This is a genomic window from Planctomycetota bacterium, assembly GCA_035384565.1.
In the GTDB taxonomy this organism is placed as follows: Bacteria; Planctomycetota; PUPC01; order DSUN01; family DSUN01; genus DAOOIT01.
Genome location: DAOOIT010000052.1, coordinates 1 through 41882 on the forward strand (window position 1 = coordinate 1; position 41882 = coordinate 41882).

Annotated in this window: 24 protein-coding genes and 2 tRNA genes; 16 read left to right on the plus strand and 10 right to left on the minus strand. The window is 69.7% G+C overall.

Translation table 11 applies throughout. The features are described 5' to 3' along the window. The coding region (gene dgoD / locus PLE19_17505) for a galactonate dehydratase (GenBank protein ID HPD16749.1) at positions 1-1074 on the plus strand (1074 nt) is incomplete at its 5' end. 6 nt (positions 1075-1080) lie between these two features. On the opposite strand, the gene PLE19_17510 is transcribed toward dgoD, so the two are convergent. After that, complete coding sequence (locus tag PLE19_17510) at positions 1081-2466, minus strand: sodium:alanine symporter family protein (GenBank protein HPD16750.1); 1386 nt, start codon at positions 2464-2466, stop codon at positions 1081-1083. 269 nt (positions 2467-2735) lie between these two features. Between PLE19_17510 and PLE19_17515 the strand changes: the two genes are divergently transcribed. From PLE19_17515 to PLE19_17550, 8 genes are all read left to right on the plus strand, one after another. Beyond that, positions 2736-5375: a hypothetical protein gene (locus PLE19_17515; protein ID HPD16751.1), complete on the plus strand. Its 2640-nt coding sequence runs from the start codon at positions 2736-2738 to the stop codon at positions 5373-5375. 3 nt (positions 5376-5378) lie between these two features. Further along, the gene (locus PLE19_17520) at positions 5379-6428 is read left to right on the plus strand and encodes a hypothetical protein (GenBank protein ID HPD16752.1); all 1050 of its coding nucleotides are present in this window, start codon (positions 5379-5381) and stop codon (positions 6426-6428) included. After that, positions 6425-7948, plus strand: coding sequence for a radical SAM protein (locus PLE19_17525; GenBank protein HPD16753.1), 1524 nt, complete (start codon positions 6425-6427; stop codon positions 7946-7948). Before PLE19_17520 ends, PLE19_17525 begins: the two co-directional genes overlap by 4 nt. Before the next feature lie 29 nt (positions 7949-7977). Next, a complete protein-coding gene (locus tag PLE19_17530; protein HPD16754.1) occupies positions 7978-9243 on the plus strand; it encodes a hypothetical protein in 1266 nt (421 codons plus the stop codon). Positions 9244-9596: 353 nt separating this feature from the next. Further along, the gene (locus PLE19_17535) at positions 9597-11288 is read left to right on the plus strand and encodes a glycosyltransferase family 39 protein (GenBank protein ID HPD16755.1); all 1692 of its coding nucleotides are present in this window, start codon (positions 9597-9599) and stop codon (positions 11286-11288) included. A gap of 32 nt (positions 11289-11320) precedes the next feature. Continuing rightward, positions 11321-12421, plus strand: coding sequence for a Gfo/Idh/MocA family oxidoreductase (locus PLE19_17540; GenBank protein HPD16756.1), 1101 nt, complete (start codon positions 11321-11323; stop codon positions 12419-12421). A gap of 127 nt (positions 12422-12548) precedes the next feature. Further along, positions 12549-13697 carry a Gfo/Idh/MocA family oxidoreductase gene (locus tag PLE19_17545; GenBank protein ID HPD16757.1) on the plus strand — a complete coding sequence of 383 codons (1149 nt, stop codon included), beginning with the start codon at positions 12549-12551 and terminating at the stop codon, positions 13695-13697. 123 nt (positions 13698-13820) lie between these two features. Beyond that, the gene (locus PLE19_17550) at positions 13821-14297 is read left to right on the plus strand and encodes a hypothetical protein (protein ID HPD16758.1); all 477 of its coding nucleotides are present in this window, start codon (positions 13821-13823) and stop codon (positions 14295-14297) included. A 132-nt stretch (positions 14298-14429) separates the two neighbouring features. On the opposite strand, the gene PLE19_17555 is transcribed toward PLE19_17550, so the two are convergent. The 6 genes from PLE19_17555 to PLE19_17580 form a co-directional block, all read right to left on the minus strand. Then, positions 14430-15668 (minus strand): Gfo/Idh/MocA family oxidoreductase, encoded by a 1239-nt coding sequence (locus PLE19_17555; GenBank protein ID HPD16759.1) that lies wholly within the window; start codon positions 15666-15668, stop codon positions 14430-14432. A 52-nt stretch (positions 15669-15720) separates the two neighbouring features. Then, entirely contained in the window at positions 15721-16047 is a 327-nt protein-coding gene (locus PLE19_17560; protein HPD16760.1) for a type II toxin-antitoxin system RelE/ParE family toxin, read from the minus strand. Further along, positions 16017-16241, minus strand: a complete 225-nt coding sequence (locus tag PLE19_17565; GenBank protein ID HPD16761.1) for a hypothetical protein — start codon at positions 16239-16241, stop codon at positions 16017-16019. Before PLE19_17565 ends, PLE19_17560 begins: the two co-directional genes overlap by 31 nt. Before the next feature lie 97 nt (positions 16242-16338). Next, positions 16339-16653, minus strand: coding sequence for a nucleotidyltransferase domain-containing protein (locus tag PLE19_17570; protein ID HPD16762.1), 315 nt, complete (start codon positions 16651-16653; stop codon positions 16339-16341). Next, on the minus strand, positions 16632-17012 hold the full coding sequence (locus tag PLE19_17575) for a HEPN domain-containing protein (GenBank protein HPD16763.1): 381 nt from the start codon (positions 17010-17012) through the stop codon (positions 16632-16634). Before PLE19_17575 ends, PLE19_17570 begins: the two co-directional genes overlap by 22 nt. Before the next feature lie 87 nt (positions 17013-17099). Next, a complete protein-coding gene (locus PLE19_17580) occupies positions 17100-18431 on the minus strand; it encodes a hypothetical protein (protein ID HPD16764.1) in 1332 nt (443 codons plus the stop codon). A 477-nt stretch (positions 18432-18908) separates the two neighbouring features. On the opposite strand from PLE19_17580, the gene PLE19_17585 reads away from it, so the two are divergent. Then, on the plus strand, positions 18909-20339 hold the full coding sequence (locus PLE19_17585; GenBank protein ID HPD16765.1) for an SGNH/GDSL hydrolase family protein: 1431 nt from the start codon (positions 18909-18911) through the stop codon (positions 20337-20339). 951 nt (positions 20340-21290) lie between these two features. Next, positions 21291-22238 (plus strand): L,D-transpeptidase family protein, encoded by a 948-nt coding sequence (locus tag PLE19_17590; protein ID HPD16766.1) that lies wholly within the window; start codon positions 21291-21293, stop codon positions 22236-22238. A gap of 12 nt (positions 22239-22250) precedes the next feature. Here PLE19_17590 and PLE19_17595 read toward each other — a convergent pair whose 3' ends face one another. Beyond that, positions 22251-23801 (minus strand): hypothetical protein, encoded by a 1551-nt coding sequence (locus PLE19_17595; protein ID HPD16767.1) that lies wholly within the window; start codon positions 23799-23801, stop codon positions 22251-22253. A 103-nt stretch (positions 23802-23904) separates the two neighbouring features. Between PLE19_17595 and PLE19_17600 the strand changes: the two genes are divergently transcribed. From PLE19_17600 to PLE19_17610, 3 genes are all read left to right on the plus strand, one after another. After that, positions 23905-23981, plus strand: a tRNA-Val gene (locus tag PLE19_17600). A gap of 42 nt (positions 23982-24023) precedes the next feature. Next, a tRNA-Asp gene (locus PLE19_17605) sits at positions 24024-24100 on the plus strand. A gap of 355 nt (positions 24101-24455) precedes the next feature. After that, positions 24456-27119, plus strand: a complete 2664-nt coding sequence (locus PLE19_17610) for a kelch repeat-containing protein (protein ID HPD16768.1) — start codon at positions 24456-24458, stop codon at positions 27117-27119. A 21-nt stretch (positions 27120-27140) separates the two neighbouring features. Here PLE19_17610 and PLE19_17615 read toward each other — a convergent pair whose 3' ends face one another. Together PLE19_17615 and PLE19_17620 are read right to left on the minus strand one after the other, a co-directional pair. Then, on the minus strand, positions 27141-29123 hold the full coding sequence (locus PLE19_17615) for a right-handed parallel beta-helix repeat-containing protein (protein ID HPD16769.1): 1983 nt from the start codon (positions 29121-29123) through the stop codon (positions 27141-27143). A gap of 43 nt (positions 29124-29166) precedes the next feature. Beyond that, positions 29167-32343 (minus strand): LamG domain-containing protein, encoded by a 3177-nt coding sequence (locus PLE19_17620; protein HPD16770.1) that lies wholly within the window; start codon positions 32341-32343, stop codon positions 29167-29169. Positions 32344-32609: 266 nt separating this feature from the next. On the opposite strand from PLE19_17620, the gene PLE19_17625 reads away from it, so the two are divergent. Continuing rightward, a complete protein-coding gene (locus PLE19_17625) occupies positions 32610-34973 on the plus strand; it encodes a DUF5060 domain-containing protein (protein ID HPD16771.1) in 2364 nt (787 codons plus the stop codon). Between the two features lie 141 nt (positions 34974-35114). Then, a complete protein-coding gene (locus PLE19_17630; protein ID HPD16772.1) occupies positions 35115-41831 on the plus strand; it encodes a PQQ-binding-like beta-propeller repeat protein in 6717 nt (2238 codons plus the stop codon). Positions 41832-41882 lie beyond the last annotated feature (51 nt).

Here is a 41882-nt window from a genome sequence, read left to right on the forward strand (position 1 = left end):
TGGGTGTTCTTGAAGATGCACACCGACGCGGGGCTGGTGGGCTGGGGCGAGCCGATCGTCGAGGGCTGGTCGCGCACGGTGGCGGCCTGCGTGGCCGAGATGGGCCGCTACCTCATCGGCCAGGACCCGCGCCGCATCGAGCACCACTGGCAGGCGCTCTACCGCGGCGGCTTCTATCGCGGCGGCCCCGTGCTCGTGAGCGCGCTCAGCGGCATCGAGCAGGCGATGTGGGACATCACGGGAAAGTCCCTCAGCGTGCCTGTCTACCAACTCCTCGGGGGCGCCGTTCGCGACAGGATTCGCGTTTACGCCCATGTTGGCGGCGAGAGCGCCGACGCCTATGCCGCGTCGGGCAAGAAGGCCCTCGAGCGCGGGTTCACGGCGGTGAAGACCTGCCCCTTCGGCGCCGCGCGCTTCGTCGAAGGCCCCGCCTTCGTCGAGGGGGTCGTGGCCCGCGTGGCCGCACTGCGCGAGGCGGTGGGGAAGGGGGTGGACATCGGCCTCGACTTCCACGGCCGCGTCGGCCCCGCGATGGCAATCCAGCTCGCCAAGGCTCTGGAGCCGTTCTCGCCGATGTTCATCGAGGAGCCGTGCCTGCCGGAGAACGTGGACGCGATGGCGCGCGTGGCGCGGTCCACGAGCGTGCCGATCGCGACGGGCGAGCGCCTGTTCACGAAATGGGGCTTCCGCGAGGTGCTCGAGAAGCAGGCCGCGGCCATCCTCCAGCCCGACCTCTCGCACGCGGGCGGCATCCTGGAGGTGCGTAAGATCGCCGCGATGGCCGAGGCCCACTACGCCGCGATCGCTCCGCACTGCCCCCTCGGCCCCATCTCCCTTGCCGCGGGCCTCCAGGTGGACGCCTGCACGCCGAACTTCCTGTGCCAGGAGCAGGTGTGCCTGGGCGAAGGCTACCTCCAGCAGCCCTTCGTGGTGAAGGACGGCTACGTGGACGTGCCCACCGGCCCCGGCCTGGGCATCGAGGTGGACGAGGCGGCGGTAGCCGAGAAGCTCTACGACGGCTCGTGGGAGACGCCCCGCCTGTGGCACGAGGACGGCTCGGTGGCGGATTGGTAAGGGGGCTCAGCGTGCGGTGGCGTTCCTGGCCTCTTCCTCCTCGATGTGGCCGGACCAGAGGTAGCGCTCGGTCTCGGCGACGATGACCTTGTGGAGGAGCAGCAGCGCGACGAGGTTGGGGATGGCCATCAGCGCGTTCGCCACGTCGGCGAAGTTCCACACGACCGGCACGCTCACGACGGCCCCCACCAGCACGGCTACCACCCAGGCCAGGCGGTAGGGCCAGATAACGGCCCTGCCCAGCAGATACTCCGCCGCCCGCTCTCCGTAGTACTCCCAGCCGATGATGGTGGTGAACACGAAGGTCAGCAGGCCCACCGTCAGCACGACGGGGCCGATGCTGTGCACCGAGTCGAATGCCTCGCGCGTGAGCTGCACGCCGGCCTCGCCGGCCGCCGTCGGGTGGTTCCACACGCCCGTGTTCACCAGCACGAGGCCCGTGAGCGCGCACACGACCACGGTGTCCCAGAAGGTGCCCGTGGACGACACGAGGGCCTGCCGCACGGGGTTGCGGGTCTGCGCGGCGGCGGCGACGATGGGCGCCGAGCCGAGGCCCGACTCGTTCGAGAACAGCCCGCGCGCCACGCCCCAGCGGACCGCGGCGCTCACGCTCGCCCCCGCGAAGCCGCCGGCCGCGGCCTGGCCGGTGAAGGCCGAACGCACGATCAGCCACAGCGTGTCCGGCAGGGTTGAGAGGTTGGTGCACAGGATGACGAGGCAGCCGGCCACGTAGAAGACCGCCATGAACGGCACGATGCCCTCGCACACCCGCGCGATCCAGCGGATGCCGCCCAGGATCACCAGGCCCACCAGCGCCGTGAGCGCGGCGCCCGTCGCCCACGGGGAGAGGCCGAAGGTCCGGCCCGTGAGCTTGGCGATGGCGTTCGACTGCACCAGGTTGCCGATGCCGAAGGCGGCGAGGGCCGTGAAAATGGCGAAGAGCACCCCGAGCCACTTCATCCCCAGGCCGCGTTCGAGGGCGTACATCGGCCCGCCCAGCATCGTGCCGCTGGCCGTCTTCACGCGGTACTTCACGCCCAGCAGCGCCTCGGCGTACTTCGTGGCGATGCCGAACACGCCCGTGAGCCAGCACCAGAGCACGGCGCCCGGCCCGCCCAGCGACACGGCTGTGGCCACGCCCACGATGTTGCCCGTGCCGATCGTCGCCGCCAGCGCCGTCGTGAGCGCGCCGAACTGGCTCACGTCGCCCTCGCTCTGGCCGTCCCGGCGGAACGACAGCTTGATCGCGAGCCCCGTGTAGCGCTGGATGAACCTCAGCCGGATCGTGAAGAACACGTGCGTGCCCAGCAGCAGCGCCACCATGGGCCAGCCCCACAGGTAGCCGCTCACGAGCTCGAGGAAGCCGTTGACCCGTGCGACGAGTTCATCCATGCCACACATCCTGTAGCCATAGGGGTGTCCGACGGCACCAACCGCTGGTATTGTGGCATGACGCCGCCTTGACTTCAAGGCCGACTTGCGCTGCCCCGGCCCTCACACGGGCATGCACGGACATACACGGACATACACGGACATACACGGACCGTCAGAGCGCTCCTCAGCGCCCGCCGGTCCGTGTCTGTTCGTGTTGGTCCGTGTGGTCTTGCGCCAGTTGCCCCGGCGGGTCCGCTCTGATACCATAGGCCTGGAAGGAGAACCCCATGCGCACGTTCGTGCTCTTCGTCGTTGCGTCGTCTCTCCTGACCTCGGTCGCGCGAGGGCAGGCCTCGCGGGAGTTCGACTGGATTCCCAGCGGCCGCATTGCCGTGGGCGACGAGCGCTCGGAGGCCGCGGCGCGCTACTGGTCCGACGCCACCGCGGCCACGCGCATCGAGCTCCCCTACGCCAGCGGCCGAAAGGTCGCCGCCACGGCGCGCGAGGTGAAGCTCGAGCGCTTCCGCGTCCGCATCGCCACCTACCGCGGCGGGCCGGCCCCCGGCGCCCTCGTCATCCGGCGCCGATGGGACGCCCGCCAGCCGGCCGCCACGCTCTCGCTGAAGATTGACGACAAGGAGCTCGCCCCCTGGCCCATCCCCCAGTTCAAGGGCGACCGCCGATGGGTGGACGTGTGCTACGCCGTTCCAGTCAACGTCCTCAGGACGCCCGACGGCAAGGCGATGAAGCACGAGGTCGCAGTCAGCGTGTCAAGCGAAGCGCCGCTGCTCTCCTCCGAGTACACCTTCTTCATCACGCGGGACTGGGAGGTGCTCGGCGACGAGCGCCTGGGCGCCGTTGCCCGCAAGGAGGGAGCTGACTCCAAGGACGCCTATCTCACTGGCATCGCGGCGCTGGGCGAGGGCGACTACGAGGCGGCGGGGGCCGCGTTCCAGAAGGGCGCGGCCGAGCCGAAGACGGACCTCGCCCGTCTCGCTCGCCGCATGCTCCGCCTGACGGCGTTCCGCAAGGCCGCCGATGCCCTGGCTGTAGGCGGGGCGTCCCGGCCCCGCGACGAGAGCTTCAAGGCCCACTACGCGCTCGGCCTCTACGCGGGCGCCAACGGCTTCTGGGAGGAGGCGCTCGACGAGTTCCAGAAGGCCGTCGCCTGCCGCCCCGCCGACCCCGATGCCACCTATCGCCTCGCTGAGGCGATGGAGTACAACCGCCTGCCGGTGGAGACCTACGCCCCCCTCTTCGAGCGCGCGGGCGCCCTCTACAACCGCCCCGACACCCAGGTGGCCGACGTGCTGGTGGCCATCAACACGCGGGCCGTGAAGGACATCTGCGGCGAGCTCTCCCTCGGCAGCCTCGAGGCCCTCTTCCGCGACTGGCGCATCGTCGAGCAGATGACCTACGGCGCCTCCCGCGGCGCCTGGAAGATGCGCACCACCTACCGCTTCTGGGGGCCGGGCTCCGCCGACTGGGTGATGCAGTCGGGGTGGCTCTTCCTGCCGCCAGACTCCGAAATCCCTGTCCGCGGCATGTATGACTACTCCATCGGCGTCGCAGAGTACGGCAGCAGCCACGCGGGCGGAGTTGACTGCGGGGTCGCCGGCTCCGGCGGCGCGCAGATCGGCCCCACCCGCGGCTGGGAGGTCTTCCTCCACGAGTGGAACCACGAGTTCGACTGGGTGTGCATCTTCGGCGAGCAGGTGCCCGGCTTCCCCGTCACCCACGACTCCGACGGCTGCGGCAAGCAGCCGATCGTGAACATGGGCTGCGGCCACCGCTCGGCCATGCACTACTACATCAACCCCGCCGAATACCGCCGCCACGAGGCCGCCGCGCCCGAGCTCGCCGGCAACCACATCAAGACCTGGGGCCTCGCCGAACTCACCGCGCCGCCTGAGCCGCCCGCCAAGGACGCACGCCTGCTCAACAAGCTGGCCAGTTCCAAAGAGGCCGCGATGATTGCCGGGCCGGCCGGCGCCGCCTGGACGCCCCTCGAGAGCAAGGCCGACTTCGTGGACCTCCTGGCCGCCTTCCCCAAGGCGCCCGACAAGTGCATCGCCTACGCTCAGACCTTCATCTTCTCGCCGAAGAAGCAGGAAACGCGCCTCTGGCTCGGCTGCAACGACACCGCCGCCCTCTGGCTCAACGGCCGCAAGATTCACGCAGGCCGCTACTACGCCTGCGCCAAGTGGGAGGACGCCAACCGCACCGACATGGTCTGCAACACCGCCAAGCTCGAGGCCGGCTGGAACCGCCTCCTCGTCAAGAGCGAGCGCGGCGGGGGCGGCTGGGGCTTCTCCGTGGGCATCACAACCTTCGACAACCGACCCGTCGAGGGCCTGAAGTACGACAACAAGCCGCCCTCCCAACTCGTGCCCCTCTACCAGCCGCCCAAGGCCGGCCCCCACTACAAGTGGGCGGAGGTGAAGGACGACTACATCGAGCTGCTCCCCACCCTCACCGAGGCCGACCTGCGGAAGATCACCGGCCTCGCCGACCTGACCGCCAAGGGCGACCTCTTCTTCCTGGACGTCGGCGCGGCCCCCGCCGGAGCAAGGGCCATCGCCAAGCCCGACCCCGCCGACCGCGAGCTCAATAACTTCCTCAACTGGGACGCCGAGGCCGTCGCCGCCGTCCGCTTCCAGCGCGACGGCAAGCCCCGCGACCTCCTCCTCATCCGCCCCGAGTACTACGACGAGTACCTGGAACTCCTCACGGAGGCCGACGCCGGCCTGCCCGGCTCCGGCCCGAAGGACCGCATCCTCGGCACGATGGCGATCGAGAACCCCGCCTACGCCTCCACCCCCAACCGCGCGGGGCGGCGCTACGTCCTCGTCGTCGAAACCTGCCTCGGCGACTACCCCCTCGACGAACAGGGCCTGCTCGCCGTGGGCGCCCCGCCCAGGAGATGAACCGTGGCCTACCGTCTGAACGACTTCGTCGAGTGCGGCGAACTGATCAACACCCGGCGCTTCTCGACCCACGGCTGGCTGAAGCTGCGCGGGGTCGAGACGCCTCTGTCGCTCCAGCTCACGGGCAACTGCGGCCCCGACCTGGCCGGCTGGCACATCCGCTTCGAGAGCCGCGGCCCGCGCGCCGAGGCCGGCGGCGAGCCCGACCCCGATGAGCTGGCCCGCCTCCTCGCCCTCGAGCCCCCCAGGCTCGCCGCACAGCAGATCGGCCCCACGGGCGACATGACCGCCGCCCGCAAGGTCAAGATCGCCGACTGCTCGGCCCACGAACTGTGCCACCGGTGCAAGGGCGGCGAGCCGCCCCCCTTCCGTTGGGTCCGCTGCCTCTATCTGGAGTGGTACAGCCAGAACGGCCGCGTGGTCGTCGAACTGGTGGACCCGATCCTGGAGTACGTGGACTTCGCGACGATCCCCGGCGTCTCCGCCGACGACCGGCCCCCGGAGCCCCCCGCCGAGTTGCTGGGGGAGGGGAGCGCATCCCATGCCTCGCCTGAGCCAGGCCCTTACGCCCACTCCTGCGGCGAGGCATGCAGGGGCGGGGACTCCGACGCCGAGCCCGACGATCCCTATGGCCTGTTCTCCCAAGGCGACGGCCAGGCCGAGGACGAGTTCCTCCGACAGATGGAGCTGATGGACGACGCCATCGAGAACAGCCCCGGCGAGCCGGTCGGTTCCCTGCTCGACGCCCTCGGCCCGCTGCCCGAGCCGGACGAACTGAGCGAGCGGCAGGCCGAGGTCCAGCTCAAGGCCGTGCTCGGGCAACTCGCCCTCTTCGGTGTGGCGTTGGACGTCTGCGAGCACTTCACGGCGCGCGACGCCTATCGCCTGCTCAAGGAGCACATTCTCCCCGAAGGGCGCATCCTCCCCGAACTGCGCGGCTCCCACTGGGTCGAGCACTTCACGACCCACGAGCACTGCGCGGAGTGCGCGGCCCAGGCCGAGCCGCCGTCGCCCGACGAGCCGCGCAGCGGACCGGAGCAGGAGGCCCCGTGACGCCCGCCCCCGCCGGCTCCAGGCACCTGGTTCTCGCCTGCATCGAGGATGGCGTGCGGGCGCTCACCATCCGCATGCGCGGCGCCTACGCCGAGTCGCTGGGCGTGCGCACCACGCTGCTGGTGCTGGTGAAGCCGCTGGCCACCGCGGGCAGGCCGCTCATCTTCCGCCGCTCCGAGACGCGCCAGATCGCGCGCTTCCTGCGGCGCGAGGGCGTGACCCACTTCGGCATGTACCTGATGACGGCCACCCTCAAGCCCTACCGCCTGCTGGTGCAGAGCCTCCGTGAGGCGGGTTTCAAGGGCATCATCCTCGCGGGTGGCGTTCACGCTACGCTCTGCCCCGAGGAGGCGCTGGTCCAGGGCGCCGACTTCGCCGTGCAGGGGCCGGGCGAACTCCCCCTCAAGATGCTTTTCGAGGGCGCCGAGCCCGCCGCCATCCCCGGCCTCGTCTGGCGGCGCAACGGCACCGTCGTGGCCAACCCCCAGGATGCGGCGCAACGGGTGGACCTCGACTCGCTTCCCTATCCGATCTTCCGCTTCGGCCACGACAGGGTGCTGCTCAGGGGCCGCCTGCGGCCCTACACGTGGCGCGTCCACCGCCGGTTCGCCGACTGGCATGGCCAGTACTACGACCTCATCACCTCGCGCGGCTGCCCCTACAAGTGCGCCTACTGCTGCCGCGTGGACACCGGGGCGATCCGCCGCGCGAGCGTGGACCGCGTGATCGGTGAACTGAAACACCTGCGCGCCCAGCACCCCGAGATCGCCGGCATCAACGTCCAGGACGACGCCTTCTTCTACGGCCCCGAGGATTGGGTCAAGGACTTCTGCCGCCGCATGAAGGCGGAGGTCGGGCTGCCCTTCATCGTCCGCATGATCCCCAAGTTCGTCACCCCCGAGCGCCTCGAGCTGCTGAAGAGCGGCGGGCTCGAGTACGTGACCATGGGCCTCGAGGGCTCCTCCCGCATCAACCGCACGCTCTACAAGAGACCCGAGGACAAGGCGTCGTTTCTCAAGGCGGCCCGCGCCGTGCTCGACGCCGGCCTGCACCTCTCCGTGGATGTGATCATAGACAACCCGTACGAAAGGGAGGAGGACCTGCGCGAAGTGGCCCAGACCCTCAACGCGCTGCCGCGGCCCAACTGGGGCGTCGTCGCCCTTTCGCTCACGCCGTTCCCGCGCACGCCCCTCTACGAGCGGGCCGCGCACGACGGAATGCTCGGCCGCTTTGCGACCGACGCCTACGATGCCATGCTCATGCCCACGAAGGAAGGCGGCTACACCACGCCGCGCTTCTGGCGCGTGCTGATCACCGAGCTGCTGCCCGCCATCGGGCCCGACGTGGCAGCCCCGCTCATCGCCGCCGGCCCGGGCGACCCTCGGGCCGCGGCCAACGTCGAGCGCCTGGCCCGCTGGACCGCGCGCCTCCGCCGAATCAATGCCTTCATCCGCGACTACATGCCGTTCCTCTACCGCCGCCTGCTCCGCCGCCAGCAACAGCTCGGCCGGAGCCGCTGAAAGGCAGGGGAAGGTGCAGGGAGAGGCACATGCCTGAGCCAACGAAGCCCAGCAGACGCGACGTGAGCACGCTGCGCCGCCTCGCCGCGCGCAAGCTCGAAATCGCCCACGACCCCGCCAACCTCGAACGCCGCGAGGCCTGGTACAGGCACGACGCCGGCCCCGGCGGCCGCCCCATGGTCCTCGCCGAATACGGCGGCATCCGCGACCCGAACCCCCCGCTGCCCGACTCTCTGCTCGCATGCGAAGGCGATTGGGCACGCGGCCTCGAGCGCGGCCTCCGCGCCGAAATCTACCAGTTCCAAACCCTCCGCGATGACCACGTGGTCGAGCCCTACCTCACCTGCGGCTGGCACGTCAAGGCCAGCGAGTACGGCGTCCAGGCCACCCACCACCATGCGGCCTTCGACGGCGTCCTGGGCGCGCGCCGTTGGGACGCGCCGTTGAAGAACCTCGACGCCGACTTCGCCAGGCTCCGCCCCCGCACCTTCTCGGTGGACCGCCAGGCCACGTGGGCCGCCCGCGAGCGGCTCGAGGCCGTCTTCGCCGGCCTCCTGCCCGTCCACATCCGCGGGGCCTACTGGTGGACTCTCGGCATGACCTGGCCCGCCATCGAACTGATCGGCCTCGAGAACCTCATGCTCTTCATGTTCGACGACCCCCAGGGCCTCCACCGCCTCATGGCGTTCCTGCACGACGACCACCTCGCCTACGCCAAGTGGCTCGAGCGCGAGGGGCTGCTGTGCCTCAACAACCGCAATGACTACATCGGCTCCGGCTCGATGGGCTACACCCGTGACCTGCCCCAGCCCGACTGGCTGCCCGGCGACCCCGTGCGCACCCGCGACCAGTGGGTGCTCCTCGAATCGCAGGAGACCGTGGGCGTCGGCCCCGACCTTTTCGCCGAGTTCATCTTCCCCTACCAGCTCAGCCTTGCCGAGCATTTCGGCAAGTGCTACTACGGCTGCTGCGAGCCCGTCCACAGCCGCATCCACGTGCTCAAGAAGCTGCCCAACCTCGCCCGCATCTCCGTGTCGCCCTGGGCCGACGAGGAGGTGATGGCCCGCGAGTGCGGCGCCGAGATCGTCTACTCCCGCAAGCCCAACCCCTCGCTCATCAGCACCGAGCGATTCGACGAGGACGCGATTCGTGCCGACCTGCGCCGCACCCTCGACGTGGCTCGCGGCTGCCGCATCGAACTCGTGATGAAGGACGTCCACACCCTCAACAACCAGCCCGAGCGCTTGGCCCGGTGGGTTCAGCTTGCCCGCGAAGCCGTAGACGAGGCCGGATGAAACAGCCCCCTTGCCCCCATCGAGCCAGGGGCGCGCAATCCCGCCTTCAGGCGGTCTTCTGCTGCCCCGTCCTCCTCGCGCCCCACGGAGCGCAGGGTTGAGAACTGCCATCCAGAGGGGCGCTCCGCGCCGCACTCCGAGAGGCTGTCGCACGCGATGAGCGTGAGCATCGCAGCGCATGCGTGAACCTTTGGAGTGCGTGTGCGAAGCACCGGCTTGGGTTGGGCGGCATCCCTGCGCGGAGCGCGGGGCAGGGAGAGCAGAAGGGCGAAGCGCCGGAACAGGGACGAACGCCCCTCTTGCGGCGGCGGGCCAATCCCGGTATGATTCTGACGAACCGGAGGCGAGAGCGCATGCCCTGTGACGCCCAAGCCATGCCTGCCGCAGCAGTGCGGGCGCGCCGCGTTGCCCTCATCCTGGCGCTGGGCGCCGTGGTGCTCGTGCCTCAGCTCTTCCTGCGCGACGTGTGGGGGCCCGACGAGACGCGGTTCGCCGAGGTGGCCCGCGAGATGATCGTGTCGGGCGACTACATCGTTCCGCACCTCAACGGGACGCTGTACGCCGAGAAGCCGCCGGTGTTCTTCTGGCTCACGGCGGCGGTCTGGCCCCTCTTCGGGGTGAACGCGGGGCGTGTGGTGGCCGCCGCGGCCGGACTGGGGGCGCTGCTGCTCACGCATCGCCTCGGACGGCGGCTCTATGGCGCGGCCGAGGGCCTCTGGGCGGCGCTGGTGATGGCGTCGTGCCTCCTGTTCATCGGGGTGGCGCGGGCGGGGATTCTCGATTCGCTGCTGTTGCTGGCCATTCTGGCGGCGGTGAACTGCGGCTACGAGGGGCTGGAGGGCGCGGGGCGGCGGGCGGGAGCGGCGTGGCTGGGGTTCTATGCGTCGCTGGCGCTGGGCGCGCTGATCAAAGGCCCCGTGGTTCTCGTCGGCGCCGGCCTGGTGGTGCTGGCGTACGCCCTGGCGTACCGCAAGAGCGTGCGCGGGGGCGGGTGGTGGCACTTGGCCGGGGCGGGGCTGTTCGCGGCCCTCGTGGCGGCGTGGCTCGTGCCCGCGATGGTGGCGGGCGGGAAGGAGTACTTTCGCTATCTGGTGGTCGAGCAGGCGGCGCGGCGGGTGAGCGGCACGATGTCGCACGAGGAGCCGTTCTACTACTACCTGCTCCGCTGGCCGCTGTACTTCTTTCCGTGGTCGCTCGTGCTGCCGCTGGCCCTGGCGGGGGCGTGGCGGGCCGGCGGCCGGGAGGCGCGGCTGCCCGTGATGTGGTTCGTGGTGCTGTTCGTGGCCTATTCGGCGGTGGCGGGCAAGGGCGAGCGCTACGTGCTGCCGCTGGTGCCCGCGGCGGCGCTGGCGTGCGGGCGGCACATCGGGCGTGCGGCGGGGGAGGGCGTGACCTGGTCGCGGCTGAATGCGGCGGCGTGGGGGGGCTCGTTCGTCGTCATGCTGTCGCTCGCGGCGGGGCTGTGGACGGTGGCGGCCAAGCCGGCCCTGCTGGCGCAGGCGCTGACGAAGGACGCCCGCGGGCCTGCTCTGGTTACGGCGCAGACCACGCCGGCTCGGCGGGGCCTGGCCGCCGCGGCCGGAGCGGTGGTGGCCGCCTGCGCCCTGGGCGGGCTCCGCCTGCTGCGACGGGGCGACGGGGAGCGCCGACGGGCCGCCACGCTGCTGGCCGCGATGGCCACGGTGGCGCTGTCCTTCGACCTGGTGGCCCTCGGGGCGATGGACGAGTTCAAGGCAGAGCGCCGCCTTGTTGCCGAGATGGCGCCGTATCTCGGGGCGGCCGATGAGCTGTATCTGCACGCGACAGACTATGGGGGGATTGTGAACCTCTTCACCCGGCGCGAGAAGATCCCCGTGCTGGAAACGTTCGACGACGTGGCGGCGGCCGTGGCCTCGCCGCGCCGGGTGGCGGTGGTGATGTGGAAGAAGGAGGCAGGCAAGATGCTGGGCACCCCGCGCTTCCACATCATCCCCGAGCACGCCGAGTTCCGCAACCCTGTCCTCGTGGTGAACTGGGAGCCGGCGCCAACCCCCAGCCAGCCCTGAGGCGCGCATCGCAGGAACGAGAGGAGACGCCTATGGCCAGGAAGAAGCTCAAAGTGGGCGTGATCGGCACGGGGATGATCGCCGTCTCAGGCCACATCCCGGCGTGGAAGAACCTGGCGGAGGACGTGGAACTGACGGCGGTGGCCGACATCCTGCCCGACCGCGCGCAACTGGTGGCGAAGAGCTACGGGGCCAAGCACGCCTACGGCGACTGGCGCAGGATGCTCCAGGAGCAGAAGCTCGACATCGTGTCGGTGTGCACGCCCAACTGCTACCACAAGGAGCAGACCATCGCGGCGCTGAAGGCGGGCGCCCACGTGCTGTGCGAGAAGCCGGTGGCGACCTCGCACGCCGACGCCGCGGCGATGTTCGACGCCGCCGAGGCCGCGCGGCGGGTGCTCTTCGTCGGCCAGAGCGCGCGTTTCTCCGAGAAGTCGCGCGCGGCCAAGGAGATCTGCGAGTCGGGCCGCCTGGGCGAGATGTACTTCGCGGAGACCTACTTCCTGCGCCGCCGCGGCATCCCCACCTGGGGCCAGTTCCACATGAAGGAGCACTCGGCGGGCGGGCCGATCTACGACCTGGGCGTGCACGCCATTGACCTGCTCTTCTGGCTCATGGGCAGCCCCAAGGTGCTCGCCGTCAGCGGCGCGGCCTACACCAAGATCGGCAACCGCGACGAGGGCCTCGCCACGTCGCTCGCCGACAGCGGCGCGCCCATGGGCGTGCTCACGCCGCGGCCCTACAACTACCGCGACTTCGACGTCGAGGACATGGCGGCCGGCTTCATCCGCCTCGAGGGCGGCGCCGCCGTGGCCTTCAAGACGAGCTGGGCGGCCAACATCCCCCAGAACACCGGCAACACCACGATCCTCGGCACCACAGGCGGCCTCGTGCTCGAGCCGCTCACGCTCGTCACCAACCTGGGCAGCTACCAGGTCAACGTGACGCCCCAGGTGCCGGCCGGCCGCAACGTGGCCTTCAGCGGCCACTGGGAGGAGGCGGAACACTTCGTCAAGGTGATTCGCGGCGAGGCGAAGCTCCTGGTCACCCGCGAGCAGGTGCTCAGCGTCATCCGGACCCTCGATGCTCTGTACGAATCGGCCGCAACGGGCAGAGAGATTGCAGTGGCGTAGATGGAGAGGATGAATGGAGGGTTGGATGGATGGATGACTGGGCAGAACTTGCCTCCTCGGTCATTCATGCACTCATCCATTCATCCCTCTCCGGCACCCGCATGGCCCCTGGGTTAGGAGAATGACCGTGGGCAAGAAGGCCAGGACCTATCGCGTGGGCGCCATCGGCTTCGCCCACATGCACATCAACAACGTGCTGGGGCTGTTCGCCCAGCACCCGCAGGTCAAGCTCGTCGGCTGCGCCGACACGGTGCCCGACCGGCCCGAGCTGCGCGAGGGGCCGTACACGCGCGGCTGGAACCTCAAGCACGCGCTGAAGGACTTCGGCGTGCCCCGAGCCTATGACGACTACCGCGAGATGCTGGCGAAGGAGGAGTTCGACATCATCGTCTGCTGCTCCGAGAACGCCAAGCACCCCGAGGTGGTGGAGGCCTGCGCCGCGGCGGGGGTGCACGTGTGCGTCGAGAAGCCGATGGCCATGACGATGGCCGACGCCTGCCGCATGGTGCGCGCCGTGCGGGCCGCCGGCACCACGATGCTGGTGAACTGGCCGATGACCTGGAGCCCCGCCTCGCGCAAGGCGAAGGCCCTGGTGGACGACGGAGCGATCGGCCACGTGCTCGAGATCAAGTGGCGCGGCGGCCACACCGGCCCGCTCGGCTCGGGCGCCAAGCACGAGGGCGTGACCGATGAGGCCGCCCCTCTCACCCCCACCGAGCTGGGCGCCACCTGGTGGCACTACATCCACACCGGCGGCGGGGCCATGCTCGACTACTGCTGCTACGGCGCCATGTTCAGCTACTGGGTGATCGGCGAAATGGCCGTCGCCGCTGTCGGCCTGCGCGGCAACCTCAACAGCCCGTTCGGCGACGCCGATGACAACGGGGCCATGATCGTCCGCTTCCCCGGCGCGATGGGCCTCTTCGAGGGCTCGTGGACCACGTGGGACCATGGCGTGCCCTACGGGCCGATCATCTACGGCACCACGGGCGTCCTCGTCATCGAGAAGTCCAGGAAGGGCGAAGGCCAGCAGGTGCGCGAAGAGCACGGCAGCGGGGGCAAGACGCGTATCCACCACCCGTACCCCCTGCCCAAGGGCCGGCACAACATCGCCTACGAGTTCATCCATCATCTGGAGACCGGCGACCCTGTGCACGCGACGCTCGACGCGGGGTTCAACCTCAACGCGCAGGCCATCCTCGATGCGGGCCTGCGCTCGGCCGATAGCGGCAAGCTGGAGCCCGTGAACACCGCGCCCTGGTGCCTCGGCGGCTGAGCGGCCGCCGCTCGCAGCAAGGACGCAGTCTGCGGAGTCCTATTGGTCAGTTGAGCCCCTGTGCCCGCGCCCCCGGTGCAGAGGACCACGGTACTACCCCAACGGGGCAAGGAGGAGCGCTCCATGAGGGCGTATCTCGTTGTCGGTCTGGCGATCGTTCTGGCCGGCGCGGCCGTGGCCGGCGAGGGTCAGAAGCAGCGCCCGAACGCCGCGGCAGGCGCCTTTGTCTCGGCCGAAATCGCAGGCGAGGTCGTGAAGTGGCAGATTGACCTCGGCGGAGACGCCGGCAAGAAGACGTACGAGATGACCGTGGACGTGAAGGTCACGTACGCCGAGAAGGAGGGCGTGAAGCAGGCCACCAGCATCCGTCGGGCCGCCGGCCGCGACTTCCCGGCCCGTGAGGGCACCGTGGTGGTCAAGGGCAAGTTCGTGTCGGCCAAGCTCGACGGCGAGAAGGTCCTCGTCACGATCAAGCCCGACGAGGGCGACAAGGACCTCGAGGTCACGCTGCCCAAGGCCCTCTCGGTTTACTATCGCGAGGAAGACGGCAAGCTGAATGCCTACAGCGTGGGCGTGCCGCGCCCGCCGCGCAACCAGTGAGCAGGTGAGAAGTGACGGCCCGCCGGCGCCGCGGGGAGGATGCGCCGGGTCGAGGCAGTGGAAAGCGAGCAGCCTGAGTGGCGCGCTGGTCGCCCACTCAGGCTGTCTTCTTTGCCGCGGCGGCACGGCGCGCTACCCCTCGCGAATCTCGCGCTTCTCGGCGTCGTAGACCTGCCGCCGCCCTGAATCGAATGCCCGCATCGCCAGGATCGCGGCGACTGCGTGTTGGTAGCCCGCCTCCAGCGGGGCGTTGGGCGCCTTGCGGCTGCGCAGGCACTGGAGCCAGTCGAGGAAGTGATCGGGACGCTCGACGGGGGCGACGGGCGTCTCCTTGTCCAGCGCGCCCTTCTTCGCCGCGCCCTCGCCCGACACGGTGGGCTTGTTCCAGTCCACCATGTTCATCACGCCCTCGTCGCCGAAGATGCGGAAGCTGTTGCCGCCGCCGTTCCCGAAGTTCGTCGAGTAGTGGACCAGGAAGCCCTCGGGATAGGTCCACGTGGCCTCCACCTGGTCGGGGCAGGTGAAGGCGTGCTCATCCTTCCAGGTGAACGTTCCGCCGTGGCACACGGCGCTGGTGGGGAACTTCGCGCCCGTGATGTAGTGCACGAGGTCAATGAAGTGGCTCCCCAGGCCGGGCACCGGGCCGTCGGAGAACTCGCGGAACCCATACCAGCCCGTGAACTGCACGGCGCTGAACGGCCGCATCGGGCGGTCCATCAGGAACTCCCGCCAGTCCACGTCCGCCTCCTTCGCGTCCTTCAGGTAGCCGTACCAGTAGGGGCGGGCGCCGTTGCGGCACTGCTCGATCCGCGAGACTTTGCCGAGAACGCCCGTCTTGAACAGCTCGCGGCAGCCCGTGAAGCTGGGGAAGCTGCGGAGTTGCGTGCCGATCTGCACGACGATGTTCGCCGCCTTCGCCGCGTCGCAGGCGGCCTTGAGCGACTCGAGCGTCATCGCCAGCGGCTTCTCGATGTAGACGTCTTTCCCCGCCTTCGCCGCGGCCTCGAGGTGGGTCGTGTGCTGGTGGTCGCAGGAGGCGATCATCACTGCGTCAACCTCCTTGAGCGCCACCACGTCGCGGTAGGAGACGCACTGCTTCGGCTCGCGGCCGTACCATTCCTTCGCCACTGCCGCCGCCCGTTCCCGTGCCGGCCGCCAGGGATCGGCCACGGCCACGAACTCCACGTTCTGGTCTCTGTCGTGCTTGTGGACGCCGGCCATGTGGGCTCCAACGCCGCGGCTGCCGCAGCCGATGAGGCCGAGGGCGATGCGGTCATTGGCCCCGAGCACGCGGCCGTAGCTGGCGGCGGTCAGTGCCACACCTGCCGCTGTGGTCTTCAGAAACTGCCTCCGGGAACTAGGATACTTCATTGGGGGGGTCTCCCGAACTCGATGTGCTTGCTGCGCTCGGAGTCCTGCCCTGTCAAAGCCCAGACAGGAGGCGCCCCAGGTCGCCGTAGTCGTACGGCGGCCGGGTGCGAACGGCGAGCACGTCCACCGCCTTGTCGGCTTCGCTGATAGCGTAGAGGATGCGCCACTTGTCCAGTCTGAGCCGCCACACGCTCAAGTCGAGACGTGGCAGGCGGAGCCTCCTGCTACCCGACGGCCGAGGATTGGCGGCCAAGCCATCCACGGCACGCCTGGCCCTCTGTCGGACGTGGCCCGGTAGGTTCTTGAGCTCGCGCAAGGCCGGGGGTCTGATGTAGACGGCGTAGGCGCTCACTCGATCTCGCCCGCCACCTCGGCCCATTCAAGCCAGCCGGCCTTCTTGCGGTCGCCGCCGGCGGCGCGGAGTTCGGCAATGGCCTGCTGGATCACCTGGGTGTCCTCAAGGGTCTCGAGCCACTCGATGAGCGCTTCCCAATCGTCAGCGCTCACGACGGCGAATCGCTTCCCCTTGATTGTGGCGAACTGGACCGACTGGAGTGCTTCTAACCCGCTCATCTTGGTGCCTCGCTCAACTGCTATTCTAGTCTACCACGGAACGGTTGTCAACGGTCTGGCGCGGCACGTGCCATTCGGTGCCATTCGGGACAGCCGCCTATTCCTGCGCCTCGCCCGCGCGGGCGAGGTCGGCGATGAGGGAGTCGCCGCGCTCCCATTCCTCGGGGGTGAAGGCAACGGCCTCGATGGGCTCGAACAGCTCGTAGACGGCGTCGGTGAGGATGTCAATCCGCTCCCAGTAGCCCTTGCCCTGAAAGGTCTCGGAGATGACGACGAGGTCAATGTCGCTGCCTGGGTGCGCGGTGCCGTTCGCCCAGGAGCCGAATAGGACGATGCGGGGCGCCTCAACGCCCCGCTTCTCCAGGGCGCGGCGGAAGCGGCGGATGATGGCTAGAACTGACCTCTTATCCACGTCAGGGCCTCTCTGCCGTGTGCGAGGACGCTTGCTGTCCTGGTGCGGCCGTAGGCCTTCTTGAGGGAAGCAAGCTTCTCGGGATATCTTGTGACGACGCTTGCCTGGCTCAGCCGCACGATGAAATGGCCAACATCGGGCGGAGGCGACAGGCCCATATCCTTCAGCAGGCCAACGAGGCTATGTGTCTTCGGCGGGTCCTTGGCAAGCTTAGCCGCGTAGGCTCCCTTGAGCGCCTTTTCGATGGCCAGATGGCACATGAACACGGCATAGAAGTACCGTCCGGCGCTGAACATGTCCTCCGCCGTGCCCATGTCATAGTCAGCCTGTTCGAGCCATTCCTTCGGTGGCCGGGCCATGCTCGGCCTCTCTCGCGTGCTATCGAGTGCTCACCTCACGCGCCCCGCCTCGACCGAATGGCATTCTAGGCCGTCACGGGGCCGTTGTCAACGACCGGTCACGGGCTGGGCCAGCTTGTGCAGCATCACGAGCGCGGCGTCGGCCATGCGGCGGCCGGCGTCGGCGCACAGCCAGCGCGAAAGAATCGGCTTGGCGCCGTAGGCGCCCCGCTCGGCCTGGTCGGTGGTGGGCACGTAGGTGGAGGCGCGGGCGTTGGCGAGCTCGACGACGAACGTCTGGCGGAAGGGGGACCAGTGCTTGATGTCGAGCCCGATGCGCACGAAGATTTCGGCGGGCAAGGCCACGAGCCCTATGTCGCCGATCCGCATGACCTGCACCGGCACGTCGGCGGTCTTCCCGTCGTGGGGCCAGCTCTCGCAGCGCTCGATCAGGTACTTGTCGAACGGGGAGGGGTTGGCCTTTCTCTTGAGTTCGGCCACCTCGGCGAGGAGCTTGGCGTCGCGGGTGTAGTAGGGGATGGCGAGGGTCTCGATGGTCGAGGCGAGGGGGATGGCCGTCATCGGCTCGGCGCGCTCCATGGCGAGCATGGCGGCGCCGGCGAGGGCGCGGCCGAGTTGCACGGCCTTGGCCGGTCCGCCGCGCGGCAGGTTCGTGGGGTCGTGGGGCGCGTGGTTGATGTCGCCGCAGGTGCCTTGGAGGTGCAGCGCCACCACGTCCTTGCCGTAGACGGCCGCGATGTTGCGGCCGATCTCGCCGGGCCAGTCGGCCGACACGAAATTGGCCGTCCCGCCGCCGATCACGTCGGGGTGGAGCGCGAAGTTCACGGCGAGGGCGAGGAGATTGCCCTTCTCGTCCACGGCGCTCAGGGTCTGGAGCTGCGGGTCAATCGGCCCGGCGGGGCCGATGGCCTGGGCGCTGCGGCCGAAGACCTCGCTGCCGTCCTTGAGCCGGAACAGGCGGTTGAACGAACAGCCCTCGACGCTGGCCGCCCCGGCCCGCAGCGTGGCGGGCACGAGCGAGTCGGCCGCGCGCTTCACCGCATCGGCGATGCGGCGGGGCAGGAGGCCGACGAATTGCGGGCAGGTGCGCACGACGGCGTTCTCGCGCAGCTCGGGCCCCGTGTGGGTGTGGGTGGCGCAGATGAGCACGTGGTCGGGCGGGAGGCCGCTCTCGCGGCGGATGATGTCCTTCGCTGAATCCGCTACGTCGCCCGACACGCTGATGAGGTCGAGCGACACGAGGGCGAGGCGGGTGCCGCCCGACTCGATCACCATCGCCTTGGCGAACAGGTCGTCGCGGATGAACTCGGCCCGACGGTCGTGGAAGTAGCCGGCGAGCGACACGCCGATCTGGGGCGTGATGGCCTCCTGGGCGCGGCCCACCTTGCACAGAGCGGGCTTGGGCAGGGGATCGGGCATGGCGGCACTCCTTCCATCAACAACCTCCTCCCGCGCCGGCGGATTCTACTGCGCCCGGCCCGCGCGATCAACCGGGCGCCTCTCGCGCGGGTGCGGGCCGGAATCGTAGTTGGTTTCTGATGCGAGAATCCTCGGAACAGGGGAAGGCTCGCGGCAGAGGTAGCCGCGAGCGTCCCGCTTGCGGCTCTCTTCAGCCGTTCGACAAGCGGGACGCTTGTCGCTACGAGAATCCGCAGCAGAAGCGACCTACAGAAATGGCCCACACCCCCTCTCGCACCCTCTCTTCTCGTCCCCACGCAGAGCGCAGGGGCGAGGAATAGGCACGGGCCGCGGAGCGGCCAAGAGGACGTCCCCACGCAGAACGTAGGGACGAGAGGAAGGGCGGGCAACCAGGCCGTCTTGCGTCGCGGCCACACGAAGAGTATCCTACCGCGAGTGGCCCTTCCGCCCGAGAAGCACCATGAGGAGCCCGTCCCGATGAACTCCAGCTTCGCCCTGACTGTCGCCCTCGCCGTTGTCGTTCTCGCCGCCGACGCTTCGGCCGGCGCGCGCCCCACACCGCCCCAGGGCGCGCCCGAGTACCAGGCCCCGCCACGGCCCACCGATGGGGCAAACATGGCGCTGACCATCGAGAAACTCGAAAAGGGCTTCGACCCCGAGCGCCCACTCCTCATCTGGGCCATCGGGTCGAGCTTCACGAACGGCCTCGGCGATGGTTCGACGCTCATCGAGCTGCTCAAGCCGCGCTTCCCGAACATGCCGAAAGTGGTCTACAAACGCTTCGCCGGCAACTCGACGCCTTACCACCTCACGCGCGGCTGGGCGCGCCACCTGGTCATCCCCGAGCAGCCCGACGTGGTGATCCTCTACAACTTCGGGAAGGTGGACGACCTCGAACAGCTCATCGTGGACCTGCGGCAGGGCACGACCGCCGACATCCTCGTCGGCACCATCCACTGGTGTCTTCCCCACGAGAAGCAGTGGCCCGACCCCGACCTGCCATGCAGCCATCAGGACATTCCGAAGCTCCGCGCCGTGTGCGAGAAGCACGGCGTCGAACTCGTCGAGAGCCGCCGCGAAATGACCGAATACATGCTCGCCCACAAGCTCGGCATCAAGGACCTCCTCGCCGACGCCGTGCACGAGAACGCCTATGCCTCGCTGATGACGAACATGAACATCGCCCGGCACTTCAACCGCCCCGCCAAGTTTGCTTACGACCCGCGCACGCGCGAGCGGCGCCTCGATGCCGCGGCCTCGCCCGACGTGAAGCTCGCGGGCGCCTGGGAGAAGGGGGACGGCTCGGTCACCGCGAAGGAGAAGGGCGCGGCCATCGAGGTCAGCTTCACGGGCAGCCGCATTGACCTCATCGGCTGGCGGAGTCCCGACGGCGGCCGCGCCGAGGTGTGGCTCGACGGCAAGCCTGCGGCCGAGGTTCCCGTGTTCCAGGCCAGCTACATCCAGCCCGACGCGAAGAACGCCCCCTTGCCGCCCAACCCGCCGCGCGACCGCTCGCCCCACCGCCTCACGCTGGGCAGCAACGTCGTGCCCCAGAGCTGGACCCTCACGATGACCAACGACGCGGGCGACTACGAACTGGTCGGCAGCCTCACAGGGTCCGATGGCACGGGGAATAACAGAAAGCCCTTCACCAGCAAGAGCGGCCAGATCATCCTCGAGCCCGAGTTCTGGCGGCAGCCCGAGAGCAACAAGGCCGGCGACAAGTGGACCTTCGACGTCACTCGCCCCACCGTCGGCCGGGTCGAGTTCAAGGGCGACAAAGCCAGGTTCCGCCTCACCCTTGCCCAGGCCCTCCCCAACGCCCCGCACAGCATCAAGCTCGTCGCCGACGGCACTGGCCCCGTGGCCATTGCCGCCTTTGATGTCTTCGAGCCGCCGATGAAGTAGCCTTCCTCTGTGTGGCACAGCCGCCCTCGGCTGTGATGTCGTCATGTTGTGGGCGGGATGTCCCCATCCCGCGTAACGCGGCGTGTGGACACGCCGCCCACAATACCCTGCCCGAGGGCACAGCCGACGGCGGCTGTGCCACACGGCTGGCTGCGGCAATCCGCGTGCTCCGCGGTCGCGGCCCGGCGTGGCTTCTGCCATCATTCCCCTGTCATTCTCCCTCTCCGGAGTGCAGAAGAGCGACAAGGAAACGGGGGGGCAGGGCAATCGGGGCTGCCGGAGGGAATGCGCGAGCCTCTCGGACTGCGGCGCGGAACGCCGCTCTTCATTGGGTCCGGTCCAGGGGCAAGACCGCCTGAAGGCGGGACTCCGAACGAGTTCATAACCTGCTGGGAGTGCAGCCTTTAGGCGGTCTTCATACGAAGCCGGCCAGAATGCGGCGGGGAGAAGGATGCCCGATGCCCTGCCCGCCCCATGCTGTATCACCTGAGAGGGGGAGGAAGTGATACAGTATGGGTAGACAGGCGAGTATTGGCGATTCTCGCGGCTCCGGCATGCTGTATCACTCGGCCGGAGGATGGGGAGTGATACAGGATGGAGCGGGGGTCGAGGAGCAGCGTGTCGGCCCCAAGAATGCCACGTCCAGGGGCGTTGGCATCTCTGGCGGCATTCTTGCCATGGGAGCGCGGCGGGCCGCCCGCGTGGACGCGCGAGACGCAGGTTTTTTCGCCCGGCATCTTGAATCCGCCGGGGGCATTTGCTAGACTTGCGTGCGGTGCGGCATGGCTTGGGGCGGCGACCCCGTGAGCCGCTTCCCCCCGAGCGAGGCCACTCCCCGATGATCCCGTGCCTGAAGCGTCGTGAGCACGTGGGGTCCGGGAGCGTTTCCTAGATGATGGGGCAGGGAGGCGAGCCGCCCCCAAGCCCTGGGGTTTCGTCGGAGACAGGCTGATGAAGAGGTCGTGGATTGCCCTCGGGGCGGTGATTGCGGTGATCGTGGTGGCGATCGTGGTGCTCTCGCGCCAGCCGAAGCCCGCCGTGGTGGCCCCTGTGCCCGAGCCGTCGCCCAAGGTGGGCACCGAGACGCCGTCCGAGCCCGCGAAGGAGCCCGCCAAGGAACCCGAGCCCAAGTCCCCGCCGGAACCGAAGGAGAAGGCGAAGGAGCCTGAGCCTCCGAAGAAGGCCGAGCCGGTGGATTCGGATGCCGTTCTCAGGGCGGCCGACGCGGCGCTGGCCGCCGGCAAGCCGGTGGAGGCGCACAAGGTCCTCTCCGATGCCATCCTCCGCGATCCCAAGGCAGCGAAGGCCGCCGACATGAGGACGCGGCTTACGAAGCTCAGCGAAGAGATCTTCTTCTCCGACAAGGTGTTTGCCCCGTACTCGATCGCTTACACGGTGGTGGCGGGCGACGCGCTGGTGAAGATCGCGGGCAAGCACAAGACCACGATCGAGTTGCTCCGCCGCATCAACGGCTTGAAGGGCGACAACCTGCGGATCGGCCAGCGGCTAAAGGTGATCCCCGGCGGCTTCGACGTGGCGGTGGACAAGAGCGACTTCCGCCTCACGGTGACCAAGGACGGCGCGTGGGTGCGCGAGTTCCTGGTCGGCCTCGGCAAGAACGGCACCACGCCCGTCGGCGAGTTCGTGGCCGGCCACAAGCTCAAGGAGCCTGTCTACTTCGGCGACGGCACGCCCATCCCCTACGGCGACAAGACGAAGAACCCCCTCGGCACCCGCTGGATCACCATCCAGGCCGAATACGGCATCCACGGCACCTGGGAGCCCGACTCGATGGGCAAGGAGGGCTCGAAGGGCTGCGTGCGCATGGTGAACCAGGACGTCGAGTGGCTCTTCGACCTCATGGTGCCGGGCAGCAGCAGGATCGTGATTCGGCCGTAGAGGGGCGAACGCTCAGTCAGCCGCACGCCACCAGGCCTGCGCGGCGGCGTGGCGCACCTGGAGCACGCCCGATGCTGCGACGGCCGAGCGCCAGTCGGCCAGCGGCGCCACGCGGAACGGGCGAGCGGCCCCCGCCCGTCTCGCTTGCCACGCCGCCAATGCCTGATGCTCGGCGCCCCAGACCCCCTGCCGGGCCTCGCTCAGCCAATTCCCCTCGGGGTCGCCCGCTCCTCCCTCCGCCGCATCGCGCCACGGCCACCAGGCGGCAAAGCAGCGCCGCGAACGCCGCGTGAGGTCGCACTCCACCGTCCAGCGCCCGGCCTCGTCGCGCTCGACGATCGCCTCGCCGCCGTTGCCGCCCGGTTCCTCTGCCCCGTGGTAGAAGGGCAGCACGGCTTCCGCCAGACCGAAGTCCAGGCGTACCCGCGTGCGTCCCAGCGCTTCCAGGCAGAGCAGCTCGGTGCGGCGCTCGCCCGGCTGCTCGGGCGACCGCTCCAGCACGCAGGCGGCCTCCAGCATGCCACGCCCCTCGGGCAGCATCAGCGCCCAGGTTGCGGCCGCGGCGGCGCCCGCCACCCCGAACACCAGGACGCTGCCCACTGCGCGGCCGCGGCGGCGCGCGGCCAGCGTAGCGAGCAGTGCGCCCAGCGCCAACAGGGCAGAGGCGCCTCCCACGAGCCGCCAGCGCAGCGCGCTGGTCCACCGCGCGCCCCGAAACGCCTCGTAGAGGCCCTTGTCCGCCCACTCGTTACCACGCTCTCCGCGAGGGGAGAACCAGTCGGATGCCTTCAGGGCGCCGGCCTCGCCCACCGCCACGGCCACGGTGCCCAGGCCGACGTGCCAGCGCGCATGGCCGTCGCCGGCGAGCCCGGGCCGCTTGTCTCTCAGCGCGGCAAGCCACTCGCGCGCCGTGGGGCGGCCCGCGACGTCTCCGAGTTCCGCAGCCAGCGAGTCGGTGCGCACCGGGGCGCTGTCATCCAGAGCGAACCCCACGGCTCCGCCGCCTCGCACCCAGGCGGCCAGCGCGGCGCGCTCGGCCTTGGCGAGCTCGCCGCCGTCGCCCGCCACCGCCACGGCATCGAGCACCCCGTAGGCAGCCGCGAGTGTGGGCAGCTCCGCGCTGGTGACGACCACAGGCTGCGCCTCCCCGCACAGGCGCGGCACCGCGGCCCTGGCGTCGACCACGGCGGCCACGACCGGCTCCGCCGGCGCGCGCCGGCGCAGGCCGAGCGGCATCATCTGCTCGCATACGGGGTCGCCACGGCCCGAACGCACCACGATCCGCGCGCGGGCCGCCTCGGAACGGGCCGCCACGAGCGCCCCCAGCGTCGCCGATGCCCCCGCCCCCAGGCGTACGCGCTGACGGAACGCCACGCCCTCCACCGCCACGTCCAGCGTCCCATCCACAGCGGGGCCTGCATTGCTCAGCGTCACCCAGACCAGGAGCGGGGCGGTGGGACGGAACCGGCCGTCGAACGCCGGGCGCAGGGTCGCCGTAACCTCGGCCGCTGTGGCCAGTGCCGCGCCTGATAGGAGCAGTGCCCACGCCGCGCGCCAGTGCATCGTATGCTCCATGTGTGAGAAGCCGCGGAATCAAATACCCGTTGACAGAACAGCCCGAATATGGTAATTTTAGCAGGGTCAATCTGGGCGTCCAGTTCTTTTTGGGCGATTAGCTCAGTTGGCTAGAGCGCATCCCTTACAAGGATGAAGTCGGCGGTTCGAGCCCGTCATCGCCCACCACGGGCGGGCGGCTTGCCTGGCCGATGTGCTCATTGACAACGCGGGGGCGTAGCTCAATTGGTTAGAGTTCCAGACTGTCGATCTGGAGGTTGCGGGTTCGAGCCCCGTCGCCCTCGCCAATCGTCTTGGGTCTGCCCACGAGCGAAGTCGGTGGGCTTACGGCGGCGTTGGGGGCATTTGCCCCCATCGCCGTATGTTTTTGGCCCTCACCAGTGAACTCCGCCCGCTTCAGCCTGTAGCCTTCCAGGTCATCCTCGGTGCTCGGTGGTTTCTATCGGAGACCCGCTCCCGCGGGTGAGGCGACTGCGTCCTGCCCACATCGGCACGGCGACCCTGAATCAGGGCGACACGCGACGACCCGCCGCGACTGGACGTTGCCTTGCTGGAGCAAGCCTGGTATCCTCGGGAAGGCCTAGTCAGCAGCAACAGGATGGCGGCGCCATGACGTGTCCTCTCCATGTAAGGACGGCCGAAATGCTGGCAGTCTTCCTTGCCTCTGCGGCTATTGTCGGGGCGGCGGCCGGCCTGCCGGAGGAATTGAGGAACGCTCCACCCAACACTTGGACCCTGATTGACAAGGGTGGCTATGGCGCGCGGAACTCTGTGGGGCTGGTCTACCTGCCCGAGGAGGGGCGCTTCCTGCTCCTGGGCGGGCAGATGGCCCAGGGCGGCCCGTACTCCGAGATGACGCTCGACCTCGAACGGTCGCGCTGGGAGAACCGCTTTCCCCTTGGCAAGGAGGGTGCCTGGGGCGATGCGACCGGCTCGAGCAAGGCGCCCGCCCGCAAGTACGGCGGCCCAGCCTTCGAGGTCACAGAGGGAGTGCTCCGCCCTCACCTGGACTTCGGCTATAACCACACGATGGAGCTGTGGGGCAACGCGGCCTATGACCAGGCCATGGGCAAGGTGGTGGTGCCCTTCCACCGCCTCGGCCAGACCTACGAGTACGACCCCAAGGCCCGCACCTGGGCGCACGTCGCGACGGCCGACGACGCGCCCAATGAGTTCTGGGACGACATCGTCTTCAACACCTCGTGCTACGACCCGGTCAACAAGGAGGTCCTGGCCGGCCAGTGCCGCTGGGCGTTTCGGGGCGGCACGTGGGAACGCCTCACGTTCGGCAGCGATCTGATCAATGGCCTGAGGGCCAAGGCCGAGGCGCTGGCTCTCGGCGCGCGCAAGCTGGTCGGCGCCTGCCGCGCCCGCTTCTACGTGACGGAGAGCGAGGGGATGGCCAAGGCCAGACTGGACGAGGCGGCCGCGGCCCTGGCCCGACAAGCCGCGGCGTTCTCGGCGGAGGCCGCCGGCGCGGCCGGGAGGGCGGACGACTACGAGAAGAAACAGCTTGGCTGGGCCGGCTCGAACCTCGGGAAGGCCGTGGAACTGCTCGCGAGGGCCGAAGGGCTTCTCAAGGGCAAGATGACTGCGGAGGGTATCGCCGCGGCCGAGGATGTCTGGGAGGCGCTCGACGACGCGGTCGAGGACCTGGCCGCCGCGCCGCCCAGGCGTGCCTACTGCCGGCCGGCCGTGGACGCGCGGCGTGGCAAGATCGTAGTCTTCGGCGGCCACCGCCTCGACCGGCTCGTCGCCGACACGTGGGTCTACGACTGCGCGACCCGCCGCTGGGAGCAGCGCCGGCCCAAGCTCTCGCCCGCGCCGCGCTACGGCCACGGCCTGGTCTGGCTGCCCACGAGCGGTCGGATCCTGCTGGTTGACGGCGCCGGCCGAGCCGAGACCTGGACCTACGACATCGAGGCCGACGAATGGACGTTGCTGGCCGAGGGCGGCGCTCCGCGGGACAGCCTGACGTCGCCCGTCAGCACGTGGGGCTGGCAACCGGAGCCTTCGGCGGCCATGCCTGGCGACGTGGTGGTCACCCTCTCGAACCGGGCCGAGAGCAAAGTGCCCCGCTTCTCCACCTGGGCCGCGCGGATTGACATGGCCAAGACCGATCCGGAGGGGACGCAGAAGCGTGGCGTGCCCTTCCGCGCCGAGAGCTTCACCGGCGGCGCGGCCGGCGACCCTCGCTGGTACGACCGCAACGCGGGGGAGGTCCGCATCGCCGAACAGCAGGAGTGGCTCGAGACGTTGCCCACCAACACCTGGGTGCAGCGCGACCCCAAGTCGCACAAGAACAACCCCAGGGATAACCGGGCCTGGGGCACCGCGGCCTTCGACCCCGACCACGACCAGATTCTCCTGTGGGGCGGCGGCCACGTGGCCTACATCGGGAACTGCGTGCTCCACTACAGCGTGCGGTCCAACCAGTTCTACATCGGGCACCGGCCCGAGGACGGGCTTCGCTACGCGCACGGGCAGGGCGGGATGAAAATCTCGACCACCTACCGCAACCGCGCCTTCATGACCGGCCACGCCTACCACTCCTATGGATACGACCAGCCCACCGGCAAGCTCATCGTCTGCGGCCAGTCCAGGGCAGAGAACGGCGTCAAGGCCAGCCTGTACTTCTGCTATGACCCCGCGGCGACCGAGTGGTTCCCGGGGCCAATCCCCACGCCATTCGAGGCCAGCTACAGCTTCGACCGCCTCTATCCGACGTCCAGGGGGATCATCGCCTGGGCGAGCGGCGGGCTCTGGCGGCCCGACGTGGCGGGGCTCAAGTGGGAGAGGCTCCCGCTGGCCGGCGCCAAGCTGCCCGACCCCAGCCACGAAGGACACGGGATGGTCCACGACGCCCGCCGCGACCGGCTGCTCTTCTTCGCTCAGGGAGCCAAGGGCGAGGTGGTGGCCTACGACATGAGGACCGGCCAAGCCTCACGCCTCGGCCCGGCAGGCCTCGGGGCGGCCGCACTCGCCAATGTGCGCTGCCGGGAGCTGGTCTACCTCCCCGAGTTCGATGCCGTGCTCATCGCCTCGCGCATCGCGGACGCCGAGGGCAAGATGCGCTGGCCGATCTACGACTGCGCGGCGAATGCCTGGAGGGCCGCGCTCCTGGCTGGCAGCGACCCCGTCGGCAAGGACTACAACTTCGGCCTGGGGTTGATGTATGACGCCCGGCGAAAGCTCGTCTGGGCAGCCGATAGCTACGCGAACATCTGGGCACTGCGGCTGGACCTGAGGGCTGCTGACCTCAAGCCCATCGGAGCGACCCCGGAAGACCGCCCCGCGAACCCCTGAGATCGCCCTGCGTTGGATGGGCTACTTGGCCCGAATCCGCAGGATCCCCCGCGAGCGAATCAGAGGCTCGAGGCGCTGAAGCGCCTTGTCTGTCGGCACGTCCCGCGGGACGCGGCGCAGCGTGGCGCTCAGCCGCCAGCCCGAGCGCGACTCGGCGTCGTCCGCGCGAAGGCGAAACGGGTCGCCGAGCTTCCCATTCGTCGGGTTCTGCCACCCGGGAAGCGCGGCCAGGTCGAGGCTCCCGCCCGGCCGCAGCACGCCCCCCGGCAACGGCACCCGCACCCGCCAGAGCTCCTGGCAGTCAAAGTACCACACGTTGGCATAGCGGAAGTGAAAGGTGACGATGGCATCGCCGTCGAGCGGGACCTCTGTCGTGCGGAAGCGGTTGGTGAGCGCCGCCCGCAGCTTCACCTGGTCGCCGGGGCCGACGGCGTCCTGCGAGCCTGCGACGGAGAGCACGAGGCCCGGCTCCGGCCTCTCCTCGCCGGCCCGCCACGGCCCGAGGCCGATGTGCCAGGCGTCGGGCCTCGGGATGCTTGCGGGAAGTTCCACGGGTGCGCCCGCGCCGACCGTGGGCGAGCCGGCTGTGGCGCGGCCCCACTCGTCGAGCTGCGGGTCGCCGCCGACGGAGCCCTCCTCCCACCCGAAGCCCTTGTAGGCGCGGGCCTCGGCGAACGCCAGAGTCAGGTCTTTGCCCCAGGTGAGCGGGTTGCGCCAGTCGGCCTCGTTGCCGAAGAAGAGGTTGTGGTGGGACCGCAGGCCCGCCTGCGCGAACTGCGAGAGCGTTTCGGCGCCCGCGCGCTCGGCCACGGCGAAGAGGGCCGAGCCGCAGCGGAGGAAGGCGTTGTTGGCGATCAGCGGGCGGTCGGGCACGCCCTCCACTTTCCGCAGGTAAACGCCGGTGCCGCAGCGCTCGAAGAGGTTGCCCGCCACGGTGTTCTCGTGGGTGTCGCCGGAATAGAAGAAGACGCCTCGGTCGCAGTCGGTGAAGCAGTTCCGCCACACCAGGTAGTGGCCGCGGTCCTTCTTGCCGGCCCCTGGGCCGCTGGAGCGCTCGCCGGAGATGACCACGCCGTTCAGCACATCGTAGATGCGGCACCCCGCGATGATCATCTGGCGCGCCGCGCCCTTGGTGCCCACACCGAGGCCGCCATTGGAAAGCTCGCAGCCCTCCACGTGATTCGGCCCCTGATCCCCGCAATCAATGCACGAGACGACGTGGGAGTTCGACCCGTGGTCGCCCCAGTAGAAGCAGTCGTGCACCACGCAGTCGCGGAACGCCGAGTTCGAGCAGCCGCTGAGGTAGGCGCCGTACGCATTGTCCACGGAGTTCGATACACCGGCGACCTCGCACTTGGAGACGACGCAGTGGTCGGCGGAGATGACCACGCCCGTCGGCTGGCCGTAGAAGAGGTGAAGCCCCTCGATCCGGAGCCACGGCCTGTTCAGGTTCATGACGACATACTGCGACGCCTCGACGCGATGACGGTCGGGCGAGTCCCCGTCGCGCGTCCACAGATACACCCAACCGTCCTGCTGGGTCCAGCGGCCGGGCGCGCGAAGAGCCTCGACGGGCGGGTCCTCGCGCTTCCCGCGTTCCCGCGGGTGGACAAGTCGCTCGCCGTCCTCGAAGAGGCCCTTGACCTGCCGCGACGGCGCCTTTGCCTTCCACACACCCCCCTGGTGCTTCACCCAGCCGCTGAGCCGCACCGAGCCGAGGAGTGCGACGTACTCCCCTTTCTGCGCGGCGAGGGTGATCGGCCTGTCCCTCTCGCCCGCGCGCGGGAACACGAGGGGGGCGGCGAGCCGGTACTCGCCGGCGCGCAGCACCACGCGGTCGCCCGGCTGCGCCGCGGCAAGGCCCCGCTCGATGGACTGGAACGGCCTGGCCTCCGAGCTATCCCGTGCGCCGTCCTGCCCCGTTGGGCTGACGAACCAGTCGCGGCCGTGGGCAGCGAGGGCGGTGAGCAGAAGGATCGCGGATACGGACAGTGGCCTCGGCATCGGAAGGGGTCCTCATAGGAGTGGTTCGGCGGCGAGCCGAGGCCTACGGAGTGAGTTCAAGGGCGCCGGCATCTCGGCCTTTGCCGGCGGGCCGCCGGCCGCAGAAGTCCCGGTGCTGCGGGCCGCCGAACTCCCAGGCATAGAGTTCCTCGATGGTCGTCTTCGCGTCGGCCAGGGTGCCGCGGCACACGCGTAGAAAGTCCATCGCCCCGGCGAAGTAGGCGCCCGTTGCGCCCTTGCCCACCAGGAAGTCGGCGCCGTTGGCAAGCGAGCCGCCGAGGCGCGCGCCGCGCGCCTCCGCTGCCGTCGCGCCGTCGAGGTAGACGCGCAGGGTCGCGGCCGCCCGATCACATTCGGCGACCACGTGGTGCCACCGGCCGTCGTTGACGCGGTCGCGGGTGCCGGCGGAGGCGGCGGCGTCGCCGCGAACCAGGAAGGCGAGCCGCCCGTCGCCGTCGAGCGACAGCGCGTAGCCGCGCTCGGCGATCTTGGAGACGAGGACGCCGCCGGTGTGCCCCGGCTCGGTGCGGAAGTAGACCTCGATGAGGAAGCTGCCCTCGCCGATGTCCACCGTCCTCTTCTCCTGGCCGCTCCCTCCCCCGACGGGGCTGGCGAGTTCCGCGTGGCTCAGGACGAGGTGCTGGTCCTTGCCGTTCAGGCGGAGCGCGCCCTGGGTCCAGTCCTCCAGGGGGCCGTCAATGTAGTCGCCGGCCCTGACGTTCACCCCCGTGAGCGGGTAGCGTGGCGTCTTCCAGTAGTCCTCGCGCTTTCCGTAGTAAGGGGTCATGTACCAGTGCTCGTCAATGACCTCGGTCGGGTCCTTCTGGTGACGGGTGAAGTGCCACTCGCCGACAGGGGCGTAGAGGCCCCAAGGCACGAAGACCCGCACGCCGGCGTCCACGGCGGCGGAGCCGGGCGCGAGGCGGAAGTCGTGCTTCGCGGGGTCGCGGAGCACGGGCTTCTCGCTCATCTGGCCGACGTCCGAGGCCAGGGCGCCGCGCTCGGCTAGGGCCTTGCGGAACGAATCGAGGCTGGCGTGCCAGCGGCCCGAGGGCTCGAAGACGGCGAACCGGTCGCTCACGTCGTGGAAGACGTTTCGCGCGTAGGCGTTGGTCTCGTGGGCGAAGTGCTCCTTCTGCGGCCCGGCGTCGGCGGCGTTGCCCTCGGGCTCCGATTTGGCCGGCTCGGCGTGCCAGAAGAGCCATTCGCCGATGCCGCTCCAGACGTTGCCGAGAAACTTGTCGCGGCCCGCGTGGGGCGCCTGGCGGCGGGTGCCCTTGACGAAGTTGTAGACCGTGTTGTTGAAGAAGGCGTTCTCGAAGCTGATGATTTCCTGGAAGGCCGCGGTGTTGCCCAGGCGGCTGAAGGGGTCCTTGCTCTTGCCCCAGGCGATGTTGTTGAAGACGTAGTTCTTGAAGCTGCCGTCGAGGTAATAGGCGTGGCCGAAGCGGGCGCTGGCCGGCTTCTTGGGGCCGTAGGCCCAGTGCCAGTAGCCGCCGGGGTTGCCGCTCACGTTGCAGTAGACGTAGAAGGGGCCGCCCTGCCAGGTCTCGATGCCGCCCCAGTCGTTGGTGTTGAGCAGGGGATCAGTGACCTGGTTGTGGTGGATGAGGATGCGGGAGAGCGGGGCGTCGCCGGACTGGCCGCTGCCCTTGCCGCCGAAGATGAAGAGACCGGCGCCGTAGCAGCGGTCGAGGATGTTGCCGGCGACCTCGGCGGTTTGGGGGAAGCCCACCTCGACGGCGTGGCCGTGGGCCTGGCGGCGCGGGCGCAGGCCGATCCCGGCGAGGCGGTTCCGCAGGACCTCCACGCTGCCCAACTGCCCCTGCCCCTTGGCGATGGTGATCGCCTCGGCGTCGAGGTGCGCGATGTCGTTGTCGCTCACCACGACCGAGCCGATCCGGCACTGGGCGTTGATGGGCTCGACGCGGACGGCCTTGGCCACGTGCTCGAAGCGGCAGTGCGACACGCGCAGCCCGTCGGCCGAGCCGAGGGCGCGGATGCAGGCGTTGTCCACCTCCTTGTGCATCCAGGCGGGGAACTCGAGGTCCCACCACGTGTTGGTGAAACGGAAGGTGAGGCCGGTGATCTCCACGTGGCGCAGGCCGGTCGTGAGCAGCTTGTCGCGCTGCTCGGGCTTCAGCACGTCGGTGCGGGGCGGGGCGGCGGCCGAAGCGGCGTCCTCGATGAGGCAGTAACGACGTGCGGCCTCCACGGCCATGGTGTTGGGGTCGCGGTCGCCCGGCAGGCGCACGTAGAGCCGCCCGCCGGCGCCCTTCTTGTCGAACCAGAACTCGCCCGGCTCGTCGAGATAGTGCGGCTTGTCCTCCAGGTAGTAGCGGTTGTTGGTGATGAGGGTGCCGCTGTCGCCCCACCACACGCCCTGGAAGGCGACGGACTTCTTCGCGGCGTCCACGGCCTCGACTTTGGTGGGGAAGGGCGTGCCCATCACGATGCCCCACTCGGTGCGGAGGATGGCGTCGCGGTAGTGGTCGGCGGGCTTCGTCAGGTGCTTCGTGTCCACGCCCAGGTGCATCTTCCTGCCGTTGACCGTGGTCTTGTTCTGCTGCGTCCACCACCGGGGCTGCTCCCAGGTCCACCACTCGCTCTTCACGTCGTCGGGGTCGCTCACGGTCCAGTTGGGCGTTCGGGCGAGCTTGAGGCGGATGGCCTTGCCGGCCTCGAGCATCCAGACGCAGCGTGGGGCGAAGGCGAGGTCGGTCCACCAGACCTTCTGGGACTCTGGGATGTCCTTGTGGTCCGCGCCCTGCTTCCAGCCGGCGACGGCCTCCGAGCCGCAGAGGACGGCCTCGCCCGCGCCCCAGGCGGGGTCGCTGGTGAGGCGAATCGGCTCCCCGGGCGTGCCCTGGTCGTCGGCGGGGGCGGCGAGCTGGCCGCGGTACACGACGCCGCGCTTGAAAACATAGGTCGTCGGGCCGCGATGGGCCTTTGCCAGGTTCGCCGCGGCGGGGTCCCAGGGGTGGTGCTTCCAGGGCCTCTCCTTCGACGCCCCGTCGTTCGCGTCGCTCCCCGCGGCGAAGTCAATGTAGCGAACCGTCTTGCCCGGAGCGAAGACGAACGGCTCGGGCGCCCACTCCAGGCCGCCCGTGGGCAGCACCTTGGCCTGCGGCTTCTGCCACGAGAAGGCGGTTCGCTCGGCCCCCGTCGCGCCCAGGGCGACCGCCAAGAGACTCAGCGTCACGCGCTGCCACGCCGGCATGGGTCTGTCTCCTGTCAGCTCTGGTGCGTTCGAACGCCCGCGCGCACAACATACGCCCGGTGCCAGAAGCCGTCAAGCCCCTTCCCGCGAGGGAGCCCGCGCGAGGGGGGATGATGCGGCTTGATCGAGCGCCCCAACCTGCTATACTGGCCATCATTTCAGACACCGTAGCAAGAGTGGAAAGGCCAGTGATGTCGGAAACCTTGTGGCCTGGAGCCATCGTGACGCTGCTTGCCGCTGCCGCGGTTGTTCGGGGGGAACGCGCCGTGGAATCTGTCGAACTCTGGGGCTGCTTCGAGACCGCGCTACGATCGGGAAGGGCCTATGCCAACCCCTTTGCCGATGTGGACCTCTCGGCCCGCTTCGCGTGCAATGGTGAGTCTCTGACGGTGAAGGGCTTCTACGATGGCGACGACACCTGGAAGCTCCGCTGCATGCCCACCCGGGAGGGGCGGTGGACCTTCACCACGCAATCGCCCGACCCGGAACTGAACGGCAGGACGGGGAGCTTCCTGTGCGTGCCGCCGTCGAAGGGCAACCACGGCCCCGTCCGTGTGGCGCGCACCTGGCACTTTGCCTATGCCGATGGCACCCCGTACTTCCAGGTCGGCACGACCTGTTACGCCTGGACCCATCAGGCCGACGACCTCCAGGCGCAGACGCTCCAGACCCTCAGCGCGGCGCCTTTCAACAAGATCCGCTTCTGCATTTTCCCGAAGTCTTACGCGTACAACCAGAACGACCCGCCGTTCTACCCCTTCGAGCGGCGGGCCGACGGCCAGTTCGACTTCTCGCGGCCCAACCCCGTGTCGTGGCGCCATCTGGAGCGGCGCATTCTGGACCTCCAACGCCTGGGTATCGAGGCCGACCTCATCCTCTGGCACCCCTACGACCGCTGGGGCTTCGCCACGATGGGGCAGGAGCACGACGACCGTTACCTGCGCTACGCCATCGCCCGCCTGGCCGCCTTCCGAAACGTCTGGTGGTCCCTCGCCAACGAGTACGATCTCATGGCCCCGGGCACCCAGGGCCACCGCGGCGACAAGCAGATGGCCGACTGGGACCGCTTCTTCAGGATCCTCCACACGGAGGACCCCTTCAGCCACTTGCGAAGCATCCACAACTGCGGCAGTTTTTACGACCACACCAGGCCCTGGGTCACGCACGCCAGCATCCAGAGTTCCGACCTCGCCTCCGGCCCCGCCTGGCGCGAGAAGTACCGCAAGCCCATCGTCTACGACGAATGCAAGTACGAGGGCGACGTGCCCCAAGGCTGGGGCAACCTCACGCCGGGGCAGATGGTGGACCGCTTCTGGCTCGGCACCATCGGCGGCTGTTACGTCGGCCACGGCGAGACCTACAGGCATCCGGCCGACATCCTCTGGTGGTCCAAGGGCGGCGTGCTGCACGGCCAGAGCCCGGCCCGCATCGCGTTCCTCAAGCGCTTCATGGAGCCGGCGCCCTTCCACCAGATGGCACCCGACGCCGCCTTCTGCCCAGGCAATCTGACCCTGGCCAAGGCGGGCGAACTCTACCTCGTCTACTGCCTCAAGGCCAGCCCTGCCACCATTGACTTGCCCGGCGAGCGGTCCTACAAGGTGGACGGCATTGACACCTGGCACATGACCGTGACGTCCCTGGGCACGGCGCGTCCCGGCAAGTTCACCCTCGCCCCGCCCAGGACGCCCTATCTGTTCCGCCTCGAGCCTTACAGGCCAGGCGAGGCCCTGCGGCCCGAAGCTACCGCCCAGGCCACGCCCACCGAGGGCGCCCCGCCCCTCACCGTGAAGTTCAGCGGCCCGCCCGAGTTGGCCTGCCGCTGGGACTTTGGGGATGGGACGACCTCCGACGAGCACAGCCCAGCCCATACCTATGCAAAACCCGGCCTCTACACGGCCACGCTCACCGTCACCGACAGGGCGGGCGGCTCCTCCAGCGCCGCGCTGCTCATCGCCGTAGACACGTGGACGGGCAGGCCGCTGGTCCGCGTGGGCACCCTCCGCGACGAGAGCGCGCCCCTGAAGCTCCACGGGGACGTGAAGCGCGGCCCCGACGGCTCTCTCGATTTCGGCGATCGGGAGCCATGGAAGTGGGTCGCGGTGGGCGAGAAGCCCCTCGAGGCCCTGGAGGGTCTTCGCTCCTTCACCATCTGCGGGTGGCTCAAAGCCGCGAGCCTGCAAGCCGGCAGCGGCGGCAACCGCATCGCATTCAACCTCAACTACAACCGCGCCGGCTTCGACCTCGTGTGCCTGGGGGACGGCCGCCTGCGGCTTGCCGTGAACGAGTGGCCAGACCGCATCGTCAACGACAGTTCGCCGGGCAAGGTGGCGGTGGGCAAGTGGGTCTTCTTCGCCGTAGCCTGCGATGCGACGAAGGGGAAAGACAACGTCCGCTGGTACTTCGGAGACCCTGACACGCCCGCCCAGCTTGACAAGGTGACCACCTATGCCTGCGGCGCCACGGGCCAGGGGAGTGGCACGCTGACGATTGGAAACTACAACGAGACCCTTCACAGCAGCGGGCTGGACCGCCAGTTCCGCGGCACGCTGCGCGAGATCGCCATCTTCGGCAGCAGGATCGGACCGCGGGGGGCGTTGTCGGCGGAAGAGATCCGAAGGCTGCAACGGTGAGCGGCGGACACGTGTCCGACGGGCCGGCGACGGTGGCCATGGCGGCGGAGGCCGCGTGTGGACATGGCCGGAGCAGGACCCGCCTCGCGCCGGCCTGGCGTCCAGGCGGCCAGATGGGAAGCCGTGCGAATGCAATGCCTCATGCGCCCTCTTCTCCTGCTGAGCATTCTCGTTGGCCATAGTGCTCTGTCCGACGTGGCCGTGGGGGAGGATGGTGCGCGCCCGTACGATGCGCGAGGCGAGGACCCTGCGGCCGACCAGATCGACTGGAAGGCGGACTGGGACGAAACCTACAAGGCCAACCTCGCGCGCTGGGAGGCGGACGCGCGGCGCCTGACGAATGACGAGGGCGAGCGGACCCTCATCGTGCGCACCCGGGTGGTGCGGCTGCTCGAAGCCCTGATGGCCAGGTACCCCAACGACGCCGCCCGGCACCAGGCGGCCCTGAAGGAGATTGCCGGCAACTACTACGCCTGCACCCTGCCGGCGCGCGGGAACCACGCCCTGCGCCGCCTCATCGAGGAACTCCCCGGGCAGGCCGACCTCGCCGCCCAGGCCCTCCACCGCATCCTCGAGGAAAGCCGCTGGGAAGAGCCCTGGTCCATCGAAGGCGGGTTGGCCTGGGTCGAGTATGCGGCGACCCGTCTGGCGGGTCTCAACGCGGCGGGGCAGTTGCCCGACGGCCATCCCGCGGTGGCCACCGCGTGGCGCGCGCTGGCCGTGCTGCGGCGCGCGCAGGGGCGCCTGCTCGACGCGGCCGAGGCGCTCGAGTCGCTCGAGACCCACACGGGCAGGGACGACTGGTGGCAGTTGGCCGAGGGCGAACTCCTGCTCGCCGCCGGGCGCGAGGGGCAGGCCCTGTCGCGTTTCCAGGAACTCTACGCGCGCTCCGAGAGCAACTGGCGGGCCAGAGACCGCGCGCAACTCCTGCTCACATACCCCGCGATGGCCACCCCGCCCAGCTTCGCGAGCCACTTCGGCCTCGAGGCGAAGTGGGAGGCCATTCGCGCCAGCCCTGTTCCCGACGTGATGGAGCGGATCGGCGAGGCGCTGCGAGAGGATGCCGAGGGGAGGAACATCCTGCCCTGGCGGGACGTGCGGCAGACGTCGTGCTGGGCGGCCATTGACCGCCACCTGCTGGCGCAGCCGCCGGAGGCGCTCGCTACGCTCAGGGCGGCTCAGGAGGCCGAGGCGCGCCAGGCCCTCCGCTCCGGGAGCGGGCTGGCCACGGACAAGCTCCTGGCCGCCTGCCGGCGCTACCCCTGGGCCCCGACGACCCACCAGGCCCTGTTGGCCTGGGGCGAGGAACAACTGCGGGCGGGGCGCTCCGGGCTCGCCTTGCGAGCCTTCGAAGACGTGCGTGCGCGCAGTGCCGACCCCGCCTTGCGTGCGAGGGCCTGTGTGGGCTCGGCGCTGGCCGCGGCTCAGGAAGGCGGCGAGGCGCTCTCGCAGGCGGATGGAGCCCTGGCCCCGGGGACGCGCTATCCGTGGCTGGGCGGGCAGGAAGATGCGCAGGCAATCCTGACGCGCCTGGGCAGGCCGTCCGGCGCCCTCAGCGAGGCGGCCGTCCCGCTCGCCAACCTCGCGCGGGTGACGCTCCGGCTGCCGCCGGAGGGCGCCTGGCCCCCGGAGCTGTTTGCCGACATCTTTCCCCGCGAACTGGCCGAGGTGGTGTGGCCGCTGCTCCTACAGCCGCGGGCCTGCGAGGCCGGCACCCTGGTGGCCGGGCCGCAACTGCTGGCCCTCTTCGGCGACGACCCTGCGAGGCCGCTGTGGATGGCGACGCCGACCCACTCGCGAGGCAAGCAGGGACGCACGGAGATCGCCAATGCCGAGGTGCTGGTGATCCCCGGGCGCTTCCAGCCAGCCGTCGCAGACGGGCGAGTCTTCACCCGCTGGGGCCTCGACCCGACGCGGCGTCTGCCGACGGATATCGCCGCCTTCGACCTGCGCTCCGGCGAGATGCTCTGGTCCACGGCAACGAACGCGGCGTGGCGGCACCTGCTGCCCACCGGCGACCCGGCGGCGGCCGATGGCCGGGTGTACGTGCTGGCCCTCCACAGGGCGCACACCGGCGTGCTCCCGGTGTCGGCCGTGAGCCTTGTGTGCCTCGACGCGGCGCGAGGCAATGTGCTGTGGGAGCGCTCGCTCGGCTCGCAAAACGTCACCCTCATCCCGAGCTCCAATGGCGACTACCGCTACAACCAGTTCGACATGTCGCACTACGGGAGCGGTGTGACGGTGGCCGCGGGCGCCGTATACTGCCAGACGAATCTGGGCTTCGTGGCACGCTGCGATGCCCGCGACGGGCTGGTCGAGTGGGTCTTCCCATACTCCAGAGTTCCCCTGCGCTGGAACATCGGCCGCGTGGTCCGGCGCCAGGGCGGCGCCCCGCTGGCGTGGCGCGATCGGATCGTGTTCGTGCCGCGGGACGCCACGGGCGCCTTCGCCCTCGATGCCCGAAGCGGCAAGCTACTGTGGGAGAACCCCCTGGCACCGTCGGCCGAGTGCCTGGGGCTGCGCGGCGGGCTGCTGCTGACGGCGGACGAAGCCGGGCTGGCCGCGCTGGACTTGATGGGCGGCCGCGCCCGGTGGCACAGGTCGTTCCCTCGGGAGATCTGCGGGCGGCCGTGTCTCCTCGGTGGCAGAGTGATCGCCGCTGTGGGCGGCCAACTCCAGAGCATCGAGGCGGAGACGGGCCGGCTCGCCGAAACGACGGCCTGGGGGTCGGGCGGGACCCCGTTGGCGTTCGGCGCGCGTGGAAGGACGCTCGTTGGGGTCTCCCCCGGCGCGCTGGGTTCGGACCAGGAACCCATCGGCAAGCCCCTGAACGCACAGGCGCCGCCCGCACAAGAGCCGCTGCGTTTGCCGCTTGTGCGGAGCTGGAAACTGGCGCGCCCCAACCCCACCCTGCTCGTGCCTCCGCCCGAGGCGGGACTCGACGGGAAGCTGCTCCTGGTGTCGGAAGGCGTGCTGGAGTGCGTGCGGGCGAGCGCGCAGGGCGGCGTGGAGTGGCAGCGGCTTCCGGCGCCCGGCTACCAGGGGATGGTGTGGACCGATGGCGCCGTGAGCTTCATCTACACGCGCTCGGTCGTGACCATTGATACGAAGACCGGGGGCCTCCGCTGGCAGGCGGACCTTCCCCTGGTGATTCGCCAGTGGCAGGAGGCCGGGCCGTACCTCGTGGCGGGCGACTTCACCGAGGCCGAACGCGGCAAGCAGGTGGCCGTGCTCGACCTCGCCACCGGCAGGCTGCTCTGGCATCGCGAGTTCCGTGAGTACGGCGACTCCTATTGGAGCTACTTCCACGGGATCGGCTGGGACGGCCAGAGCCTTCACCTGTTCGCCACGCTGGCGCCGGTGCAGGGCGGCGGCCACTTCGACGTGGTGTGCGAGCCGGCCAGCGGCCGAATCAAAGCGGTGCGGCGCTTCCTGGCCAAGGGACGCGAGTGGCCGTTCCTCTTCGACGTCGGCGAGGGCTCGGGCTTCTATGTGGACCAGGACAAGATCGCCTACGAGTTCGCACTCGACGGCTCGCCGCCGGTGCGGTACGGCGCGAACCTGCGGGACCTGGTGACGCAAACACCCGCGCAACTGCGCCGCGTGCGCAAGCGGCGCAACCTCCAGCAGTCGCAGCAGTGGATTCAGATCTACCAGTACGAGGACTACCCGCAGTACCGTCACACCCACTGGATCCTGCAACGCGGGAACCCCGACTACGAGCTTCGGCGGACGCGCCCGGGCGTTGTGCGTGGCGACCTGTTGTATGAGACCGAAGGGCCGAGCCTGCGGGTGGTGGAGTTGCCGAGCCGCCGCGACGTGGCCCAGATGCGCGTGGCGCTGCCGGCCTATCGCACCGCCCGAATCCTCGACTGGCGCGAGCAGGGCGAGAACGTGCTCGTGGTGTCCGGAATCTCGCGCGGGCCATACGAGTCCGCCATGACCCCCTATCGCATCCAGGTGAACGCCTTCGACAGGCGCACGGGGCAGCCGCAGGGCGAGCAGTTACTGGCCGATGCGCCCTACTGGCGATTTGCCATTCACCGCGACTGGCGCGACTACCCCCAGCACGAGACGCAGGTGGCCTGGGACAAGGGCGTGCTGCTCCTCACGGATGCCGACGGTCTGGCCGCGTACACGAATGCCCCCGGCGGCCCGCCCCCGCTGTCGGACAAGGCCGCCCAGATCGCCTATCGGACGTCCGCTCCCTTGACAGTGGACGGCTGGCTGGACGACTGGGAGCTCAGGACCGCCGCGCCGCTGGCGGGGGAGGGGGGGCGCCGAGGCTGGGTGCAGGTCGCGCACGACGGCGACCACCTGCGGATTGCCGTCACCAGTGAACTGCCTACGGCCTCCAGCCGGCGCGGGGCCGGCGGCTACGGGGGCGGCGACTGGCTCGAGGTGGCCGCCAGCGCGGGGAATGGCACGAGGCGCCTGAGCCTCGGGGCCGACGAGCAAGGCCACGCCGTGTGGGAGGCCGGCCACGACACGGCGGTCGGCGGGGCGCGAGGCGCGGTGCGGCATGACCCTGTGCGCCAGGCGACAACGTACGAGATGGTGTGGCCGCTCGACGAACTGATGGGGACCGACAAGCGAGAGCGGCGACGACGGCTGGGGCTGTCGCTCGCCGTGTGGCACACCCCGCTAGGCCGCCGCCCCGAGCGCGCGCTGGCCTGGGGCGATGCCTGGTGGGCGCAAGGGGCGCTCCCAGAGGCGCACCAGCTCGTCTACCTGCATCCGCTCACCCTGGCGGGCGAGGAAGCGGGCCTGACGCTGGCCCACGAACTGCCCGACCTGGAGGCGTCGTGGGAGTTCTTCAGAGACTCGTGCGACGTCCGCGCCGCGACGCGGCCGTCGGGGGTCGTGGTGGCGCGCTACGCGGCCTACCTGAAGCGCCATCCGGACGGTCCGGCCGCCGAGCGCGCACTGCCGGCGCTCGACCGAGCCTTGCGCACCAGCCTGGCCGACGACCCCGTGCCCGAGGTCCTTCGCATCGCGCAGGAGGCGGGCGTGAATGAGGCGATTCGCGCGCGCTACGCCCGGCTCGCGAAGGCCCACGTCTCCCTCTGGCTTCACACCGACCCCCGGAAGCTGCCGACAGGCCTGATGCTCCAGTTCCACGACGGCCGCGAGCGGGGCGGCTGGGGGCACCGCGTCTCCTGGGGGCTGAACCCCTGGAGGGGCGACTGGGGCGAGCCCGGCGCCCCCGGGAACCAGCAGGCCGGCCCCGTGCCGCAGGCCGACGGCTGGCAGGAACTCCGAATCCCTCTCCTCTGGATTGGCCTTGAGGAGAGGCCCCTGTGCGGCATCTCGTTTGCCCAGCATGGCGGCGGCCGCGTGGTGTGGGACCGCGCCGCGATGGTCTACGAGGGCGGCGAGAGAGTGTTCCTGGACGACGAGGCGCCCAAGGCCAGGGAGATAGTCGGGCAGTGGTCGTGGGTGGCCGAGCCGCGAAAGAGCGGCTCGCGCGCACACACCGATGCCAACCCCGGCAGTGTGAGCGATACCGTCCATCGGAACGTCGAGGGGTTCCTGACGCCGGTAGTCGAGCACCTGGTGCCGCCCGCCACGGGCGCCGTGTTGTCCCAGTGGGTCTATCTGGACCCGGCGAAACCGCCGCGCACGGTGTGCATCGCTCTGCAAGCCCGCAGCGACCCGTACCGTGTCTACTGGGGCGACGGCGTGGAGGATGGCCGCTGCCTCGGCCCGCTGCCCAAGGCGGGCGAGTGGCAGGAACTGCGCGTGCCGCTGGCCTGGACGCCCGCCTACTGCTACCCCCTGCGGGGGATCGTGTTCGAGCAGGTCGGCGGGCGGGTGTATTGGGACAGGACGGCGATAGTGGCTGGCGGCCGCGAGCAGGTGATCGTCGAGGACGAGATGCCGGCCGGCTCGGTCCGAGGGGATTGGCAGTGGGTGGAGACGCCGGTGAAGAGCGGCAAGCGTGCTCACACGAACCCGCCCCCCGAACGATACGGGGCGCACGGGGTCGTCTACCTCAGGGACCCGCTCACGCTGCACCTGCCGTTCGACCCCGCGCGGGCGGCCCTGCTGCTCCAGGAGCAGATCCCGCGCCTCGGAGCGTCGGAGGAGGCCTGGGAGTTCTTCGAGGTGCTTCGCGGCATCCTGCCGACAGGGGGCCCGCGGCAGGCGGATCGCATCCGCTGGTTCCTGAGCGAATTGCCCGAGCACCCGAAGGCGCTGACGCTCCTCAAGTCGCTTCTGGACTACTACCAGGACGCGAAGGAGCCGGACCCGCTGGCCGCGGTGGACCGCGTGATGGAGGAGAGCAAACTGCCGCGTTCCGTGCGCTACGAGTTCCGCCGCAAGTTCGGCTCGGCGGAGGCTTCGTTCATCCGCACGTGGCGCGTCCTGGGCCCGTTCCCGAGTCCGGGCGGGAGCGGGCACGCGAAGGCGTTCCCGCCCGAGACGGAGCCCGTGGCGCTGGACCGGGACTACGAGGTGGTGGGCGGCCGCGCCCGCTGGCGGTTCCACAGTTCGGACGGCAACCTGATCGATCTCGAGAGGCTGTTCAAGCCGAACGAGCACGTGGTCGCGTATGCGGTGTGCTGGGTCCGAGCCCCGAAGGCGATGCAGGTGTCGTTCGAGGCCGGAAGCGACGACGGGATGAAGCTCTGGCTGAACCGCAAGCTGCTGCTGGACCGCGCCGAGCCGCGGCCCGCCGAGCCACGCCAGGACACGGCGCCGGCCGAGCTCAAGGCGGGCTGGAACGAGGTGCTGGTGAAGGTGGATCAGACGACGCGGCAGTGGGGCTTCTATCTGGAATTGCTCGACGCCGAGGCCCGCGGGCTGCTCAAAGAGGTCACCGTGTCTGCCACCCCGCCGACGGGGCGGGACTAGGAGCCTGTCCGAGAATCCGCGTGAGGCTGCGACGCCGCCGATTCGGGCCGC

What these genes read in the sequence shown, in the direction of transcription:
- PLE19_17510 (HPD16750.1), bottom strand. Translation starts at nt 2,466, where the DNA reads ATGGATGAACTCGTCGCACGGGTCAACGGCTTCCTCGAGCTCGTGAGC.
- PLE19_17515 (HPD16751.1), top strand. Translation starts at nt 2,736, where the DNA reads ATGCGCACGTTCGTGCTCTTCGTCGTTGCGTCGTCTCTCCTGACCTCG.
- PLE19_17530 (HPD16754.1), top strand. Translation starts at nt 7,978, where the DNA reads ATGCCTGAGCCAACGAAGCCCAGCAGACGCGACGTGAGCACGCTGCGC.
- PLE19_17535 (HPD16755.1), top strand. Translation starts at nt 9,597, where the DNA reads ATGCCCTGTGACGCCCAAGCCATGCCTGCCGCAGCAGTGCGGGCGCGC.
- PLE19_17540 (HPD16756.1), top strand. Translation starts at nt 11,321, where the DNA reads ATGGCCAGGAAGAAGCTCAAAGTGGGCGTGATCGGCACGGGGATGATC.
- PLE19_17550 (HPD16758.1), top strand. Translation starts at nt 13,821, where the DNA reads ATGAGGGCGTATCTCGTTGTCGGTCTGGCGATCGTTCTGGCCGGCGCG.
- PLE19_17555 (HPD16759.1), bottom strand. Translation starts at nt 15,668, where the DNA reads ATGAAGTATCCTAGTTCCCGGAGGCAGTTTCTGAAGACCACAGCGGCA.
- PLE19_17560 (HPD16760.1), bottom strand. Translation starts at nt 16,047, where the DNA reads ATGGGCCGAGGTGGCGGGCGAGATCGAGTGAGCGCCTACGCCGTCTAC.
- PLE19_17565 (HPD16761.1), bottom strand. Translation starts at nt 16,241, where the DNA reads ATGAGCGGGTTAGAAGCACTCCAGTCGGTCCAGTTCGCCACAATCAAG.
- PLE19_17575 (HPD16763.1), bottom strand. Translation starts at nt 17,012, where the DNA reads ATGGCCCGGCCACCGAAGGAATGGCTCGAACAGGCTGACTATGACATG.
- PLE19_17580 (HPD16764.1), bottom strand. Translation starts at nt 18,431, where the DNA reads ATGCCCGATCCCCTGCCCAAGCCCGCTCTGTGCAAGGTGGGCCGCGCC.
- PLE19_17585 (HPD16765.1), top strand. Translation starts at nt 18,909, where the DNA reads ATGAACTCCAGCTTCGCCCTGACTGTCGCCCTCGCCGTTGTCGTTCTC.
- PLE19_17590 (HPD16766.1), top strand. Translation starts at nt 21,291, where the DNA reads ATGAAGAGGTCGTGGATTGCCCTCGGGGCGGTGATTGCGGTGATCGTG.
- PLE19_17595 (HPD16767.1), bottom strand. Translation starts at nt 23,801, where the DNA reads ATGCACTGGCGCGCGGCGTGGGCACTGCTCCTATCAGGCGCGGCACTG.
- PLE19_17610 (HPD16768.1), top strand. Translation starts at nt 24,456, where the DNA reads ATGCTGGCAGTCTTCCTTGCCTCTGCGGCTATTGTCGGGGCGGCGGCC.
- PLE19_17615 (HPD16769.1), bottom strand. Translation starts at nt 29,123, where the DNA reads ATGCCGAGGCCACTGTCCGTATCCGCGATCCTTCTGCTCACCGCCCTC.
- PLE19_17620 (HPD16770.1), bottom strand. Translation starts at nt 32,343, where the DNA reads ATGCCGGCGTGGCAGCGCGTGACGCTGAGTCTCTTGGCGGTCGCCCTG.
- PLE19_17630 (HPD16772.1), top strand. Translation starts at nt 35,115, where the DNA reads ATGCGCCCTCTTCTCCTGCTGAGCATTCTCGTTGGCCATAGTGCTCTG.